Origin of the sequence: Nocardioides sp. Soil777 (genome assembly GCF_001428425.1) — a bacterium.
Classification (GTDB): domain Bacteria; phylum Actinomycetota; class Actinomycetes; order Propionibacteriales; family Nocardioidaceae; genus Nocardioides; species Nocardioides terrigena.
On sequence record NZ_LMSN01000019.1, the window covers coordinates 242413 to 297625 of the forward strand.

Sequence of the window (55213 nt, forward strand, 5' to 3'; positions counted from 1 at the left end):
GGTGCAGTGCTGTCCGGGTTGGTGGCGGGGTGGCGGGCGCGGATCATCGCGCAGACCACCCTCGCCCTCACCTTGGAGGCCGCGACCCACGTCGACGAGCAGGTGTTCTGGTGTGCGTCGCGGCTGACGCCCTCGCAGCTGGCCCGGGTGGTCGATGAGGCCCGGGTGCGGTTCATGCCCGACCAGGTCGCAAAGGCGTTGGATGACTCGGCGGACAAGCGGCACGTCACCTTCGACACCGAGCAGGCCTCGTTCGACGGGACCATGCACCTCGAGGCCGACCTGGAGATCCCCGACGCTCTCGCGCTGGCCGAGGCGGTCGCGTCGGGTGCGGAGCATCTTGCGAAGCTGGGGTCCACCGACACCGTCGACGGCCGCCGCGCCACCGCCCTCGGTGACCTCGCCCGSCACCAGATGACCATCGGCTTCGACGATGACGACGCGGACGACACTTCGGGGGTTGGGGTGCGAGCGCAGCGAGCCTCGAAACCCACCACCCAGATCCACCTCTATGCCCACCTGTCSGCGGACGCGATCACCCACTTCGACCRCCCCGACGCMCCRGATGAGGCGTTGTGYGGGCGGATCGAGCAGGCCGGCCAACGCCTGCTGTCCGTGGACCAGATCCGCGCCTGGTGCGGCCGACCTGACGTGCAGGTCTCCGTCACCAAAGTCATCGACCTGCGAGAGCGCCTCGAGTGCCAGGGCTACCGGCCCACCCCGGAGATACGTGAGCACGTCATCGTCCGCGACGGCACCTGTGTGTTCCCGTGGTGTGGTCGCAACGCGAGGCTCTGCGACCTGGACCACGTGATCCCGTACGACCACGACCATCCAGAGGACGGCGGCCCTACCGCGACCGACAACCTCGCCCCGCTGTGCAGGCGGCACCACCGGCTCAAGACCCGTGGGCGATGGCGGTATGAGATGACCGAGCCCGGGGTGTTCGTCTGGACGAGCCCGCTCGGCCACACCTACCTCCGCGACCACACCGGGAGCCGACCCATTGGCCGCGCCTGGCCCGAGCCTGGGATCCCGTCCCCTCGCATGGGCACCGACGCACCGGATCAGGGTGACGCGCCGCCCCGCCACCCGAGCTCGGATCCGGACGACCCTTCGGACGCACACCCGCCCGACCTCTGACCACCACGCCCCGGACCCCGCCCAGCGACAACGGCAGGGCCACAGGCGCGTTCAAGGGCCACGAGACTCCGGGTCGATGCAAGCGAGGCAGCTCCTCACGGTTCTGACGGCCCCGGGCTGTTGCTGTGCCCTCGAGGTGGACCAACGACTCGGGCGGACGAGGGACGGCGGGATCGATGGTCCGCAGGCGGTTCGCCCTCCTTTTCTCTTGTCGGCCCTGGGCCGGGACAGCAAAGGCGCTCGGGACCCTGCACGAGTGATCCGCCACCGTCCTCGAGTCGCGCACGCGCTGAGGCGATCCGGTGGCCGGGGGAGTGGCCGGTGGCAGAGCGCGGGTCCATGCTTGCCTGATGACAGGGGCGAGGGTTGCGGTCGTGGGTGGGCTGGTCATGATCCTCCTGGCCTTCTCCGTCGGCACCGAGCACCAGAGGTCGACACACGTCGCCGGCCGGGCCCACCCGTGCGGTGCCGCGATCTCCGCGTCGTGGCTCGTGTCCGGGACGCCCGACGCGGCGCGCACAGCGGACAGTCGACGGGGCGAAGCAGTAGCGTGCGGCCGCGTCATCCGGCAGTCCCGGGTGGTGCTGCTGACCACGATGGGCATGGGCGGGCTGCTGGCGCTGGTCGGGTGGACGAGGATCCTGGCGCGACGCGAGGTCGACCGGTCGGAGACGGCACCCGCCCACGCGTAGCACTGGCGAGACGAGGCACGCCGGTGGACCCCGGCACCCGCCCACGCGTAGCACTGGCGAGACGAGGCACGTCGGTGAACCCCGGCACCCTCCCACGCGTAGCACTGGCGAGACGGGGAACGTCGGTGAACCCCGGCACCCGTCAACGCGGTGCCGGGCGGCGTACGCGTCATTTCCGCGACCACGGCCACCCCGCACTAGGGTTCCGCGCATGCCCGAGACGACCCCCGCCGTACCCTCCCCAGACGTTCCGCGGGAGGCGTGGTCCGGTGTCCACCGCGGTCCGCTGAGGGCCGGTGAGTGGGTGCGCCTGACGGACCAGAAGGGCCGCCGCCACAACTTCGAGCTGACGCCGGGCAAGCGCTTCTTCTCCAACCGCGGGCACCTCGAGCACGACGAGCTCATCGGCCGCGACGAGGGCTTCACGGTCGTGTCGTCGGCCGGCGGGCAGTACCTCGTCTTCCGGCCGCTGCTCAGCGAGTTCGTGGTGTCCATGCCCCGCGGTGCCGCGGTCGTCTACCCCAAGGACGCCGCCCAGATCATCGCGCTGGCCGACATCTTCCCGGGCGCCCGCGTCGTCGAGGCCGGTGCAGGATCGGGTGCCCTGACCTGCTCGCTGCTGCGCGCCGTCGGCCCGTGGGGCCGGGTGACGTCCTTCGAGCTCCGCGAGGAGTTCGCCGAGGTCGCCAAGCGCAACGTGGACCAGTTCTTCTCCGCCCCCGAGGGCGAGACGCACCCGGCCTGGGACCTGAGGCTGGGCGACCTCAAGGAGGGGCTGCCCCAGCTCGAGGGCCAGGTCGACCGCGTCATCCTCGACATGCTCGACCCGTGGAGCTGCGTGGACGCCGTCGCCGACGCGCTCGTCCCCGGCGGCATCGTCTGTGCGTACGTCGCCACGACGACCCAGCTGTCCCGCGTCGTCGAGACGCTCCGCGTCCACGGCGGCTTCACCGAGCCGCAGCCGTGGGAGTCGCTGGTCCGGGACTGGCACGTGGAGGGCCTGGCGGTCCGCCCCGGCCACAAGATGATCGGCCACACCGCCTTCCTCGTCACCGCCCGCCGGATGGCGCCGGGGGAGAAGCCCATGCGCAAGACCCGCCGTCCCGCGCCCGGCGCCTACGGACCCGACTACACCGGTCCGCGTCCCGCCGACCTCCCCCCGCTCCCGGAGGCCGACGCCGGCGACGCCGTCACCACCGACGCCGTCACCGACGAGGCGTGAGCCTCGAGGTCGTCGCCTGGTCCCCGGACTGGGCGGTCCGCTTCGAGGAGGTCGCCGAGGTGCTGCGCGGGGCCGTCGCCGACATCCCCGGTGCCCGGGTCGAGCACGTCGGCTCGACGTCCGTGCCCGGTCTGGCCGCCAAGCCGATCCTCGACATCGACGTGATCGTCGAGCGCGAGCACGTCCCGGAGGCGGTCGGCGCGCTCGAGCGGGTGGGCTACGTCCACCGCGGCGACCTCGGCGTCGCCGACCGGGAGGCCTTCCACGCCCCGGACACCGCACCGCGTCGCCACGTCTACGTGTGCGTCGCCGGCACCATGAACGTCCGCAACCACCTCGCCGTCCGCGACGTGCTGCGACGCGACGAAGGCCTCCGGGAGGCGTACGCCGACGTCAAGCGCGCCCTGGCCGACGACCCGGCCATGGACATGGACGTCTACCTCGCCGGCAAGTCGGCGGTGGTCCAGGAGGTGCTGCGAGCGTCGGGGGAGTTCACCGACGACGAGCTGCTCGCGATCCACCGTCTCAACGACCCGTCGGCCTGAGGCGCCGCTGGTGGAGTCACCGGTCGGGGAGCCGGCCGAGTCCGGATCGCGACGAAATAGTGATCAACACTGGCGGTTATCCACTTCCGTCCCATCAGGAGATGGGTAGTGTCCGAAGGACCAAGGAGGTGACGCACATGTCCGAATCGACATCCACGCCCGCCGGAGCGGGGCGCACGCCCGACGAGCTCGTGCAGCAGGTGCGCTTCCTCGAGGCCGAGGTGGGTGACCTGCGTCGCCGCCTCACCGACATGCCCGGTCAGTCCCGGGGCCTCGAGCTGCGACTCGCCGACACCCAGCGGTCACTGGCCGCCGTGACCAGCCAGAACGAGCGGCTCGCCCAGACGCTGCGCGAGGCGCGCGACCAGATCATGAAGCTCAAGGAGGAGGTCGACCGGCTGGCGCAGCCGCCCGCCGGCTTCGGCACCTTCCTGTCCCGCAACGAGGACGACTCCGTCGACGTGTTCACCGGCGGTCGCAAGCTCCGGGTCAACGTGAGCCCCGCCGTGGACCTCGACGAGCTCGTCAAGGGCCAGGAGGTCATGCTCAACGAGGCCCTCAACGTGGTGGCGGCGCTCGGCTTCGAGAAGGTCGGCGAGGTCGTCATGTTCAAGGAGCTCCTGGAGGACGGCGAGCGCGGTCTGGTGATCGCCAACGCCGACGAGGAGCGCGTCGTACGCCTGGCCAAGCCCCTCTTCGACGAGCCGCTGCGCGCCGGCGACTCGTTGCTGCTCGACGCCCGCGCCGGCTACGCCTACGAGCGGGTGCCCAAGTCCGAGGTCGAGGAACTGGTGCTCGAGGAGGTCCCCGACATCGACTACTCGCAGATCGGCGGCCTGATCTCCCAGATCGACGCGATCCGCGACGCCGTCGAGCTGCCCTACCTGCACCCCGAGCTCTTCAAGGACCACCAGCTCAAGCCGCCGAAGGGCGTCCTGCTCTACGGTCCGCCCGGCTGCGGCAAGACGCTGATCGCCAAGGCGGTCGCCAACTCGCTCGCCAAGAAGGTCGCGGCCAGGACGGGCCAGGAGGGGAAGTCCTACTTCCTCAACATCAAGGGCCCCGAGCTCCTCAACAAGTACGTCGGCGAGACCGAGCGCCACATCCGGCTCGTCTTCCAGCGTGCCCGCGAGAAGGCCTCGATGGGTACCCCGGTGATCGTGTTCTTCGACGAGATGGACTCGCTGTTCCGCACCCGCGGCTCGGGGGTCTCCTCCGACGTGGAGAACACCATCGTCCCGCAGCTCCTCAGCGAGATCGACGGCGTCGAGCTCCTGGAGAACGTCCTGGTCATCGGCGCCTCCAACCGCGAGGACATGATCGACCCCGCCATCCTGCGACCCGGCCGCCTCGACGTGAAGATCAAGATCGAGCGGCCCGACGCGGAGTCGGCGCGCGACATCTTCTCCAAGTACCTCGTCGCGTCCCTGCCGCTGCACGCCGACGACGTGGCGGAGTTCGGTGGCGACCGCGATGCGACCGTGGCCGGCATGATCCGCGCCACCGTGGAGCGGATGTACACCGAGTCCGAGGAGAACCGCTTCCTCGAGGTCACCTACGCCAACGGTGACAAGGAGGTCCTCTACTTCAAGGACTTCAACTCCGGCGCCATGATCCAGAACATCGTCGACCGGGCCAAGAAGATGGCCATCAAGGACTTCCTCGAGCACGACCAGCGCGGCCTGCGGGTGCAGCACATGCTCCAGGCGTGCGTCGACGAGTTCAAGGAGAACGAGGACCTGCCCAACACCACCAACCCCGACGACTGGGCGCGGATCTCGGGCAAGAAGGGCGAACGGATCGTCTTCATCCGCACGCTCATCACGGGCAAGCAGGGCACCGAGCCCGGCCGCTCCATCGACACGGTCGCCAACACCGGCCAGTACCTGTGACCCCAGCCGACGACGAGCTGGGGCACGGCGACATCGAGGCCGCCCTGGCCACCCGTCGCGAGCTGGGGGCGCGCTACGACGCGGAGCTGGTCGACGGGTTCGCCGAGCGCATCGAGCGGGCCGTCGAGCAGCGCGTGGCCGAGCAGGTGGCGCTGCAGCAGCGCCGGTCCGCGGCGGTGGCCGGCGCCGGGGCGCGCCAGCTGGCGCTGGGGATCATCTCGCTGGTCGCCTTCATCCCGATCAGCATCGCGCTGGGCGTCAACGACGCTTTCCTGCCGCTCCTGGTGACGCTGCTCGGCATCGTCGGCGTCAACCTCGCGCACGCCTGGCAGAGCCGGGGCTGACCCCGCCGGAACCGGCTCACCGGGTCGCCCGCGGGGGTGAGCCTCGGGGCCGCTCCGGGGGGCTACAGTGACCGCTCCGGGACCCCCCGGAAGGCAAGATTCCTCGTCCCCCGGGAGTGCATCGTGCGCACCATCATCATCATCGCCATCGTCGTCGTCGTGGTCCTGGCTCTCATGAGCTTCCTCCGCGGCCGCCGCTGACGTCACACCGAGGTCGCGACGCCCAGGGACAGATGGGTCCAGGGGCGTCCGACCGTTGGCCCGGGCAGGTAGTCCTGCTCGAGCCACCCGCTCTCGCCGTCCGGTGTCCACCCCGCCCGGGCCAGCATCGCGGGCACGTCCCGCGTGAGGTGGCAGCCGCCGGCCACCCGACGCTGCACCGGCTCGATGCGACGCTGCCAGCGACTCACTCCCGGCTCGGGTGCCAGTCCGTGCTCCACGAAGTGGAGCCGACCACCCGGACGCACCACGCGGCGTACCTCCCGCAGCGCGAGCTCCGGGTCCTCGATCGTGCACAGGCTGAAGGTCACCAGCGCGGCGTCGTGCGACGCATCGGCCTCGGCGAGGTGCTGACCGTCCAGGCCAGAGCGGGTCACCGGTACGCCGCTGCGCCCGCGCCGCTCCTCCGACAGCCGCCAGGCCACGTCGGAGGGCTCGACGGCGCTGACTCCCGTGACCCCGGTCGGGTAGAACCGGGTGTTGAGCCCGGAGCCGAAGCCGATCTCCAGGACCTGACCGTGCAGCCCGGCGCAGACCCGCTCACGGAGCACCCCGACCTCGCGGCTGCGCAGCGACGCGTCCACCAGGTGCGGCACCACCCGGTCGTTCCAGATGCCCATCCCGCTCACTCCTCGCCCCGGCCTCGTAGGCTCGCCCCATGAGCGTACGGCGGATCATGGGCACCGAGGTCGAGTACGGCATCTCGGTGCAGGGTCAACCCGGCGCGAACCCGATGGTCGCGTCCTCCCAGGTGGTCAACGCCTACGCGACGTCGACCATCAAGGCGCGGCGGGCCCGGTGGGACTTCGAGGAGGAGTCGCCGCTGCGCGACGCGCGTGGCTTCGACATGTCGCGCCAGGTGGCGGACCCGAGCCAGCTCACCGACGAGGACCTCGGCCTCGCCAACGTGATCCTCACCAACGGGGCCCGGTTGTACGTCGACCACGCGCACCCGGAGTTCTCCACCCCGGAGGTCACCACGCCGCTGGACATCGTGCGGTGGGACAAGGCGGGGGAGCAGGTCATGCTCGACGCCTCCCGGGCCGCCGCCCAGGTCCCGGGGGCGACGCCGATCGTGCTCTACAAGAACAACACCGACAACAAGGGAGCGTCGTACGGCGCCCACGAGAACTACCTGATGCGGCGCTCGACCCCGTTCGCGGACATCGTGCGCCACCTGACCCCGTTCTTCGTGTCCCGGCAGGTGGTCGTGGGGGCGGGCCGGGTCGGCATCGGCCAGGACGGCCGTGAGCACGGCTTCCAGATCAGCCAGCGCGCCGACTACTTCGAGGTCGAGGTCGGCCTCGAGACCACCCTCAAGCGGCCGATCATCAACACCCGCGACGAGCCGCACGCCGACCCGGAGAAGTACCGCCGGCTGCACGTGATCCTCGGCGACGCCAACCTCGCGGAGGTGTCGACCTACCTCAAGGTCGGCACCACGGCGCTCGTGCTCGCCATGATCGAGGACGGCTACATCACCCGCGACCTCGGCGTGGACCAGCCCGTCGCGTCGCTGCGCGCGGTCTCCCACGACCCCACGCTCCAGCACCTCCTCACGCTCCGCGACGGGCGCACCCTCACCGCGGTGCAGCTGCAGCTGGAGTACCTCGACCTGGCTCGCAAGTTCGTCGACGACCGGCTCGGCAACGACGTCGACGACCAGACGCGCGACGTCCTCGCCCGCTGGGAGTCGGTGCTGACGCGGCTCGAGCAGGACCCGATGCTGTGCGCCGGCGAGCTGGACTGGGTGGCCAAGCTCAAGCTGCTCTCGCAGTACCGGGACCGCGACGGCCTCGACTGGGACGACGCCAAGCTGCACCTGATCGACCTGCAGTACTCCGACATCCGCCCCGAGAAGGGCCTCTACGCCAAGCTCGTCGCCGCGGGCCGCATCGAGCGCCTGCTCGACGACCGTTCGGTCGAGCGGGCCATGCACGAGCCTCCCGAGGACACCCGTGCCTACTTCCGTGGCCGTTGCCTCGAGAAGTACGCCGACAACGTCGCCGCCGCGTCGTGGGACTCGGTGATCTTCGACCTTCCCGGGCGCGAGTCGCTCCAGCGCGTCCCCACCATCGACCCGATGCGGGGCACCAAGGCGCACGTCGGCGACCTCCTCGACCGCTGCGACACCGCCCTCGAGCTCTTCTCCGCCCTCACCGCCCGCTGAGGCACCCGCCCCGGGGCGGCGGACGAGGGTCTCAGCCAGCCGCGAGGGCCGGGTCCTGGCCGGCGTCGGTGAGGGCGGCGGACACCCAGCCGTCGCCGACCAGCTCGTCGACGAGCGAGCGCAGCCAGGTGACCGCTGCGGCCGAGCGGTCCTGCGGGACCGCGACGGCCTGGCGGATCTGCATGAAGGCCGGCTCGAGGATGCGGTGGCCCGGGTGCGCAGCGACCCAGGCGGTCATCGGCTGGCGGATGCCGGCGCCCACGTCGAGCGCCCGCTCCACGAAGGTGTCGATGCCCTCCGACCCGCGCTCCAGCGAGGCGCGCTCGAGGGTGCGGGACAGGTGCAGGTCGTACGCCGACCCCTCCTTCACCCCGATCCGCACGCCGTCCACGTCGACCGCGGACGTCCCGGCCAGCGGCGAGCCGGCCGCGACGACGTACACGCCCTCGATCAGCACGTAGGGCGACGTGAACTGCAGCGGACGCCCCGGGTCGATCGCGAGGAAGCCGATGTCGGCACGTCCCTCCGCCACCGCGGCCACCGAGTCCCGGGCCGCGCCGTAGCACTGGAGCTCGGCGGTGACGCCGAGCCGGGCCGCGACCTCACGGGCCAGCGCGACCGTGATGCCCGACGGGTCGTCGTGGGTGCCCGAGGCGAGCACCGGGTTGCCGAGGTTGATGGAGGCGCGCAGCGCGCCGGTCGGGGCGAGATCTGTCCGGAGTGCGGGATCGACGGTGTCCACGACGCCGAGCCTAGGACGTGCCCGTGCGCGGCTTCGTTTTGTGGATAGGGTCGGAGACATGGCCCAGGAGCAGAAGCAACCGAGGAAGTCCTCCCAGGAGGAGACGACGACCGAGGAGGTCGTCGAGACCGACGTCGCCGAGCGCAAGGAGGTGATCGACGACGACGTCGACGCCATCCTCGACGAGATCGACGACGTCCTCGAGACCAACGCCGAGGACTTCGTGAAGTCGTTCATCCAGAAGGGCGGCCAGTGATCACCCCATCGAAATCCTCGCTGCGCTGCGGTTTCGACAGGGACCCCGAATGAGCGACCGGCTGCCCGCGTCCTTCATGTCGCCCGGGACGTCGAGCTTCGCCGACTTCCTGGGTGACCACCAGCCCGACCTCCTGCCGGGCCGTCGCGCGGTCCCCGCGGGCAATGCCGGCGAGCTGGCGCCTCACGGCACGACCATCGTCGCCGCCACCTTCCCCGGGGGCGTCGTCATGGCCGGTGACCGCCGCGCCACGATGGGCAACATCATCGCGCAGCGCGACATCGAGAAGGTCTTCCCCGCCGACGAGTACTCCGTCGTCGGCATCGCCGGTACCGCCGGCCTCGCGGTGGAGATGGTGCGCCTCTTCCAGACCGAGCTCGAGCACTACGAGAAGATCGAGGGCACCACGCTCTCCATGGACGGCAAGTCCAACCGCCTCGCGACGCTGATCAGGGCCAACCTCGGTCTCGCGATGCAGGGCCTGGCCGTCGTCCCGCTGTTCGCGGGCTACGACCTCACCACCGACCAGGGGCGCATCTTCAGCTACGACGTCACCGGCGGTCGCTACGAGGAGACGGCATTCCACTCGGTCGGCTCCGGGTCGCTCTTCGCCCGCGGTGCGCTCAAGAAGATCTACCGCGAGGACCTCGACGCCGAGGGGTGCGTCACCGCCGCCATCCAGGCGCTGTACGACGCCGCGGACGACGACTCCGCGACCGGTGGGCCCGACCTGGCGCGCCGGATCTTCCCCGTCGTCCACGTGATCACCGCCGACGGCGGACGCCGTGTCCCCGACGACGAGGTCGCGGCCATCGCCGACCGGATCATCGCCGCCCGGATGCAGAGGCCCGACGGCCCTGCCGCGGCCCTGACCTGAGCTGAGGAGCCCAGATGAGCACCCCCTTCTACGTCTCCCCGGAACAGCTCATGAAGGACCGGGCGGACTTCGCGCGCAAGGGCATCGCGCGCGGCCGCTCGGTCGTCGTGATCCAGTACGCCGACGGCATCCTGTTCGTCTCGGAGAACCCCTCCCAGGCGCTGCACAAGGTCTCCGAGATCTACGACCGGATCGCGTTCGCCGCGGTCGGTCGCTACAACGAGTTCGAGAACCTGCGCATCGCCGGCGTGCGCCTCGCCGACATGCGCGGCTACGCCTACGACCGGCGCGACGTCACCGGCCGCGGGCTGGCCAACGCCTACGCGCAGACGCTCGGCAGCATCTTCTCCTCGGGCGGCGAGAAGCCCTACGAGGTCGAGATCTTCGTCGCCGAGGTGGGCGAACGGCCCGCCGACGACCAGGTCTACCGCCTGACGTACGACGGCCAGGTGGCCGACGAGCACGGGTTCGCCGTGATGGGTGGTGCCGCCGACGTGGTGGCCGGCCACCTCAAGGAGCACTACGTGGAGGGCGCCTCCCTCCAGGGTGCGGTGCGCCTCGCGGTGGCCGCGCTCGGGCACAGCGAGAGCGACGACCGGGTGATCCCGACCCGCGACCTCGAGGTCGCGATCCTCGAGCGCACCCGGCCCCAGCCCCGCAAGTTCGTCCGGCTGCGCGAGTCGCGCCTCGTCGAGCTGCTGGGGGAGCGGGGAGCCGAGCAGGGTGACACCCCCCAGGCCGACGACACCGCGGGCGCGACGCCGCCCACGGCGCCGGGGGTCGACGACCCGGCCGACCCGACCGACCAGGTCAGCGGGGGCACGCCTCCTCTCGAGCACCCGGTCACCGGCGAGCCCACGCAGCCGCCCGTCGCCCCGCCCGTGGCCCCGCCCGTGGCTCCGCCGACCGCCCCGCCCGTGGCCCCGCCGCCCGCGCCGACCCCGGAGCCGACCGACCCGGCGCATCCCGGCGAGCCCCGGCCACCCGCACCGCAGCCGCCCGCACCCGACCCGTCGCAGCCCCCCGCACCCGGCACACCGCCGGCGGACCCGGGCGACCCGCTGCCCTGACGACGCTCGCGGCGCGGGCTTTCTGCGTGTCATCCGTCAGGACGCCCCGCAGGCGTGGTCCCGCCGCCTAGGGTGTGGGCATGGACCGGCGCATCTTCGGCATCGAGAACGAGTACGGCGTCACGTGCACGTTCAAGGGCCAGCGCCGGCTGAGCCCCGACGAGGTGGCGCGCTACCTCTTCCGCAAGGTCGTGAGCTGGGGCCGGTCGTCCAACGTCTTCCTCCGCAACGGCGCGCGCCTCTACCTCGACGTCGGCAGCCACCCGGAGTACGCCACCCCCGAGTGCGACGACATCGTCGAGCTGGTCACCCACGACAAGGCCGGTGAGCGGATCCTCGAGGGGCTGCTCCTCGACGCCGAGCAGCGCCTGCACGACGAGGGCATCGCCGGCGACATCTACCTCTTCAAGAACAACACCGACTCCGCCGGCAACTCCTACGGCTGCCACGAGAACTACCTCGTCGGCCGGGCCGGCGAGTTCAGCAAGCTCGCGGACGTCCTGATCCCGTTCCTCGTGACCCGGCAGATCGTCGTCGGGGCCGGCAAGGTCACCCAGACCCCGCGCGGGGCGTCGTACAGCGTGTCCCAGCGTGCCGAGCACATCTGGGAGGGCGTCTCCAGCGCCACCACCCGCAGCCGTCCCATCATCAACACGCGCGACGAGCCGCACGCCGACGCGGAGAAGTACCGCCGGCTGCACGTCATCGTCGGCGACTCCAACATGAGCGAGACGACGACGATGCTCAAGGTCGCCTCGTGCGACCTCGTGCTGCGGATGATCGAGGAGGGCGTCGTGATGCGCGACCTCACGATGGAGAACCCCATCCGCGCGATCCGCGAGATCTCCCACGACGTCACCGGCCGGCGCAAGGTCCGCCTCGCCAACGGGCGCGAGGCCAGCGCCCTGGAGATCCAGGCCGAGTACCTCGGCAAGGCTCGCGACTTCGTCGACCGACGCCAGATCAGCACGCCCCTCATCGAGCAGGCCCTCGACCTCTGGGAGCGCGGCCTCAAGGCCATCGAGTCCGACGACCTCGGCCTCGTCGACCGCGAGATCGACTGGGTCATCAAGTGGAAGCTCATCGACCGCTACCGCGCCAAGCACGGCCTGCCGCTCGGTCACGCGCGCGTCGCCCAGCTCGACCTCGCCTACCACGACATCCACCGCGGCCGCGGGCTCTACTACCTGCTCGAGAAGCGCGGCGCCGTCGCCCGGGTGACCACCGACCTCAAGATCTTCGAGGCCAAGAGCGTCCCCCCGCAGGACACCCGCGCCCGGCTGCGCGGCGAGTTCATCCGCAAGGCCCAGGAGCGCCGCCGCGACTTCACCGTCGACTGGGTGCACCTCAAGCTCAACGACCAGGCGCAGCGCACGGTCCTGTGCAAGGACCCGTTCAAGGCGTACGACGAGCGCGTGCAGCGCCTCATCGACGGCATGTGACCCGCCCGGACCGGTCGCCCGCGCGAGTCACGGGGGCTGCGGCCCTGCCTCAGGACCGTCTCAGCGTCGCCGGATAGGGTGACCGCGCCGTCCAGACGGACCATCGACCAGCTCGACCCACCGCTCAGCCATCGCTCAGCCATTGAAAGGGTGACCCGCACGTGTCTCGCCCCCGCTCCACCTCCCGTCGTACCCGCCTCGCCGCCGTGAGCGGCGTCCTCCTCCTCTCCTCGGTCGGCCTGGCCGCCTGCGGTGAGGACGACGCGGCGTCGAGCGGCGCCGGCCTCGACGCGATCACCGTGGAGGGCGACGCGGGCAAGGAGCCGAAGGTCACCTTCGACGAGCAGCTCGCCCCCGTGGAGATCGAGTCGGAGGTCCTCATCGAGGGCGACGGGGAGGAGCTGGCCGCGGGCGACAACGCCTTCGCGCACATCTGGATGGGCAACGGCTTCACCGAGGAGAAGGCGTTCAGCACCTACGACGCCAAGGCCCCCGAGCTGCTCACCTACGCCGACCTCGGTGCCCCGTTCCAGGAGGCCATCGAGGGCCACACCGTCGGGTCGCGCGTCGCCGTGGCCGCCAGCGCCGAGGACACCTACGGCGAGGCCGGCAACCCGCAGCTGGGCATCGGCAACCAGGACGGCCTCGTCATCATCGTCGACCTGCTCGGCAAGGTGGCCACCGAGCCGAGCGGCGAGGAGCGCGAGCCCGCCAAGTGGGCGCCGACGCTCGTCGAGGAGGGCGACACCATCACCGGGCTCGACTTCACCGACGCCAACAAGCCCAGCAAGAACCTCCTCGACACGACCCTCATCAAGGGCGACGGCCCGGTCGTCGAGAAGGGCCAGACCATCGCCGTGGACTACCTCGGCCAGGTCTACGACGCCAAGAAGCCCTTCGACGAGTCCTACTCCAAGGAGCCCACGTCGTTCCCGATCGGCACCGGCGCGGTCGTCGCGGGCTGGGACCAGGCGCTGGTCGGCCAGAACGTCGGCTCCCGGGTGATCCTGTCGATCCCGCCGGAGCTCGGCTACGGCGAGGCCGGCAACGAGCAGGCCGGCATCAAGGGCACCGACACGCTCTTCTTCGTCGTCGACATCCTCGGCGCGGCCTGATCAGAGCGGCAGACTGACCCGGTGGCGAGCGACAAGGCGGAGCGGCTGCTCAACCTCTACATCATGCTGCTCGCCCAGACCCGGTTCGTCTCCAAGCAGGACATCCGGCGTGCCCACTACGCGGAGTACCCCGACAACGCCAAGGGCGACGAGGCGTTCGAGAAGGCCTTCGAGCGGGACAAGGACGACCTGCGCGAGCTCGGCGTCGTGATCGAGGTCGGCTCGCTGGACGCCTTCTTCGACGACGAGCCCGGTTACCGCATCTCCACCGACACCTCGGCGCTGCCGGAGATCCGCTTCGAGGCCGACGAGGCCGCGGTGCTCGGGATCGCGGCCCGCGCGTGGGAGCAGGCGACCCTCGCGCGTCGTACGACCGAGGCGATGCGCAAGCTCACCGCCCAGGGCGTCGAGGTCGATGCGGCCCGGCTCGACCTGGTCCCGCCGAGCCTGCGCGCCGAGGAGCCGGCCTTCGACGCCTTCTGGGACGCCACCCAGAAGCGGCGGGTCGTCACCTTCGACTACAAGCGGCCGGGGGAGCAGCCCCGCAAGCGCCGCCTCCAGCCGTGGGGCGTCGTCCGCAGCTCCGGGCGGTGGTACGTCGTGGGGCACGACGTCGACCGCGACGCGGAGCGCGTCTTCCGGCTCTCCCGCGTGCAGGGCAAGGTCAGCGGCATCGGCAAGGCCGGGGCGTACGACGTCCCGCCCGGCACCGACGTCTCCGCCATCGCCGCCGACCTGGCGCGCCGCACGCCCGACGTCGAGGCCACGGTGCTGGTGCGTCAGCGGGCCGGCGTCGGGCTCCGCCGCCGCGCGACGAGCGTCGAGGAGGACGTCGCCGGGCCGGACCGGGAGAGCGGGTGGGACCGGGTCGTCCTCACCGGTCCGGGTTCCGACCTGGCCTCCGAGGTGCTGACCTACGGGCCCTCCGTCGTCGTCGAGGCCCCGGAGGAGCTGCGTGCCGACGTGCTGGCGCGGCTCCGCGGCATCCTCGAGCAGGAGGGATCTCCATGAGCTCCCCCAAGCCCGTCGTGCACGCCGCCCGCGAGCAGGTCGCCCGGCTACTCGCCCTCGTGCCCTACCTCCACTCCCGCGGCGAGGTGCGGCTCACCGACGCCGCCGCGGCCCTGGGCGTCGACCCCGACCAGCTCGACAAGGACCTGCGGGTCCTCTTCATGTGCGGCCTGCCGGGTGGTTACCCCGACGACCTCATCAACGTCGACCTCGACGCGCTCGAGGGCGACCGCATCATCCGGGTCGCCAACGCCGACTACCTGGCGCGCCCGGTCAGCTTCGCGCCGTCCGAGGCGGCCGCCCTCGTGGTGGCCCTCCAGGCGCTGGCCCAGAGCGCCGCACCCGAGACGCGGGACGTCGTACGCCGCACGCTGGCCAAGTTCGAGGCGGCCGGGCAGACGGCGGCGGCCGAGCGGGTCCACGTGGAGGCGACGCCGGAGCCGGGCAGCGAGCTCGTCCCGGTCCTCCAGGGGGCCATCGACCGGGGCCACCAGCTGGAGCTCGACTACCACGTGGCCAGCCGCGACGAGCACTCCACGCGCGTCGTGGAGCCCCGCGCGGTCACCCGGGTCGGGGACGCGACCTACCTCGACGCGTGGTGCCACACCGCCGGCGGCGACCGGGTGTTCCGCCTCGACCGGATCCTGCGGGCCACCGAGCTCGACACGCCGGTCTCCGAGCAGGCCGGTGACGCCCGCGACCTCGGCTCCGGGTGGTTCGCAGGGGAGGGGGCCGCCACCACGGTGACGGTCCGGCTCGCCCCGCCGGCCCACTGGGTGACCGAGTACTACCCGGTGACCGACACGCGCCCCGGGCCGCGCGGCAGCCTCGACGTCGACCTCGAGGTCGCCAGCGAGGCCTGGTTGCGCCAGCTGCTCTTCCGCGTGGCGCCGCACGCGAGCGTGGTCGCACCCCAGGAGTTCGCCGAGTCGTTCACGGCCGGTGCCCAGGCGGCGGTCAGGCTCTACACCGATCCCGGCGTACGATGAAATGACCCCGCACGATCCCCGACATTCACGACATTGGAGAGTCTCATGATCCACACCCTGATCGGCATGCCCCAGGGCGCGGAGTGGCTGATCATCCTCGCCATCGTGGTCCTCGTCTTCGGCGCGGCCAAGCTTCCCGAGCTCGCGCGTGGCACCGGCCAGGCACTGCGCATCTTCAAGACCGAGACCAAGGGCCTGCGCGACGACGATGACGACTCGACCACGCCGCCGGCGAGCACGGCCGAGCTGCCGCCCCCGACCCACACCGACACGACCCGTCCGGACGTGACGCGCACCGGCACCAACGACCTGCCGCCCGAGCCGCGCTCCGACAAGCACCCCGGCTGACGGCCGCACCCGACGTACCTTTCGTGAAGCTCCTCGCCCCGCTGCGCCTCTTCTCCGCGCGCCCGGCCCACCCCGTCGGTCCCGACGGCCGCATGGCCCTCTCGGACCACCTGCGTGAGCTGCGCGCGCGCGTGCTGCGCGTCGCCCTCGTGACGATCGTCGCGCTCGGCGTTGCGCTGTACTTCTTCGACTTCCTCTACGAGCTCGTCTACGGGCCGTACCAGGACGCCGCGGAGCAGCTGGCCGAGGGCACGACCTTCGCCACCACCAGCGGCGCCGCCGGTGGACTCATGCTCTACCTCAAGCTCAGCGGCTTCGCAGCGCTCGTGGTGACGGCGCCCTACTGGCTGTACCAGATCTGGGCCTTCATCCTGCCGGGCCTGCACGCCCACGAGCGCAAGTGGTCGCGGGTCTTCGTGATGGTCGCCGGGCCGTTGTTCCTTGCAGGGGTGCTGCTCGGCTACCTCACCCTGCCCAAGGGCCTCGAGGTGCTCATCGGCCTCAACCCCGAGGGCGTCACCAACCTCGTCGACTTCAACGAGTACCTCCAGTTCTTCACCCGCACACTGCTGGTCTTCGGGATCGCCTTCGAGATCCCGGTCTTCGTGGTGATGCTCAACCTCGCGGGCGTCGTGTCGGGCAAGAGCCTGGGCGCGCACCGGCCGTGGATCATCGTCGGCATCTTCATCTTCGCCGCGGTCGCGACCCCGTCGGCGGACCCGTTCACGATGACCTTCATGGCCGTCCCGATGGTCATCCTGTTCCTCATCTCCGAGGTCATCGCCCGGGCCCACGACCGGCGCAAGGCGGCCCGCAGCGCCAATGCCGGCCTCAGCCCCGATGAGCTCTCGCCCATCTGAGGTCTGACAGGCTGGGCGCATGCACGTGCAGCCGCTGGTCGAGATCGACCCGTTCGACCTGCCCGACTGGCTGGGGACCGCCCAGGTGGTCTGGCACGCCGACGGCGGCCTGCGCGACGGGCACCTCGTGGCTGGGCGGCTCACCAGCGACGGCCACGACGACGTGGTGTGCGACCTGCTCGGGATCGACGACGCCTACCCCGTGCCGGTGACCGACGACGCCTCCCGGCTGCGCGCCCACCAGGCCTGGCGACACGGCCAGGTGCTGCTGGGGCAGTACGACGGCCGGATGACGCTGGCGGTCCCCGGTACCCGCTTCGACGCCGGGCTCGTGCTCGACGCCCTGGGCCGGCTGGCCAAGGCCGTGGGCGCCTCTCCCGACCACTACGCCGCGCTGCTGCGGATCGGCCAGGACAAGTCACGTGGGTCGCGGTGAGGTACTGCCCGTGACCGGGCCGTCCCGGCGCTAGGGTCGGCCCATGGACGCGGGTGCTGGACCAGTCGCCGGGGATGTGGGCCTCCACGAGATCGCTCTCCTCACCAACCCGACGGCCGGTGGCGGCCGGGGTGGGCGCTACCGCGACGCCGCCCTGCAGCGGCTGCGCGACAGCGGCCTGGTGGTGCGCAACCTGGAGGGTCGCGACGCCGACGAGGCCGCGGACCTCGCGCGGGCCAGCGTGGCCGACGGCGTCGAGGCCCTGGTCCTCTGTGGTGGCGACGGCCTCGTGCACCTGGGCGTCCAGGCGGTCGCCGGGACAGGCGTCCCGCTCGGGATCATCCCGGCCGGCACCGGCAACGACGTCGCCCGTTACCTCGACCTGCCCCGCAAGGACCCCGTGGCGGCCGCGGACCGCGTCGTCGCGCGGCGTACCCGCACCCTGGACCTGGCCCGCAGCGGCTCGCACTGGTTCGTCACCGTGATGGCGGCCGGCTTCGACGCGATCGTCAACGAGCGCGCCAACGCGATGCGGTGGCCCCGGGGCCAGATGCGCTACAACCTTGCCACCGTGGCCGAGCTGCGCACCTTTCACCCGCTGCCCTACACGCTGGACCTCGACGGGGCCACGCGGCGGGTCGACGCGATGCTCGTAGCGGTCGGCAACGGGCCCTCCTTCGGCGGTGGCCTGCGCATCACCGAGGGCGCCCTGCTGGACGACGGTTTGCTCGACGTGGTCATCATCAAGGAGATGTCTCGAGCCAAGCTGGTCCGCACCTATCCCAAGCTCTTCTCCGGCACCCACACCACGGTCGCCGAGTACGAGCACCATCGCGTGCGCCGGGTGACCGTCGCCGCGCCCGGCATCGTGGCCTACGCCGACGGTGAGCGCTTCGGCGAGCTGCCGCTGACCGTCGAGGCCGTGCCCGGCGCCCTGGTGGCGCTCGCATGAGCGGCGACCTGACGCCCGCCGAGCGCTACGCGGCGTACTCCCGGGACAAGGCCTATCCGGCCTTCCGGGACTTCGCGGGCCACTACGACTTCCCGCTCGACGACTTCCAGGTGCGCGCCTGCAAGGAGATCGAGGACGGCCGCGGCGTCCTCGTCGCGGCGCCCACCGGGTCGGGCAAGACGATCGTCGGCGAGTTCGCCGTCCACCTCGCGCTCGCGACCGGTCGCAAGTGCTTCTACACGACGCCCATCAAGGCTCTGTCCAACCAGAAGTACAATGACCTCGTCGCCCGTCACGGCGCCGCCAACGTCGGCCTGCTGACCGGCGACAACGTCGTCAACGGCGAGGCACCCATCGTCGTGATGACGACGGAGGTGCTGCGCAACATGCTGTACGCCGGGTCGCGGACCCTGCTCGGCCTCGGCTACGTCGTGATGGACGAGGTGCACTACCTCGCCGACCGGATGCGGGGCGCGGTCTGGGAGGAGGTGATCATCCACCTGCCGGAGTCGGTGTCGCTGATCTCGCTCTCGGCCACGGTCTCCAACGCCGAGGAGTTCGGAGAGTGGCTCTCCACGGTCCGCGGTGACACCGCGACCATCCTCGAGGAGCGACGCCCCGTGCCGCTCTTCCAGCACGTGATGGTCGGCCGCCGCCTGCTCGACCTGTTCGCGTCCTCCGACGTCGACGCCAGCGCCGGCTTCGTGCGCGAGGGGGCGCCGGTCAACGACGAGCTGGTGCGCCTCGCCCGCGACGACTGGGCCAGCTCCCGCCTGATGCGCGACCGGCGCTCGCCGCGCAAGGGCAAGCCCGGGTCCTCGAAGAACCCTCGCCAGGTCGGCAACGGCCGCCGGGTGTGGATCCCCAGCCGGGTCGACGTCATCGAGCGGCTGGACCGCGAGGGGCTGCTCCCCGCGATCGTCTTCATCTTCAGCCGGGTCGGCTGTGACGCCGCGGTCACCCAGTGCCTGTCGGCCAACGTGCGGCTCACCAGCCCGGAGGAGCGCGACGAGATCTATGCGTACGTCGAGGAGAAGTGCCGGCACCTGCCCGACGACGACCTGCACGTGCTGGGCTACCACGAGTTCCTCGACGGGCTGACCCGCGGCGTGGCGGCCCACCACGCGGGCATGCTGCCGACCTTCAAGCAGATCGTGGAGGACCTCTACGTCCGGGGCCTCTGTAAGGTGGTCTTCGCGACCGAGACGCTGGCGCTGGGCATCAACATGCCCGCCCGCACGGTGGTCATCGAGAAGCTGTCGAAGTGGAACGGCGAGACCCACGCCGACATCACGCCGGGGGAGTACACCCAGCTGACGGGTCGTGCCGGTCGTCGCGGGCTCGACGTCGAGGGCCACGGCGTCGTGCTGTGGCAGCCCGGGATGAACCCCCGCGAGGTGGCCGGTCTCGCGTCCACCCGCACCTACCCGCTCCGGTCGTCGTTCCGCCCGTCGTACAACATGGCGGTCAACCTCGTCCACCAGTTCGGTCGCGCGCGCTCGCGCGAGCTGCTCGAGCAGTCCTTCGCGCAGTTCCAGGCCGACCAGGCCGTCGTCGGGCTCGCCCGACAGCTGCACAAGGCCGAGGAGGCGCTCGACGGCTACGCCGAGGCGGCGACCTGCCACCAGGGCGACTTCATGGAGTACGCCGCGCTGCGTCGCCGCATCAGCGACGTCGAGAAGGGCGCCGTGCGCGAGCGTCGCCAGGACCGTCGCCACGAGGCGATGGAGTCGCTCGCCAAGCTGCGCCCGGGCGACGTGATCATGGTGCCGTCGGGCAAGTTCTCCGGCTTCGCCGTGGTCATCGACCCCGGCCTGTCCGGGCACGAGCCGCGGCCCTACGTCCTCACCCAGGACCGCCAGGCGCGACGGCTGGCGCCGATGGACTTCCCGACGCCGGTCGAGGCGATCACCCGGATGCGGGTGCCCAAGTCGTTCAACGGCCGCAACCCCGCGATGCGACGCGACCTCGCCTCGGCGCTGCGCTCCAAGACCCACGACTTCACGCCCCCGCCCCGCCGGCGCGAGAGCCGCGACTCCTTCGCCGACTCGCCGGTCGACCGGGAGATCGCCGAGCTGCGCGAGCGGCTCAAGTCGCACCCCTGCCACCAGTGCCCCGAGCGCGAGGAGCACGCCCGCTGGGCGGAGCGCTGGTTCAAGCTCTCGCGTGACGCCGAGACCCTCAAGCGACGGGTCGAGCAGCGCACCAACACGGTCGCGCGCACCTTCGACCGGGTGTGCAACGTGCTGACCGCGCTGGACTACCTCGACGGCGACAAGGTCACCGAGCGGGGCAGCCACCTGCGGCGGATCTACACCGACATGGACCTGGTGGCGGCCGAGTCGTTGCGCGAGGGGCTGTGGGACGACCTCACGCCCTCCGAGCTCGCGGCCGTGCTGTCCGCGCTCGTCTTCGAGGCCCGGCGTCCCGACGACGCGTCCGCACCTCGGGTGCCCGGGGCTCGCATCCAGCGGGTGCTGGGCGAGATGGTCCGCGTGTGGGGGCAGCTCGACGCCCTGGAGCGCGACCACAAGCTCGACTTCCTGCGCGAGCCCGACCTGGGGTTCGCGTGGGCGGCCTACCGCTGGGCCGAGGGCGACGACCTCGACGAGGTGCTCGACGGCACCGACCTCGCCGCCGGGGACTTCGTGCGGTGGATGAAGCAGCTGCTCGACCTCGCCGGCCAGGTCGCCGACGCCGCGGGCGGCACGCCGCTGCGGGCCACCGCCCGGGAGACCGTGGGGCTGCTCAAGCGCGGGGTGGTGGCCTACTCGGCGCTGACCGAGTAGGTCGCGTCCCTCAGCGGGCCGCCAGGACCCCGGTGAGGCGCTCGACGGGGCTGGACAGTCCCCACCGCTCCGCGAGGGCGGCGAGCGCCTCGGTGTCGGCCGGATCGGACGGGAGGGCGTGGTTCCGCTCGCCCAGGTCGATGTCGCGGGCGACAGCGACGACGGTCGGCGCGACGTCGAGGTAGTCGGCCGCCGCGATGATCTTGGAGCGCGGTCCGGGTCCGAGCGCGGAGTCCGGGTCGGCGGCCGCGGCACGGACCCCGGCCAGGTCGCCGTACGACAGGAGCAGCGAGGCGGCCGTCTTGTCGCCCACGCCGGCCACGCCGGGCAGGCCGTCGGAGTTGTCACCGCGGAGCGTCGCGAAGTCGGCGTACTGCTGGGGGAGCACGGCGTACTTCTCCACCACCGTGTGCTCGGTGACCTTCTCGTGCTTGCCGACGCCGCGGGCGGTGTAGAGCACCCGCACCTCGGCGGCGTCGTCGACGAGCTGGAAGAGGTCGCGGTCGCCGGTCACGATGTCGACCGGCATCCCCGCGCCGGTGGCCAGCGTGCCGATGACGTCGTCGGCCTCGTAGTGGTCGGCGCCCACGACGGCGATGCCGAAGGCCTCGAGCACCTCGAGGATGACCGGCACCTGGACCTGCAGCGGGTCGGGCACCTCCTCGATGTCGGGGGTGTCGCCGGGGCGCACGGCGACGACGCGGTGTGCCTTGTACGACGGGATGAGGTCGACGCGCCACTGGGGCCGCCAGTCGTTGTCCCAGCAGCACACGAGGTGGGTCGGCTGGTACTCGTCGACGAGGCGGGAGATGAAGTCGAGCAGCCCGCGAACCGCGTTGACGGGGGTGCCGTCGGGGGCCTGTACCGAGTCGGGGACGCCGAAGAAGGCCCGGAAGTAGAGGGACGCCGTGTCGAGGAGCATGAGTCGCTGTGCGGTCACTCCCCGATCCTTGCACGATCCATCGCTAGCCTGTCGGCGTGACGACCTCAGAGGTGGAGTCCACCGACCGCAAGATCCTCGCGCTGCTGGCCGAGGACGGCCGGATGTCCTTCACCGACCTCGGCAAGGCCACCGGCCTGTCGACCTCGGCGGTGCACCAGCGCGTCAAGCGGCTGGAGAGCAAGGGCCTCATCACCGGCTACACCGCGCTGGTCGACCACGAGCAGCTCGGCCGGCCGTTGACCGCCTTCATCTCGGCGACGCCGATCGACCCCGCCCAGCCCGACGACTACCCCGAGCGGCTGGTCGGCATCCCCGAGATCGAGTCCTGCTGGTCGGTCGCGGGGGAGGAGTCCTACATCCTCAAGATCCGCGTCGCCACCCCCCGCGCCCTCGAGGACCTGCTCGCCCGGATCCGCTCCGCCGCCAACGTCTCGACCCGCACGACCATCGTGCTGTCCACCGCGTACGAGAACCGCCCGCTGGGCTGAGCCGCGTGGCCTGACCGACGCACCGTTCTCCTCGACGCACCCCTCATGCCGCCCGGCGGACAGCCGGACGACGACGTACGGCTGGGGTCAGGGCCTGGAACCTCGCGACGAGTGTGCGTGGATGCACGTCCGTCGCGGCTCCCGACGTGCTTCCACGCACACTCGCGAGGCGGTCGTCGGCCTCCGCGCGGGACCTGCGACCAGAGTCGCCCATCGAGTCGAGCGCCACCGCGCCCCCATGCCTCGCTCACGCACGTCGACCTGGGTCACGACGTGACTCAGGCAGCACACTTCACCAGGCCTGGAGCGCCGCCGTACGCCGGGAGGCCTCGGCGACCTCGGCCGCCTTGAGGGCGGACTCGTCGAGGTTGCCGTGCTCGGCCCACCACTGCTGGCCGGCCTCGGGGAGGGTGTGGATCGGGTCGTAGTACTCGTAGGTGCGCGAGAGCGCGTCGTCGGAGGTGGCCTCGATCGAGGTGCGGTAGTTCTTGGTCCAGTAGGAGATGCCGCGCTCGGTGTCGTAGTCGGCGAGCTGGTGCACCCAGCGCTTGCCCACGAACGGCACGTCGCACACGATGCGCGGCGTCGCGAAGCCCGGCAGGTAGCCCATGATGTGGTGCTGCAGCTTCTGGGCGTCCGCGACCGAGACCCGCCAGTGCTCCGAGAACGGGATCATGTCGCACATGTAGAAGTAGTAGGGCATGATCCGCGCACCGTCGAGGAGGCGGAAGCACAGGTCGAGCAGGGCGTGCGGGTCGGCGTTGACGCCGTTGAGGAGCACGCCCTGGTTGCGTACGTCGCGCAGTCCGGCGTCGAGCATCGCGCCCGCCGCCTCGGCCACGATCGGCGTGATGGAGTTGGCGTGGTTGGCGTGCGTGTGCATGGCCAGGGAGACCCCGCGAGCGTTGGCCAGCGTCGCGACGCGGCGTACGCCCTCGACGACGTCGGGCTGCAGCCAGTGCTGCGGGAGGCCGATGAGTGCCTTGGTGGCAAGGCGGATGTCGCGGATGTTGTCGATCTCGAGCAGCCGGGTGAGGAAGTCCTCGAGGCGGGGCCAGGGCATGTTGGCCACGTCGCCGCCGGAGACGACCACGTCGCGGACCTGGGGCGTGCGGCGTAGGTACTCGAACATGGAGTCGAGGCGGTCGACCGGCTTGGCGGTGAACTTGAGCTTCTCGATCACCGGGGTCGAGTTGCCGACGAGGTCCATGCGGGTGCAGTGCCCGCAATACTGCGGGCAGGTGGGCAGCAGCTCGGCCAGCACCTTGGTGGGGTAGCGGTGGGTCAGCCCCTCGGCCACCCACATGTCGTGCTCGTGCAGCGAGTCGCGGGTCGCGTGCGGGTGGGAGGACCAGTCGGTACGACGGTCGCTGAAGACCGGGATCATGTAGTGGCGGACCGGGTCGGCGTAGAACGCCTCGGTCATGGAGCCCGCACCCCCGGGGGAGAAGGTCGGCACCATCGTGTTCATCATCTGCGGCGGCACGAGCATCGACATGGTGGCCCGCTCGGCCTGGTCGCGCTCGAGGTCGGCGTAGAAGCGCTCGTCGAGCAGGTCGCCCATGAGCTCGCGCAGCTGCTTGAGGTTCTTGATGCAGTGGGCGCGCTGCCACTGGACGGAGGCCCAGTCGTCGGCCGTGACCGACGCCCAGCCCGGGAAGCGGGTCCAGTCCGGCTCGACGAGCTCGACGCGCTCGTACGGGTACGGCTGACCGGTGGTCAGGCCGATCGCGGTCTCGATGCTCATGGGAGGTGCTCCTGGTGCGGGCGGGTGCGGGCGGACGGCAGCGGCGCGTCGGTTGTGTGACGTGCGGCTCCTCTGTCAGAGTAGGCGGAGATCCTCCGGTGCGTCCAATGGCGCGCCGCAAGATATCCCGTCAGATGCTCCAAGCAGCGAAGGAAACAGCGGTCATGTCGACCTCGCCGGCCATCATCACCAGTGACCCCACGGGGCTCCACCGGGTCCTCGACGATCGGACCGTGCTCCCGCAGGCGGCGGAGCGCCTCGACACGCGTCGGGAGCTCTGGCCCGACGAGGTGCGGATCCGCGTCCAGCGGCTCAACCTCGACGCCGCGTCGTTCCGCCAGCTCGAGCGCACCCACGACGACGGCGACGGCGTACGCCGCGCGGTCCTCGACATCGTCGCGACCCGCGGCAAGATGCAGAACCCCGAGACCGGCTCCGGCGGCATGCTGGTCGGCACCGTCGAGGAGGTCGGCCCCGCGTCGCCCCTCGGCCTCGCGGTGGGCGACCGGGTCGCCACCCTGGTGAGCCTGACCCTTACCCCGCTGGTGATCGAGGACGGGCTCGCCGGCTGGACCGGCACCACCGAGCAGGTCCCGTGCGACGGCTACGCCATCCTCTTCGGCCGCTCCATCGCGGCCGTCCTGCCCGACGACCTCACCCCCGAGCTCAGCCTGAGCGTCATGGACGTCTGCGGCGCCCCGGCGCTCACCCGCCGTGTGGTCGAGGAGTGGACGCGACTGCGTCCCGGCGGCGAGGGCGGACCGACCGTCGCGGTGGTCGGGGGAGCGGGCAAGTCCGGCTCGCTCAGCCTCGCGGCCGCCCGTGACGCCGGCGCCACGCGCACCATCGGCGTCGTCCCCCACGAGGCCGAGGCCGACCTGCTCCGCGGTGCCGGGCTCGCCGACGCCGTCGCCGTCGCCGACGCACGCGGCCCGATCGCCCTGCGCGACGCCGTCACCGCCGCCGGGGGACCGGCCGACGTCACCGTCGTCTGCGTGGACGTCCCCGGCTGCGAGGGGGGCGCGATCCTCGCGACCGCCGACGGCGGCACCGTCGTCTTCTTCTCCATGGCCACCTCCTTCAGCGCGGCCGCCCTCGGGGCCGAGGGACTGGCCGCCGACGTCCGGATGATCGTCGGCAACGGCTACGTCCCCGGCCACGCGGCGTACGCCCTGGACCTCCTGCGAGCCCACGAGGGCGTGCGCGGACTCTTCGAGCGGAGGCTCTGATGGGCAAGCTCACCCTCGACGCCGCAGACGTACGCCGCGCGCGCACCCTCGCGCGCCAGGTCGGGCGCCCGATCGTCAAGACCGCCCAGCAGCACACGACCGTCAGCGTGGAGCGCGCGACCCTGCGCCTCGCCGGGCTCAGTGGCGCCGACGCCGAGGGCACCCCCTGGGTCAACCGGCTCTCCGACGTGGTCCGCGCCGACGTCGGCCTCGAGCACGGCGTCTCCGCCCCGGTGTGGGACGCCCTGCTCCGCGGCGAGGCCGAGGACCTCGTGACCCTCGCCCAGAAGGCCAGCGCCGGGTCGGTGACGTTCCGCCTCCCGGAGGGCCGCGACCTGACGCGGGCTCGCAGCGCGTCCCGCAAGGCGGTCGGCAAGGGCATCAAGCAGATCGACCGTCGCCGCGTCGAGCGGGAGCGGATGATCGCCAAGGTGGGCGACGCCCCCCGCAAGCCGTGGATCTACCTCATCGTCGCGACCGGCGATATCTACGAGGACATCCCCCAGGCGCAGGCGGCCGCCCGCGAGGGTGCCGACGTGATCGCCGTCATCCGCAGCACCGGCCAGTCGCTGCTCGACTTCGTGCCCGAGGGCGCGACCCGCGAGGGCTTCGCCGGCACCTACGCCACCCAGGAGAACTTCCGCCTGATGCGGGCCGCGCTCGACGAGACCAGCCGCGAGCTGGGCCGCTACGTGCGCCTGACCAACTACGCGTCCGGCCTGTGCATGCCCGAGATCGCCGCCCTCGCCGGTCTCGAGCGGCTCGACATGATGCTCAACGACTCGATGTACGGGATCCTCTTCCGCGACATCAACCCGATCCGCACCTTCGTCGACCAGCGCTTCAGCCGCCAGGTCCACGCCCGCGCGGGGATCATCATCAACACCGGCGAGGACAACTACCTCACCACAGCCGACGCGGTCGAGGCCGCGCACACGGTGACGACCAGCCAGCTCCTCAACGAATACTTCGCCAAGGAGGCCGGCCTCGAGGACTGGCAGCTCGGCCTGGGCCACGCCTTCGAGATCGACCCGGCCGTGCCGGACTCGTTCCGCCTCGAGCTGGCCCACGCGCTGCTGGCCCGCCAGCTCTTCCCCAAGGCGCCGCTCAAGTGGATGCCGCCGACCCGGCACATGACCGGCGACGTCTTCCGCGGCTACCTCCTCGACGGCTTCTTCAACCTCGTCGGCGCGCTCACCGACCAGGGCATCCTGCTCGTCGGGATGATGACCGAGGCGGTGGTCACGCCGTGGATCTCCGACCGTGACCTGGCGCTGCAGAACGTCCGCTACGTCATGGACTCCGCCGGCAAGCTGCACGAGGACTTCCACCCGGCGCCCGGCGGCTTCATCAACCTGCGCGCCCGCGAGGTGCTGGGGGAGTCCATCGGGCTGCTCGAGGACATCAAGGCCCACGACAACGGCCTCCTCGACGCCATCGCCGACGGCACCTTCGGCCTGATGAAGCGTCCCGCCGACAAGGGCCGGGGCCTCGAGGGCGTCGCCCGCAAGGCCGCCGACTACTACAACCCCGCGACCGAGATCCTGGAGGGCGACCCCTCATGACCTGCACCCCAAGACGTTCTTCGCCTCCTCCGCTGCGCTCCTCCGTCGAACAACGCCCAGGGGACCCCGCATGAGCATCGTCCGCCCCTACGGCGACACCACCGGCGACGGCATGGTGCAGCTGTCCTTCACCCTGCCGATCAAGCACTCCAAGGTCGCCGAGGGCGCGGCCGCCCAGCTGGCCAACAAGATGGGCATGGACCCGGCCCTGGTCGTGCACGCCAAGCCGATGGGCGACGGCTTCACGTTCTTCGTCGTCTACGGCCGGGTCAACCACCTCGTCGACACCGACCAGGTCGAGGTGGTCGAGCGCGACTACCCGCTGCTGACGCCCAAGGAGGCCAACGCGGCGATCAAGCGCTCGCTGCGCCGCCGGATGGTCGTGGTGGGCGGGTGCATCGGCACCGACGCCCACACGGTCGGCATCGACGCGATCCTCAACATCAAGGGGTTCGCGGGGGAGAAGGGGCTGGAGTACTACCGCGAGGTCAAGGTGGTCAACCTCGGCGCCCAGGTGAGCGTCCCGCAGCTCGTCGACGCCGCGATCACCGAGAAGGCCGACGCGGTCCTGGTCTCCCAGGTCGTCACCCAGCGCGACGCCCACCTGCTCAACACCCGCGAGATGTCGGCCGCCTTCCGCGAGTCCTACCCGGCCGCCAAGCGACCACTCCTGGTCGTCGGCGGTCCGCGCTTCGACGAGACGATGGCCGACGAGCTCGGCGTCGACCGCGTCTTCAGCCGAGGTACGACGCCCGGCGAGGTCGCCTCCTACCTCGTCCACCGCCTCACCACCCGGAAGGCCTCATGACCACCCCCCAGACCCGTGTCGGCACCGTCGTCACCCACCGGCGCTACGTCCCCTACAGCCACGCGCACTACGCCGGCAACCTCGTCGACGGCGCCTACTCGCTGGGTCTCTTCGGCGACGTGGCGACCGAGATGTGCATCCTGCTGGACGGCGACGAGGGCCTGTTCGCGTCGTACTCCGACGTCCAGTTCGTCGCTCCCGTCCGGGCCGGGGACGTCCTCGAGATCACGGCGACGCTGGTCCGCGAGGGCACCCGCAGCCGGGTGATGGACTTCGCGGTCCACGTCGTCGCCCGGGGCGCCGCGACCGCCGAGGCGCCGGGTGCTGCGACCCCACTGGACCCCCCGGAGTTGGCCACCACGGCGACCGGCACGGTCGTCGTACCGCCCCGTCAAGGCTGACCTGCGGCGTGTCACGACGCGACACGCCGCGAGGCCGTGAAATTTGTTGCCCGATTGTCGGTGTCCGTCCCCGCGTTGACCTGCGATTTCTCGCGAACGTGCAGGTCAGGGCCGTGTTGACACCTCCGCCCCGGCGAGACAGGGTTCCACGGTCCGCCTGTGCAGATCGTGGCGAGCGGACCGACGTCCGGGTGGCCGGTTGGCCGGTGTGAAGCCAGCATCTGAGCCAACTTGTCCACGGAGGTCGGTCTCGCACCACGAGGGCGGATACGGGGGGCCTGCTGGCTCCGTAGACAACTTCCCACGGCCGGCAGCCGGTCGGTCGTGGGTTGGTCCGAAGGGTCAGCGCGCCCCCCGTCCCCCTGCAAGCACCCCGCGCGTGGTCGCGCCGGATAGCGTGGAGCCGTGATGCTCCGCTGCCTCGCCGCCCTCCTGGGCGGCGTCGTGCTCTCCCTCGCCTTCGAGCCCGTCGGTGTCGCCGCGCTGATGCCGGTGGCGCTGGCCGTGCTCGTGCTCTCGGTCCGCGGGCTGACGGTCGGGCGAGGGGCGCTGGTGGGCTGGCTGTTCGGCCTGGGCTTCATGGCCACCCTGCTGTGGTGGATGCGCGCGGTCGGCACCGACGCGTGGCTGGCGCTGACGTTCTTCCAGGCCCTCTACCTCGCGCCCCTGGGCATGGTGCTGGCGCTGGTGACGCGGCTGCGCGCCTGGCCGGTGTGGGCCGCCTTCGCGTGGGTGGCCGTCGAGACCTGGCGGGGCGCCTGGCCCTTCGGCGGGCTGCCGTGGGGTCGGCTGACCTATGCCACCGCCGACACGCTCTGGCAGCCGGTCGTGCCGTGGCTCGGCATGACGGGCACCAGCCTGCTTATCGCGCTCACCGGCACCACCCTGGCCTGGCTGGTCACCAGCCGCCTGCGACGCCCGGTGGCCGCGCTGGTGGCCGTCGGCGGCCTCGCCACCGTGACCCTGCTCCCGCTGGCCGGCTCGTACGACGCCGTCCCCGGCGTGAGCAGCCGGGGTGAGGACCTCACGGTGGCGGCCGTCCAGGGCGACGTGCCCGGCGACGGGACCGACGTGCCGGCCGTGCACCGCGAGATCACCGCCAACCACGTGGCCCTCACCGAGCAGCTCGCAGCCGACGTCGAGGCGGGCGCGGTCCCACGCCCCGACCTCGTGGTCTGGCCGGAGAACTCCACCGCCGTCGACCCCTTCACGGACGCCGAGGTCAACGCCGGCATCGTCGCGGCCTCGGACGCGATCGGCGTGCCCATCCTGGTGGGCGGCATGGCGGACTCGCCCCGCGAGGGCGAGGTGCTCAACCAGGGGATCGTGTGGCGACCCGGCCTCGGCGGGGGAGACCGCTACACCAAGCGCCACCCGGTGCCCTACGGCGAGTACATCCCCTTCCGCGGCTCGATCCTGCCCGACACCTACGGCCAGCTCGCTCTCATCCCGCGCGACATGGCCCGCGGCACCAGCCTGGAGCCGCTGCGGGTCGGTGACGCGCTGGTGGCCGACGCCATCTGCTTCGACGTCGCCTACGACGACGTCATCCACGGTCAGCTGGCCAACGGGGGAGAGCTGGTCACCGTGCAGACCAGCAACGCCATGTTCATCAACACCGCCCAGATCGACCAGCAGTTCGAGATCAGCCGGCTCCGTGCCGTCGAGACGGGCCGTTACGTCGTCGTCGCCGCGATCAACGGGGTCTCCGGGATCGTCGCCCCCGACGGCACCGTCGTCCAGAGCGCCGCACCCCGCACCCAGGACGTCCTCGTCGCCGAGGTCCCGCTCGCCCACGGGCTGACCCCCGGAGTCTGGATGGGGCCGTGGCCCGGACGCGTCAGCGTGGCGATCACCGTTCTTGCCCTGGTGTTCATCCTGGTTCCGTATCGTCGTCCCTCACAGCACGACAGCGACACGACGACCGGGAGGTCACGGACCATGACGCGGGTCTCCGCATGAGCACCCCGAGGAACACGCCCGGACTGGGCCGCGTCGTGATGGTCGTCCCGACCTACAACGAGGTCGACAACCTCGAGTGGATCGTCAGCCGGATGCGCGCCGCGCAGCCCACGGTCGACCTCCTGGTGGTCGACGACGGGTCACCCGACGGCACCGGCGAGGTGGCCGACCGGCTCGCGGCGGCGGACCCCGCCGTGACGGTGCTGCACCGCAGCGAGAAGGCCGGCCTGGGCGCCGCCTACCTGCACGGCTTCCGGGTGGCCCTCGACGAGGGCTACGACGTCATCGGAGAGATGGACGCCGACGGGTCCCACCAGCCCGAGCAGCTCCACCGGCTGCTGGACGCGCTCCACGACGCCGACCTGGTGATCGGGTCGCGCTACGTCCCGGGCGGCTCGGTGGTCAACTGGCCGCTGTCGCGCCAGGCGATGTCCCGCGGCGGCAACCTCTACGTCCGCGTCCTCCTCGGGATCCACGTCCGGGACGCGACGGCGGGCTTCCGGCTCTTCCGGCGCGAGGCGCTCGACAAGATCGACCTGGCCGGCGTGCAGAGCACCGGCTACGTCTTCCAGACCGACCTCGCCTACCGCGCCGTGCGCGCCGGGCTGCGGGTCGTCGAGGTGCCCATCGAGTTCGTCGAGCGGGTCCGCGGCGACTCCAAGATGAGCGGGCCGGTGGCCTCGGAGTCGTTGCGCCGCATCACCCGCTGGGGCCTGCGCGAGCGTCGTACTCAGCTCGCGCACGCGCGGCAGGGACGGAGCACCCGATGAGGCGCGTGCGGATCCCCGGCTGGCTGCTCCTGGTGGCCTTCGTGGTCGTGCCGCTGGTCGAGATCTTCGTGCTCATCCAGGTCGGCCAGGTGATCGGCCCGTGGTGGACGATCCTGCTCCTCATCGGCGCCAGCGTCCTGGGCACCTGGCTGATCAGGCGGGAGGGTTCGCGTTCCTGGGCCGCCCTCCAGGAGGCGCTGCAGACGGGTCGGATGCCCGCCCGCGAGCTCGCCGATGCCGGCCTCATCCTCATCGGCGGCACCCTGATGCTGACGCCGGGCTTCGTCAGCGACATCGTCGGGGTCCTGCTGATCCTGCCCCTCACCCGGCCGATCGCGCGCGGCGTGCTGACCAAGGTGGTCGCCGGCCGGCTGCTGGGCCCCCTGGGTGGCGGGCTGGCGGGACCGGGAGGGGGCCCCGGAAATGCACGACGCCCCGGACCGGGCCCCGAGGGGCCCGTGGTCCAGGGCGAAGTGGTCGACGACTGAGTCGTCGGCTGCCGGTCAGGCGGCCTGGTCGGACAGTGCCGATCAGGCAGTCGCCTTGCGCTTCTTGGCATTGGCGCGGTGCAGGTGCGCCGGGCCGATCTCGCCGCCGCGGAGCAGCTCGAGACGCTCCTTGAGGATGTCCTCGAGCTCCTTCTCCGAGCGTCGCTCCAGGAGCATGTCCCAGTGCGTGCGAGCCGGCTTCTCAGCCTTCTCCTCGGGCTTGATGCCCGCCGTGCTGAGTGCCTTCGCCCCACAGCGCGGGCACTCCCAGATGGCCGGGATGTCGGCCTCGACCGACATCGTGACCTCGAACTCGTGACCCTGCTCGCAGCGGTAACCGACCTGCTGTCGGGCCGCGAACTCGATCCCGCGCTCGTCTTCGAAACTCTGGCCGCCGAGCCGTGCGCCACGTAGCGTGCGCTCCGCCATTGAGCCACCTCCAGATGATGTGTGCTGACCCCGAGTGAGTCGGGAGTGGGACGATCGGAGTGTGCATCCGTGACGCCATTTCGGGAGCGTCGCTCGTCCCCTGTTCCTTCCAAGGTAGCGGGGAACGCCAAGGTTCAACCAATCACGCGGTCGTGGGACCACCCGATCGGGTGCCGTGCACGGGGGAGGGTCAGACGACGGCGGGCAGGGCGTTGCCGGCGTCGCGGATGCCACGCTCGGTGTCGACGCGGGTGAGGAGGTAGCCGCCGATGAGGAAGAACACGATGAGCGCGAAGACCGCCGGCCGGTAGGAGCCGGTGAACTGGAACGTGAGGCCGAACACCAGGGTCCCGAACCACGACGTGCCGCGGTCCATCGCGTGGTAGAAGCTGAAGTACTCGGCCTCCTTGCCCCGCGGGATGAGCAGCGAGAAGTACGACCGCGCCAGCGCCTGGGTGCCGCCCAGCACGATGCCCACCGCGACCCCGAACACCATGAAGAGGGCCACGTTGCCGGCCGGCAGGAACAGGGCCGCGGTGACGATGACCATCCAGATGACCAGGCCCATGAGGATCGTCTTCTTGGCGCCCTGGCGCTGGGCGAGGCGACCGAAGAGAAGCGCCCCGAAGAACGCGACGAACTGCACCAGCAGGATGGTGCCGATGAGCACCGACTGTCCGTGGCCGAGCTCCTCGGAGCCGTACGTCGAGGAGCTGGCGATGACGGTCTGGATGCCGTCGTTGAAGAAGAGGTAGGCCAGCAGGAAGGTCAGCGCCATCGGGTAGTTGCGCATGTCACGCAGCGTCGCGACGAGCTGGCCGAAGCTGCGGGCGACGACGTTGCCCTCGGCCGGCTCCACGTTGGTCGGGGGGTGGTTGCTGAGCCGCACGAACGGGATGATCGTGAAGCCCGCCCACCAGATCGCGGCGGAGAGCATGCAGATGCGCGCCGCCTCCCCGGTGGTCAGCCCGAAGGGCAGGAGAGTGACGACCGCGAGGTTGACGGCGAGCAGCAGGCCGCCCCCCAGGTAGCCGAAGGCCCACCCGCGCGAGGACACCCGGTCGCGGTTGGCCTCGTCGGAGATGAGCGGCAGGATCGAGTCGTTGACGACCATCGACGCCGCCAGGCACAGGTTGGCGCCGATGACGGCGACCGCGCCGATCTGCCAGTTCTCCCCGCGGGCGAACCACAGCAGCGAGGCGAACGCCGCACCGGTCCACGCGAAGCCGGCCAGCCACTGCTTCTTCTTCTCGGTGCGGTCCATCATCGCGCCGAGCGGCGGGAGGACCAGGGCGGAGAGGATCGTGGAGAACGTCACGAGGTACGACGGGAGCGAGCCCGGCGCCACCGACAACCCGAGGACACTGATGCGGTCGTCGACCGCGGCCTCCTCGGCGATGGCGATGAGGTAGGGCGCCAGCAGCACCGTCGCGATGGTGGTGACGTAGGCGCTGTTGGCCCAGTCGTACCAGTACCAGGCCTTCTGCTCCCGGGCCTGGTCGAGGGGCCGCAGGTCGGCGACACCGGCCGGCACGTCAGAGTCCTTCACGATGATTCCTCCCACAGGCCACGGCTGCGCAGCACGTCCCTGAGTATGTCGGTGCGGTCGGTCATCAGGCCGTCGACACCACGGTCGACCAGCAGGTGCATCTCGTCGGGGTCGTCGATCGTCCACACGTGGACCTCCACGCCGTTGGCGTGCGCCCGGCGCACCAGGCCGGGGGAGGCCACCACGAGCCGTCCCTGGCGGTGCGGGATCTGCAAGGCCCGCGGGTGGTCGCCGGTGAGCCGCCGGACCAGGCGGGCGCTCGGCACGACGACGTACGCCGCCACCTCGAGGGGGTGCGCCGACGTCGCGACCCGACCGCCGGTCATCCGGCGGAACGCCCGCATCCGGCGGACGGAGAAGGACCCGACCACGACGCGGTCCCACGCCTCGCGCTCGTCGAGGAAGGAGGCCAGCGCCGGCACCGACCCGTCCGACTTGAGGTCGATGTTGAAGGCCGCCGCCGGGAACGCGTCGAACAGCTCGGCCAGGGTGGGCACCCGCTCGCGACCGCCGATCAGGGCCTGCTGCACGTCGGCGTACGACGTCTCGGCGATCGAGCCGACCCGGTCGGTGACCCGGTCGAGGACCGTGTCGTGGAAGGCGAGCAGCACGCCGTCGCTCGTCACGTGGACGTCGGTCTCGAGGTGGCGGTAGCCGAGGGACACCGCGTGGCGGAAGGCCGCCATGGTGTTCTCGAGGCCCTCGACCTCCGGGTGGTAGGCGCCACCGCGGTGGGCGAAGGCAAGCACCGTGGGGCGCCTGCGGGACTCGGGCCGTGTCACGCGAGCAGTATGGGCCCCACCGGGAGTACCGTCTGGGAAATGGAGCCCCTCACCTGCCCGCGTTGCGGGACCGAGATGCGCGAGCGCTCAGTGGGCCTCGCCACCGTCAGCCAGTGCCCCGACGGCCACGGAGTGTTCCTCGACCGTGCCGACCTGGGCACGCTCGTCGAGGCCGAGACCGACTGGCACGCCGGATCGGCCACGCGGACCGCACCCCTGCCCCGGATCACCCCCGACATGACCGCGCCCCCGGCCGCCGCCAAGCGGTCGAGGGCGTGGGTGGAGACACTCTTCGGCTGAGCCGACGAGTCGGGCCGAGCGTCACATCGGCGCCAGGACCTCGCTCATCGGCTGCACCTCGATGCCTCGCGCCGCGAGGTGGTCGAGAAGACCGCTGAACTTCTCGGTCGTCCAGTCCAGGCCGTCCCCGGTCTCGTCGCCGACACGGTGGAAGGTCAGGACCAGCCAGTCCCGCGCCTCGACGCTCGCGTCCACGATCCGGATGACGTCCTCGAGGCTCTGGTCGGAGTAGACGTTCAGCGACTTCACGGCGTAGGGGTCGATGTCGCCCACCGGCTGCACGTTCTCGTTGATGGTGCGGCCGACCGAGAAGTAGTCGGCGACGACGCGACGCACCTCCGGGTCGACGGCGCCGTTGGGGTAGGCGTAGAGGTGGCTGCCCCGCGACCCGCGCTCGCGCAACCAGCGCGCCGTGGTCTCGACGTTGTCCTCGAGCGCCTCGGTGGCGAGCTCGGTCAGCGGGATGTCGCTGTGGCCGCCGAGGTCCCACCCGAGGTCGTCGAGCGACTCGAGGTCACCCCGGTCGAGGAAGCCCGGCTCGTCCACCAGGGCGGGCACCACGAACGCCGTGCCGCGGAAGTAGCGCTCGCGCATGAGGCGGGCGGCGTCGGCCACCGACTCGTCGCCGTCGTCGAAGGACAGTGTCACGACGCCGGCGCCCGGCGCCGAGCGGTCGAGGCGCGGATGGGTCTGGACCTCGTCGACCAGGACGGTCGGCGAGGTCGGCCCGTCCTCCCCGTCGGTGAAGCCCCACACGGCGAAGGAGACGACCTCGAGACGGCGCCAGTCGGGCTCGCCGACGGTGAGGAAGTCGGCCCGGGACAGCTGCACTCGCTGCCAGGCGTCGTCCACGAGCGCGGTGCGGGCCGTGCGGTCGCGCACGTTGGCGTAGAAGAAGTCGTCATCGGTGGTGTGCAGCCGGAACTGGATGTTGGCGACCTGGCTCCAGTCCGCGGTCCGCACCGAGAACGACCAGGAGAAGGGGGAGCCGTCCCGCACCGGGAGGAGCGCCTTGCGGGCGTTGGCCTGGAGCCCGCCGGGCTCGGCGGTGATCTCGAGGGCGGCCCGGCCGGCCTTGGTCGCACCGACGTGCCGCATCGACCCGGGGCCGTACCAGTCCGAGAAGCCTGCGGCGGTGCCCACGAACCGGGCCCCGGGCCCCGTCTGCACGCCCAGCGCAGGCGGCGGGTCGAGCTCGGGCTCACGGGTGAGTGCGCTGCACGAGGCGGCCACGACGGCCACGACGGCGGCGAGGCCGAGCAGCCGCCTCGTCGGCGTGTTCATGATCCCCCCGGATGCTGGTGCGCCCGACGTCCGTCAGGCGGCCACTGCGACAGTAGTGAGCGCGGTGCTCAAATGTCGCGGAACGTCTCGATGTTGGCACCCAGCTGGTTGAGCCGCTCCGCGAGGTCCTCGTAGCCGCGGTGGATGACGTACGTCGAGCGCAGCACCGAGCTGCCCTTGGCGGCGAGCATGCAGATGAGGATCACGACCGCCGGCCGCAGGGCCGGCGGGCACACGATCTCGGCGCCGGACCAGTGCGTGGGCCCCTCGACGAGCACCCGGTGCGGGTCGAGCAGCTTGACCTGGGCGCCCAGCTTGTTGAGCTCGGTGAAGTAGATCGCGCGGTTCTCGTAGACCCAGTCGTGCAGCAGGGTCTGGCCCTCGGCCACGGCAGCGATGGCCGCGAAGAACGGGAGGTTGTCGATGTTGAGGCCGGGGAACGGCATCGGGTGGATCTTGTCCAGCGGCGCGCGCAGCGAGCTCGGGTGCGTGGTGATGTCGACCAGGCGGGTGCGGCCGTTGGCGGCGACGTACTCCTCGGAGCTGGTGTAGAGGAAGCCCATCTCCTCGAGGATCGCGAGCTCGAGCTCGAGGAACTCGATCGGGGCGCGCGTGATGGTGATCGACGACTTGGTGACGATGGCGGCGGTCAGCAGCGACATCGCCTCGATCGGGTCCTCGGAAGGGGAGTAGTCCACGTCGACGTCGATCCGCTCGCAGCCGGTCACCCGGAGGGTGGTGGTGCCGATGCCCTCGACGGTCACGCCGAGCTTCTGGAGGTAGAAGCACAGGTCCTGGACCATGTAGTTGGACGAGGCGTTGCGGATCACCGTGGTGGCCGGGCGCAGCGCCGCGGCCATCAGGGCGTTCTCGGTGACCGAGTCGCCGCGCTCGGTGAGGACGATCGGGCGCTCCGGCTCGATGGTGCGGTTGACCATCGCGTGGTAGCTGCCGTCGGTGGCCTTGACGTCGAGGCCGAACGGGCGCAGCGCCGACATGTGCGGCTCGACGGTGCGCTCGCCGAGGTTGCAGCCGCCGGCGTAGGGGAGGTCGAACTCGTCGTAGCGGTGCAGGAGCGGGCCGAGGAACATGATGACCGAGCGGGTACGCCGCGCGGCCGCCTCGTCGATGTGGGCCAGGTCGAGCTCGGCCGGGGGGATGATCTCGAGGTCGTTCTGGTCGTTGAGCCAGCGGGTCTGCACGCCGAGGGAGCCGAGCACCTCGAGCAGCCGGTTGACCTCCTCGATGCGCGCGACCTTGCGCAGCGTCGTACGGCCCTTGTTGAGCAGCGAGGCGCAGAGCAGCGCGACACCGGCGTTCTTGGAGGTCTTGACCTCGATCGATCCCGACAGGGTGGTCGGGCCGTTGACCCGCAGGTGCGTCGGCCCGGCGCCGAGGGCGACGATCTCGGAGTCGAGCGCGGCACCGATGCGTGCCAGCATCTCGAGCGAGAGGTTCTGGTGGCCCTTCTCGATGCGGTTGATGGCACTCTGACTGGTGGCCAGCAGCTCGGCGAGCTGGTGCTGGGTGAGGCCCCGGTGCTTGCGGGCGTCCCGGATCAGGTTGCCGATGCGTCCCTTGTAGTCGGTCTCCATGCCGGCCACGGTATCTCAGATATGAGATACGACAACACTTGGCGAACGCCGTGTCGCGCACCTCCTCCGGGGGCGTGCAAGGATCGCCGACATGCGCGCTACGACCATCCATGCCCCCGGCGACATCCGGGTCGAGGACGTCCCCGACCCGACCATCGAGGCCCCCACGGACGCCATCGTCAAGGTGGCCGCGGGCTGCATCTGCGGCTCCGACCTGTGGCCCTACCGCGGCCACAACGACATCACCGCCGGCGACACCATCGGCCACGAGTGCATCGGCGTCGTGGAGGAGGTCGGTAGCGAGGTCACCGACTTCCGCGCCGGCGACTTCGTCATCGTGCCGTTCGACCACTGCGACAACACCTGCGTGCACTGCCGGGCCGGCGCGCACTCGGGGTGCGTCAACCTCGGCTTCACCTCGAGCGGCCAGGCGGAGTGCACCCGGGTCACCCAGGCCAACGGGTCGCTGGTCAAGACCGACGGCCTTCCCGACCGCTCGCTCTACCCCTCGTTGCTGACCCTCTCCGACGTGATGGCCACCGGGTGGCACGCCGCCGTCTCGGCCGGCGTGACGCGGGGGAGCACCGCGGTCGTCGTCGGCGACGGGGCGGTCGGCCTCTGCGGGGTCCTCGCCGCTGCCCAGCTCGGCGCCGAGCGCGTGATCGCCATGTCGCGCCACGAGCCCCGCCAGGAGATCGCCCGCCGCTTCGGGGCCACCGACATCGTCGCCGAGCGTGGCAAGGAGGGCGCCGAGCGGATCGCGGAGCTCACCGACGGCGTGGGCGCCGACGCCGTGCTCGAGTGCGTCGGCACCGACGAGTCGATCAAGCAGGCCTTCTCCATCGCCCGGCCCGGCTCGACCGTGGGCTTCGTGGGCGTGCCGCACGGGGTGGAGCTGCCGGTGCGCCGGATGTTCCAGCGCAACATCGGCCTGGCCGGCGGCATGGCCCCGGTCCGCAAGTACCTCCCCGAGCTGCTCGAGCTCACCCTGAGCGGCGCGATCGACCCCGGGCTGGTCTTCGACATGACCCTGCCGCTCGAGCAGTCCCCGGAGGGCTACCGCGCCATGGACGAGCGTCGGGCCATCAAGGTCCTCCTGGAGCCGTGAGATGACCGCCACCTCGGCCGACCTCGTGGTGGGCCCGCTGCTGCGCTACGTCGACGAGACCTCGGCGTCCGTCTGGGTCGAGACCCGCGACCGTGCCCGGGTCACGGTGACCCGGGACGGCGAGTCCTGGTCGGCGGGCACCTTCGTCGTGCACGGGCACCACTACGCCCTCGTCGAGCTCGACGGCCTCGAGCCGGGCTCGCGGGCGGCGTACACCGTGGCGATCGACGACCGGCCGGTGTGGCCCCCGGAGGACTCGGCGCTCCCGGACCCGGTGATCGCGACCCTGGTGCCCGACAAGCCGCTGCGCCTGGCCTTCGGCTCCTGCCGCACCTCGGTCGGGCACGACAAGAAGGGCAACAACACCCACGGCATCGACGCGTTGCGCACCTACGCGCTGCGGATGGCCGGTCAGGCCGAGGCGCACGACGCCGACGGCGACACCGACCTCCTCGATCCGCGGTGGCCCGACCTGGTGCTCTTCCTCGGCGACCAGGTCTACGCCGACGAGACCACCGACGAGATGCGTGAGTTCATCAGCGCCCGCCGCGACATCGAGCAGCCGCCGTGGACCGAGCTCCAGGACTTCCAGGAGTACGCACACCTCTACTCCCTGGCGTGGACCGACGCCACCAACCGCTGGCTGCTCTCGACGCTGCCGACGGCGATGATCTTCGACGACCACGACATCCGCGACGACTGGAACACCTCGCAGGCCTGGCGCGACGAGATGGAGGCCACCTCGTGGTGGCACGGTCGGATCGTGGCCGGGCTGGCGTCCTACTGGGTCTACCAGCACCTCGGCAACCTGTCGCCCAGCGAGCGCCTCGAGGACGAGATCTGGCAACGGGTGGTGGAACACGAGGGCGACGACGAGCTCGACCTGACCGAGGTGCTCGACGCCTTCGCCGAGCGGGTGGACCAGGAGCCGACGACCTACCGCTGGAGCTACGCCCGCGAGTACGGCGACCAGGCCCGCCTCGTCGTCGTGGACTCCCGCGCCGCCCGCGTGCTCGAGCCCGACCAGCGGGCACTCCTCGATCCCGACGAGCTGGCCTGGCTCGACGAGCACATGCGCGGCGACGTCGACCACCTGCTCATCGGCACGTCGCTGCCGTTCATGCTGGCCCGCGGGCTGCACCACCTCGAGGCGGCCGGCGAGGCCATGGCCGCGGGGGCGTGGGGCAAGCGCGGCGCCAGCGTGGGGGAGTGGGCCCGTCAGCTCGTCGACCTCGAGCACTGGGCAGCCTTCCAGGACAGCTTCAGCCGGGTGGCGGAGATGGCGATCGAGGTCGCGTCCGGCCAGCGCGGCCGGGCACCGTCGAGCGTCACCTTCCTGTCGGGGGACGTGCACCACAGCTACGTCAGCGAGGCGCGGCTGTCGCGTCGTACGGCCCGACGGAGCCCGGCGCTGCAGGGCCGGCTGATCCAGGCGGTCTGCTCGCCGATCCGCAACCCGCTGTCGCGCAACATGCGCTTCGCCACCGCCGTCCTCAGCTACGGCGTGGCGGGACCGCTCGGGCGGCTGGCGTCGCGGTCGGCCAAGGTGCCGACCAGCCCGATCACCTGGAAGTACGCCGAGGGGCCGTGGTTCGACAACAACCTGGCGTTCCTCGAGCTGGCGCCCGGGTCGCTGCGGATGTGGTGGGTGAGCAGCAAGGTCGTCGACGGTGACAACGACTCCCCGCGCCTGACGAAGGTCGCCGACTACGCCCTCGGCGACTGACGCCCGGAGGGGTCAGCGAGCGGCGGGATCAGCTGGCGGCGGCGAGCATGCGCCCGTGGGCGCAGGTGCACGCGTCGGAGCACGGGAGGTAGCTGTGCGCGGCGTGGCCGCAGCCGGTGCACGGCATGTCGTGCGAGAGATGCGATCCGGTGGTGTCGACGGTGTCCCACATGGTCCTGCTCCTGAGCTTCGTTGCTGTCGGGCGTGTCATCACCGTGACACGCGAGATGGCCGGTCCTGACGCGATCCCCGTGCAAACACGCCGTATGCGGTATGAAGATGACCCGTTCGGGCCATGCCCGCTGGTCACGCGGGGTGGTACTCACCTCGACGGATCGTCGAGGACCCGGTCCTGATACCCCCGCGGCTCAGGTCCAGGCGGGCCCGGTGCCGCCGACGCGCTCGACGAGACGCGCCGCGACGTACGACGCGTGCGCCCGGTGCACCTCGAGCGGCACGGCCGGGAGGTTCTCCTCCCAGTCCAGGAGCGGCGACCCACGGAGCTGGAGCATCCGGGCCGGCCGGCCGAGGAGGAACAGGTGCAGGTGCGCGCCGCCGTCGCCGTACTTGGCGAGCTGCGCGCGTCCCACGCCCGGCAGCGACTCGATCGCGGCCGAGACCGCCACCACCAGCCGGCCCATCTCCCCGGCCAGGTCGTCGGGGACGTCGGTGAGGTCGCAGTGCTCGCGGGGGAGGAGGTTGACCGCGATCGGCAGGCGCATGGTGGTGTCGAGCACGAGCACCCAGCGCTCGTTGCTCCAGACCGTCCGCTCCGGGTCGTCGGCGGGCCCTGCTGCGCACCAGCAGTCCGCCGGATCCTCGCCACGGCGCGGCGGCTCCGCGTCGGCGAGCGGTTGCAGCGGCTTGATCCGCAGCGAGTCGATCTCGAAGGGGAAGATGTCCCACCCCGGCATCTCGCTGACGGCGACCGGCAGCCGTCCCTCCGCGTCGGTCGCGGCCGCCACGCGGGCGTGGAACTCCTCGGGCGTCTCCAGGTGGTCGCTCGTGCGACCCATCAGAGCGTGACGATGTCGTTGTCCCCGAGGTCGGGCTCGGCGTCGCTGACCAGGCCCTTGGCCAGGCCGATCGCCATCGAGACCTTGCCGGGTGACTCCCAGTACTCGGCGGTCGCGCCGCTGACCTCGAGCAGCACGTTGCCCTCGTCGTCGGGACCGCCGGACATGAAGATGCCGGCCGAGGCGTCCCACAGCTCGCGGAGCTTGGCACGGTCCTCGTTGACCCGGGCGGTGCCGGTCAGGGACACCCAGCCCGACTTGCTCGCGTAGGAGACGTTGACGCGGGGGTCCGCGGTGATCGCGTGCACCTTGTCGGTGTCGCGCTCGGTGATGAACCACACCGTCGACGGGGTCTCGAAGTCCTGGGTCCCCATCGGCGTGGACACCAGGGTGCCCTCGGCGGAGTGGTAGGTCAGCACCGCGATCCGGGTGTCGCGCATGATCTCGGTGACGGTGCCGAGCTGGTCGTCGTGGGTTGTCATGCCTCGACCCTGTCACCCGGCACCGACGCCCGCCTCACCCCTGGGAGGCGGGGGGCCGCGTCAGGGCGTCGTACGACGTCCGGTGCGGGTGACGAGGAGCACGAAGCCGCCGATGACCAGCGCCCAGAAGGCCGGGCTGACGCCGGCGAAGGAGAGCCCGGAGGCGGCCACCAGGAAGGTGACCGCACCGGCCTCGCGGTGCTGCGGGTCGGCCAGTGCCGCGGTGGCCGACGCGGCGAACGTCCCGAGCAGGGCCACCCCGGCGACGGCGGTGATGATGCCCGCGGGGGCCGCCGCGCTGACGGCGGTCACGAGCACCGAGAGGGGGGCCAGGCAGAGGTACGCCGCTCCGCAGGCGACGCCGGCGATCCAGCGGCGGTCCCGGTCGGGACCGGCCTCGGGGCCGGCCGCCAGCGCGGCGGAGATCGCGGCCAGGTTGATGCTGTAGCCACCCGCGGGGGCCGTGGCGACGGTGGCCACACCGGCCCACCCGAGCGCGGGACGCAGCGGGGCGCGGTAGCCGAAGGACTCGAGCACGGCCACGCCGGGGATGTTCTGCCCGGTCATGGTGACGAGGTAGAGGGGCAGCCCGATCGCGACCACGGCACCCCAGTCGAGCACCGGCGCCGTCCAGGTCAGGGCTGGCAGCAGCGACCCCTCCGGCAGCGGCTGACCGGCCACGGCGATCACCACGCCGGCAGCCAGCAGGGCGCCCGGGACGGCCCAGCGCCGCGCCACCCGCAGAAGGACCAGCCAGGTGAGCAGCACCGGCGCGATCGTCGCGGGGTCGTCGGCCAACGCCCGAAAGGGCGCCACGCAGAGGGTGAGGAGCACCCCGGCCAGCATGCCGCTGGCTACGGGGGCGGGGATCCGGCTCACCCAGGTGCCCAGGGGCCGCACCACGGCCGTGAGCAGGTAGAGCAGTCCGGCGAACGCGAAGGCGCCCACGGCGCCGGCCCACCCCGCCGCCGGGATCGCGGCCCCGGCGAGGAGCGCGGCACCCGGCGTCGACCACGCCATGGTCACCGGGATCCGGTGGCGCAGCGACAGGAGAAGGCAGCCGAGCCCCATGGTCACCGAGACCACCGCCAGGCCCGACGCGGCCTGCTGCCGGTCGGCGCCGACCGCGGTCAGCCCCGTCAGCACCACCGCGAAGGACGACGTGAAGCCCACGAGGGCGGTGACCACGCCGGCGACGACGGCGTGCGACGTGCCCGCGTTGGTCGTCGTACCGCTCATGCGTGGAGGCTAGGGGGCCGGGTCTCCCCGGTGGTGCGCGGTCCGCGCGACGGGACCGGGAAGATCCTCGGCGCCCCGGTGTTGTACCCGGCATGAAGAAGATCGGGTTCCTCAACTTCGGCCACTGGTCCGACACGCCGCACTCGCAGGTCCGCACCGCGTCCGACACGCTGCTCCAGTCCATCGAGCTGGCCGTCGCCGCCGAGGAGCTCGGTGTCGACGGGGCCTACTTCCGCGTGCACCACTTCGCCCGGCAGCTGGCCAGCCCGTTCCCCCTGCTGGCGGCCGTCGGCGCCCGCACCAGCCGGATCGAGATCGGCACCGGCGTCATCGACATGCGCTACGAGAACCCGCTCTACATGGCCGAGGACGCCGGTGCCGCGGACCTCATCTCGGAGGGTCGGCTCCAGCTCGGCATCAGCCGCGGATCACCGGAGCAGGTGATCGACGGGTGGAGGCTGTTCGGCCACGAGCCGGAGGAGGGCGAGACCGACGCGGACATGGCGCGCCGGCACACCGAGGTGTTCCTGAGGATGCTCTCGGGAGCAGGGTTCGCACGGCCCAACCCGCGCCCGATGTTCCCGAACCCGCCCGGCCTGCTGCCGCTCGAGCCGTACTCCGAGGGCCTCCGCGAGCGCATCTGGTGGGGCGCCGGCTCCGACTCGACCGCCCGGTGGGCCGGCCGGATGGGCATGCACCTGATGAGCTCGACCCTCAAGCAGGACGAGAGCGGGGAGCCCTTCCACGTGCAGCAGCGCAAGCAGGTCGAGGCGTTCCGCGACAGCTGGAAGGAGGCCGGGCACGACGGCGAGCCGCGGGTCTCGGTGAGCCGCTCGGTCATGCCCATCACCACCGACCTCGACCGGGCCTACTTCGGCCACCAGGGCGACAGCACCGACCAGGTCGGGCAGATCGAGCCGCAGATGCGCGCGATCTTCGGCCGGACGTACGCCGCCGAGCCCGACGTGCTCGTGGAGCAGCTGGCCCAGGACGAGGCGGTCGCGACCGCCGACACCGTGCTGCTGACGGTGCCCAACCAGCTCGGCGTCGACTACAACGCCCATCTCCTCGAGACGGTGCTGCGGGACGTCGCCCCCGGCCTGGGCTGGCGCTGAGGACCGCCCCTGTCCGCGATCTCTGGTTGGATCGGGACCATACGGAGGGGTGACCGCGGGGCGGTCGGACGCACGGAGGGACGCTGAGACATGGCCACGACCGGGGCGCACGCCGCCGACAGCCACGACCTGATCCGCGTGCAGGGCGCGCGGGAGAACAACCTCAAGGACATCAGCGTCGAGCTGCCCAAGCGGCGGCTGACCGTCTTCACCGGGGTGTCCGGGTCGGGCAAGAGCTCGCTGGTCTTCGCGACCATCGCGGCCGAGTCCCAGCGGATGATCAACGAGACCTACAGCGCCTTCGTGCAGGGCTTCATGCCCAGCCTGGCCCGGCCCGAGGTGGACTTCCTCGAGGGGCTCACGACGGCGATCATCGTCGACCAGGAGCGGATGGGGGCCAATCCGCGCTCGACGGTCGGGACCGCCACCGACGCCAACGCGATGCTGCGGATCCTCTTCAGCCGCCTCGGCACGCCCCACGTCGGTCCGCCCACGGCGTACTCGTTCAACGTCCCGACCCGCAAGGCGAGCGGCGTCATGTCCACCGACAAGGGCGGGCGCACCGAGAAGAGCGTGGTCAAGGACGCCGTCTACCTCGGCGGCATGTGCCCGCGCTGCGAGGGCATGGGCAACGTGAGCGACATCGACCTCACGGCGTTGTACGACGACTCCAAGTCGCTGAGCGAGGGTGCCCTGACGATCCCGGGCTACTCGATGGACGGGTGGTACGGACGGCTCTTCGAGGGCGTCGGGCTGCCGATGGACAAGCCCATCGCGTCGTTCACCAAGAAGCAGCTCGACACGATGCTCTATGCCGAGCCGACCAAGATCAAGGTCGAGGGCATCAACCTCACCTTCGACGGCATCATCCCCAAGATCCAGAAGTCGATGCTGTCCAAGGACCCCGAGGCGATGCAGCCGCACGTACGCCGCTTCGTCGAGCGCGCGGTCACGTTCCAGCCCTGCCCCGAGTGCGAGGGCACCCGGCTGACCCGGGAGGCGCTGTCGTCGAAGGTCGAGGGCAAGAACATCGCCGAGCTCTGCCAGATGCAGATCAGCGACCTGGCCGACTGGGTCCGCGAGCTCGACGAGCCGTCGGTCGCGCCGCTGCTCAAGGGGCTGCAGCACCTGCTCGACTCGTTCACCGAGATCGGTCTGGGCTACCTCTCGCTGGACCGTCCGGCCGGGACGCTGTCCGGGGGAGAGGCGCAGCGCACCAAGATGATCCGCCACCTCGGCTCGTCCCTCACCGACGTCACCTACGTCTTCGACGAGCCCACCATCGGGCTCCACCCGCACGACATCGAGCGGATGAACCAGCTGCTCCTCCAGCTGCGCGACAAGGGCAACACGGTGCTCGTGGTCGAGCACAAGCCGGAGACGATCGCCATCGCCGACCACGTCGTCGACCTCGGGCCCGCGGCCGGGACGGGCGGGGGCGAGGTCTGCTTCGAGGGCACCGTCGAGGGGCTGCGGGGGAGCGACACCGTGACCGGACGGCACCTCGACGACCGGGCCACCCTCAAGGACACGCTGCGCGAGGGCTCCGGCCGGCTCGCGGTCAAGGACGCGTCCACCCACAACCTCAAGGACGTCAGCGTCGACATCCCGCTCGGCATGCTGTGCGTCGTCACCGGCGTGGCCGGCTCGGGCAAGAGCTCGCTCATCCACGGCTCCGTCGCGGGCCGCGACGGCGTGGTCGTCGTCGACCAGGGCGCCATCAAGGGCTCGCGCCGCAGCAACCCCGCGACCTACACGGGGCTTCTCGAGCCGATCCGCAAGGCGTTCGCCAAGGCCAACGGGGTCAAGCCCGCGCTCTTCAGCTCCAACTCCGAGGGCGCCTGCCCGACCTGCAACGGGGCCGGGGTCATCTTCACCGAGCTCGGTGTGATGGCCACCGTGGAGTCGCCCTGCGAGGAGTGCGAGGGGCGGCGCTTCCAGGCCTCGGTGCTCGAATACACCTTGGGCGGCAAGAACATCGCCGAGGTGCTGGCGATGTCCGTCATGGAGGCCGAGGAGTTCTTCTCCGACGGGGAGGCGAGGACGCCTGCGGCGCACAAGGTGCTCGACCGGCTCCGCGACGTCGGCCTGGGCTACCTCAGCCTCGGGCAGCCGCTCACCACGCTGTCCGGCGGCGAGCGCCAGCGGCTCAAGCTCGCCACCCAGATGGCGGAGAAGGGCGACGTCTACATCCTCGACGAGCCCACGACCGGCCTGCACCTCGCCGACGTGCAGAACCTGCTCGGCCTGCTGGACCGGCTCGTCGAGTCGGGCAAGTCGGTGATCGTCATCGAGCACCACCAGGCCGTCATGGCGCACGCCGACTGGATCATCGACCTGGGTCCGGGGGCCGGCCACGACGGGGGCCTCGTCGTCTTCGAGGGCACGCCCGCCGACCTCGTCGCGAAGCGCCCGACCCTCACGGGCCAGCACCTCGCGGCGTACGTCGGCGCCTGACGCGGCCCGTCACGGGGCAGGCCCAGGGCGGTCAGGCCCGGGTGGGGGAGCGGCGTGCGCCTCAGGAGGAGCGCCGTCGAGCCTCCGGTCCGGGACCGGGCTGGCAGCGGGGGCACCACCACGTCCGCCGGTTGCCGGCGTCACCCGGGATCTCGGCGACCACCAGGACGGCGGTGCCGCAGCGCAGGCAACCGCGTCGCTGGCGGCCGGTGACCCAGTGGTCCGTGCCGGGCCACATCGACCCTGTCGTCACCTGGTAGGCCTGGGGCACGGTCGCCGAGTGGTGCAGCATGGTCGCCGCCCGCTCGACCAGGCGTCGTACGTCGACGTCACCGACCGGTGTCCACGGGCTCACCCCGGTGAGGAAGGCCAGCTCGTTGGCCCACAGGTTGCCGAGCCCGGCCACCAGCCGCTGGTCGAGCAGCGCGCTCACCAGCGGGAGCGTGGGATCGGCGGACAGCCGCCGGACCGCCTCGTCGGCGTCCCAGTCGTCTCGCAGCGGGTCCGGGCCGAGGTGGCCGACCAGGCGCGACTCGTCCGCGGTGGGCACCAGCGCGAGGTCGTGCAGCTTGATCCCGTGGGTCGTCTGCCCGTCGTCGAGGGCCAGCACCAGCCGGACGTCCGCCATCACCCGGGCCGGGAGCCGCTTGCCCGGTCCGGTCGTGGTCCACGACCCGTCCATCCGCAGGTGGCTGTGCAGGGTGACCGGCGGGGAGTCGTCGAGCCCGCCGAGCCGGGTGAGCAGGTGCTTGCCGTGCGTGGCGTGCCCCGCCACGGTCCTGCCGGACACGTCGCGGGTCGCGAGCCGCGGCGTACGGAAGTCGGAGCGCAGCACCGTGCGGCCGGTCAGCTGGCGGTCGAGCCGTCGGGCGAGCTTCCAGACACTGTCTCCCTCGGGCACGCGTCCATCCTGCCCGTCGGGCGCTCACCACGTGGCAGGGTCGGGGCATGACGGGGGAGAGACGCTTCGTGCTCCACGACCACCGCACGCCGAGCCCGCACTTCGACCTGCGGCTCGAGGAGGACGGCGTGCTGCGGAGCTGGGCGGTGCCCAAGGGCCTGCCCGACGACTCCACCCACGACCGGCTGGCGATCGCGGTCGACGACCACGAGCTCGAGCACGCCGGCTACGAGGACCAGCACAAGACCATCGCCGACGACGGCACCTGGGAGGAGCACGACCGCACCGAGCGCCGGCTGCTGTTCGCACTGCACGGTCGCCACGGCGTACGCCGTTACGCGCTGATCCACACCGGCGGCAAGCAGTGGTTGCTGCACCTCACCCTGGACCAGCGGGCGACGGACGGCTGAGCTGTGCGTTGGGCGGCCCCGCGATGATGGGGACGTGTTCCACCGCCATCCCTTCCTGAGCCTGCTCACCTTCGCCTACCTCGGCTTCGTCGGCCTGGTGACCCTGACCCCGGCCTCCGAGCAGCCGGACTACTCGGCACTGGCGGCTCGGGTGCTGGCCCGCCTGGAGCGGTATCCCGACCTGGACCCGGTCACGGCGCGACTCAGCGTGGAGCGAGTGGAGTTCATCGCGAACATCGGCCTGTTCGTCCCCGTGGGCGTCTTCGTGCTGCTGCTGTTCGGCTCCCGGCTGTGGTGGGTGGCCGTGGCGGGCAGCATCGCCCTCACCTCGGCGATCGAGACCGCCCAGAGCTCCATCCCGGGCCGCGTCCCGGACCCCCGCGACGTCGTGGCCAACTCGATCGGGGCCGTCATCGGAGTTGCGCTCGCCCTGGTCCTGACCCTGCCGAGCACGCTGCGGCGTCGACGGCGCCGCGCCGCACGGACCCCGGCGGCGACCTAAGGGACGGTCAGGACCACGAGCCACTGGGTCGCGCATGTCGTCCCGTCCGTTCAGGTTCACGGTCCCCGGTGATACCAGAGTGGTATCGTCCAGACATGGCGATGACCCTGAGGTTGAGCGAAGACGACGAGCGGGTCCTGGCTGAGCTGGCGGAGCGTGACGGCGTCAGCCGTCAGGAGGCCACCATCCGGGCCATCCGCGAGACGGCGGCCCGGCGCGGCCACGAGACGGATGTCCGCGAGCTCTCGGCCCAGGCGCGCGTCAGGTACGCCGACGTCCTGCGGCGACTGGGCGAGTGACCGAGCACCTGACGCTCGAGGACCTGCTGGGCTTGGTGGACGACCTGGACGTGGGGCCCGTCCGCGACATCGGACTGCTCGCCTCGGCGGCCCACAGGCCGACGACGGAGCTCTGGGGACGCGAGGCGTATGCATCACTCGACGAGAAGGCTGCGGCGCTCATGGAGTCCCTGGTGGGCAACCATGCGCTGGTCGACGGCAACAAGCGGCTCGGGTGGCTGGCTGTCGTCGTGTTCTACGGTCTCAACGGCGTTGAGCTCGAGGCCCCGGACGACGACGCATACGACCTGGTGATCTCCGTCGCGAGCGGCGAGACGGCGCTCACAGGCATCACCGAGTCGTTGCAGCAGTGGCATTGATCTCGACCCCTGGCGATATCGCCGATAACTGACATTATGTCAACAAGCGCTGATTCCGGTACGACACCGGTGTCATTCGACCCTCCCCTCAGCCACCTCGCCTCAGACGGCCTCGAGGACGAAGAAGAGGAAGCAGAGGAACGACGTGCGGTCGCCCAGGTCGGGCGGCAACAGCTCGCGCGGCGTGTCCGGCGAGAACGGCGGCTCGCTGATCACCGAGATCCGGAAACCAGCCCTGGTGAACGCGTCGGTCATCGCGTGCAGCGGCCGGTGCCAGAACGTGAGGTCCACCGTGTGCCCGTCGAAGGTGTAGTCCTCCGTGTAGGAAGTAGTCGCGAAGTAGTCCTCGTCCGGGTAGACCACTGGACGGATCACCGGATGGTTCACCGCGAGGATCACCCGCCCGCCCGGCCTCACCACCCGGCGCAGCTCGGCCAGGGGGCCTGACCAGTCCTCGAGGTAGTGGAGCACCAGCGAGACGACCGCGTCGTCGAACTCCCCCGTGCTGAACGGCAGCGGCTCGGCGAGGTCGGCCACGAGCACGTCGGTGTCCGCCCCGAGGCGCCGCCGCGCCAGCTCCACCATCGCCGGGCTCGAGTCGAATCCGGTGACCTGTGCACCCCGGTCGCGCAGGGCCGCCGCCAGTGGTCCTGCGCCGCAGCCGGCGTCCAGGATGCGCCGGCCGGCGACGTCCCCGGCGAGATCGAGCATCGCGGGTTGTGCGTAGTGGGCGTTGAACAGGCCCGTCTCGTTCTGCCGCGCGTAGGCCTCGGCAAATCCGTCGTAATGATCAGCTTCCATGACGATCCCCCTCGTCTGACTGTGTCGTGGACCCTAGGTCAGCTCGGAGGTCGCGGTCAGGAGGCACGCGGTCAACTTTGCCGAAGCAGAACCGACACGGGTGTCATCCGGGGCGTCCGTCCTCGGCGCACCTGATCGCGGCGAGCCGGTCGTGCACGCCGAGGGTGCGGTAGATCTGCTCCAGGTGCTTCTCGACCGTCCGCTGCGAGCAGCCCAGTCTTCTCCCGATGGCGTCCTGGGTGAAGCCCTGGCACAGCAGCGAGAGCACCATCCGTTGCCGGGCGGTGAGGTCGGAGACCCGGCCGGACGACCTGGCCAGGGGGTCGCCGGCACGGGCCACGCTGCTGGAGAGCCTCTCCAGCAGCACCAGCAGGGGCTGGATCTGGAGTGCCAGCCGGAGCTCTTCCTGGGTGACTTCCGAGGCGCCGCGGGTCACCACGAAGGCGCCGCGACCGCTGCGTCCCGCCCGGACCGGGATCACCAGCTCCTGCCCCGCGCCGGTCGTGCTGCGGATCGAAGTCACCGGCACCCGCCCGGAGGACGGCTCGTCGTCACCCGTCGCCCACCGGACGCTGTCGCCGTAGGTCTGACGCAGTCGCTCCAGGATCTCCGGCACACGGAACGGGTCGGCGGAGCCCCGCATCCGCTCGGCCGCGTACCGCACCCAGCGCTCCCAGGCGTCCCGCGTTGGCATCACGCTCTCCTCCAGAGGCCATCTCCCGACCTCATCCTTCCCGGCCACGAAGACCTCGGGACGGTCCTGGCGGACACGTACCGACTATTCGTGCCTGCCCAGGGCGCGCGGTACGGGATTTCCCGTATTCCGGCGCTGACCCGGCGGCGCGAGAATCGACAGTGGCCACACCAGGAGGCGATGCACGATGAGCCACACGCGCCGCACGCGGGCCGCGGCCGTGGCCGCCCTGCTGGCGCTCACGCTCCTCCTGCCGTCCGGTCCCGCCCCCTCGGTCGCCGAGGCTCCCCCGGCGGCCCGCGCCGCCGCTGCGCTCACCGGGACGAACGTGTTCATCTACCACCTCGACGACCTGCGCGACGCCTTCCCCGGAGGCATCGACCCCTTGCAGTACATGCCCAAGGCCCGCCAGTGGATGAGCACCGGGCGGCGCTACACGCAGTCCTTCGTGAACGACCCGGCCTGCTGCCCGTCCCGCGCCTCGATGATGACCGGGCGCTATCCCCACAACAACGGCGTCCTCGACCAGCAGTCGGGTCCGCAGTTCCCGTCGCAGTACTCCCTGGCCTGCTACTTCGATCGCGCCGGCTACGCGACGTACATCGCCGGCAAGTTCCTCACCACCTGGCCCAAGACCCAGCGGCCCCCCTGCTTCGACCACTCGACAGTGATCTGGGGCGGCTACAACAACGTCGCGTCCAAGGTCGACGGGATGGCCGGCACCCTGACGGGCTACAGCACCACGTCGCTGGGCGTCCGCGGCCGCGAGTACCTCACCCAGGCAATGGCAGGCACCGCGCCGTTCCTGCTGTACGAGACCCCGCACGCCCCACACTGGGCCACCGTCACGACCAACGGCACCACCACGCGGCGCGCCATCCCGGAGACGAAGTACGCCACTGCAGCTGTAGGGCAGTGCGCCGGGGTACCCGAGCCGGACCGCAGCGACAAGCCGGCGTACGTGCGCAACATGAACTACACGACTGCGCAGGGCCAGACCATGTGCGCCAGCCAGATGCGGGCGATCATGACCGCCGACGACCAGTTCGACGCCACGATGCAGCTGCTGTCCAACCGTGGGGAGCTGGCCGACACCCTGGTCATCCTCTCCTCCGACAACGGGTTCCTGTGGGGCGAGCACGGCCGGTGGGAGAAGTTCACGCCCTACGAGCCGTCCATCCGGACGCCGCTCCTCGTCCGCTGGCCCGGACACATCACCACGGGGACCGACACCACCCGGCTCGTCACGCTCGTGGACATCCTGCCCACCGTGCTGGCGGCCGCGGGCATCACTCCCCCGGCTGCCGCGCCCCGCCTCGACGGTGAGTCCCTGCTCGCACCCTCGGCCCGGACCACCGTCTACGCCGAGTACGACGTCGACGAGGGCGCCAACCCCACCATTCCGTCGTGGCGGATGATCCGCACCCGGACCGTCAAGTACGTGCACACCTACAACGCGCAGGGCGGGATCATCGCTCGTGAGTACTACAACCTGAACGACGACCCGAACGAGCACACCAACCTGCTCGGGGACTCGAGCACGACCAACAACCCTCCGGCCGCCACCCTCACCAACCTCGCGTCCCGGCTCAACGCGTTCGCCACGTGCGTCGGGACGGACTGCGTCCAGTAGCCCGCACCCTTCCCGAGGCAGGTGTTGCCTGCGTACTCTCGACGGATGGCACAGAAGTCGTGGTCCGAGCTCAGCTCGTCGCAGCAGCGCACGATCATCGTGGTCGGTGCCGTCGAGGTCGTGCTGACCCTGGCGGCATGGCGCGACCTCGCCTCCCGGCCGGCGGCGGGGATCCGCGGCCCCAAGGCGGCGTGGGCGCTCGCGACCCTGGTCCAACCGGTCGGCCCCGTGGCCTACTTCGCCCTCGGTCGCCGCTAGCCGCCGAGCACCCTTGGTCCCCTCCTTGGTGGCCGTTCGGCCCTGACGCGTGCCGGACCGGCGAGAGGAGGCTCGGAGATGCCCCGCCAGGCGCCGCAGCCGGCGCCGGGCAGCCCCCGAGCTCCCCAGGAGAAGACCATGAAGGCTGCAGTCGTCCCCACCCTCGGCGCCCCGCTGGAGATCCGCGACGTGCCGGTGCCCGAGGCCGGTCCCGGTCAGGTGCTGGTCCGCATCGAGACGTGCGGCCTGTGCCACACGGATATCCACGCGGCTCGTGGTGAGTGGCCGGTCAAGCCCAAGGACCAGCTCATCCCGGGACACGAGGGTGTCGGGATCATCGAGGCCGTCGGGGAGGGAGACCTCCCCGTCGCCGTGGGCCAGCGCGTCGCGCTGCCGTGGCTCGGTCACGCGTGCGGCAGCTGCCGCTACTGCGTGGACGGGTGGGAGACCTACTGCACCAGCCCCGCCTACATGGGTTACACGATGGACGGCAGCTACGCCGAGTACGCCGTCGCGTGGGCCAGTCACGTGGTGCCCGTCCCCGACGAGGTCGCCTCCATCGACGCCTCTCCCCTGACCTGCGCCGGCGTCACGACGTACAAGGCCCTCAAGGTGGCCCACCCCCAGCCCGGTGAGACCGCGATGGTCGTCGGCATCGGAGGGCTGGGACACCTCGGCCTGCAGTACGCACGCGTCTTCGGCACGCGCACCGTCGCGGTCGACGTCCACGACGACAAGCTGCAGCTCGCCAAGGACCTCGGCGCAGACCACGTCGTCGACGCCCGGGGCGACCAGCAGTCGCAGCTCGAGGCCCTCGGCGGCGTCGACATCGCCCTCGTCACGGTGCCCTCCCCCGCTGCCATGCGCGCCGCCCACGCGTCCCTCAACCCCAACGGTCGGCTGGTCATCGTGGGACTGCCGGCGGACAACCGGCTCGAGCTGCCCGTCTTCGAGACCGTCCTGAAGGGCATCTCGGTGATCGGGTCCCTCGTCGGGACCCGCAACGACCTGGCGACCTGCTTCGACCTGCACGCCCGCGGGCTCACCCGGGTCGTCACGGAGAGTCGCCGGCTCGAGGACGTCAACGAGTGCTTCGACGAAGTGCTGTCCGGCGAGGTCCCCGCACGGCTGGTCTTCGAGATGGGGTCCGTCTCGTCGTGACCGGCATCGCCCGGCTCGGCGTGCTCTGCGCCGGTCTGGTGGCGCTCGCCGTGGGGGTCGGGCTGGGCCCGCCCCACCACGCCGAGGAAGGCCTCGGACCCGTGGCCCTCACGGGCTACCTGCTCCTGGCGGGTGGACTGGTCGCCTCCCTGTGGGCGGCAGGACGGATCCTGAGGGCGATCCGACGCCGATGGTGGGTGCCGGTCGTCGCTCTCCTGCTGGTGGCGGCCTCACTGGCCCTGTGGACGCTCGGCCAGGCCGTGGTCGCGTCGTTCCCTCCGCGTCCCGCCGTGGGCGGTCGGACGCCGGCCGACATCGGGTTGGCCTACCGGGACGTCACGTTCCCCAGCAGCGACGGTGTCGCGCTGGCCGGCTGGTACGTCCCCTCGCGCAACGGCGCCGCCGTGGTCCTCATGCACGGGGCAGGATCGACGCGGTCCGCAGTGCTCGACCATGCCCGGGTGCTCGCCGACCACGGCTACGGGGTCCTGCTCTTCGACGCGCGCGGCCACGGCGAGAGCGCCGGTCGGGGCATGGACTTCGGCTGGTACGGCGAGTCCGACGCGTCCGGTGCCGTGGACTTCCTGGCCCAACGGCCGGACGTGGAGTCCGGACGCATCGGCCTCGTCGGGATGTCCATGGGCGGGGAGCAGGCCATCGGTGCGGCCGGCGCGGACGAGCGGGTCCGCGCCGTGGTGGCGGAGGGCGCGACCCACCGCATCGCGGGCGACAAGGCCTACCTCGGTGCGTACGGCGTGCGCGGAGCGCTGCAGCAGCGGGTCGACCGGGTCACCTACGGCCTCGCCGGCCTGCTGACCAGCGCCCCGGAGCCCGTCCCCCTGCGACGCTCCGTGTCGATCGCCACGCGACGGACCGATCCCGTGGTCTTCCTCCTCATCGCGGCCGGCGAGGTGCCCGACGAGTCGCTCGCCGCCGACCACGTGCAGGCGGGCAGCGCCACCGGTGTCGCGACGTGGACCGTGGCCGGGGCCGACCACACGCAGGGACTGGGGACGGCACCCGACGCATGGGAGCAACGCGTGGTCGCCTTCCTCGACGACGCGCTGGCCCGCTAGGTCGGTGTGCCCGTACGGGAGGACCTTCGACTCCTGCGCGAGGGCGCGCCCGGGTCGATGCTGGTGGTCCCACCCGAACGAGGAGGTCCACGTGGCCGACAACAACGCCGGAGCCGCCGGTGGCGGCGCGATCTACGGACTGGGCGTCTTCGGGGCGCTCGTCTTCTTCTGGCAGCAGGCGGACGGTGTCTGGGAGCACCTGCTGTCGATCTTCCAGGGCCTGTTCTGGCCGGCATTCATGGTCTTCCAGGCGTTCGAGGCCCTGGCGGGCTGAGGCAGGGGACGAAGGGCCCGCCGATGGCAGACCCTCTCCCCTGTCCCCCGGCGGACGCACCGCGCGAGGCTCGACACGACGACCCGCGGGGTCGAAGAGGAGGCGACGTGTTCGCCGTACGAATCCACGGCAGGGGCGGCCAGGGAGCCGTCACCGCGGCCGAGCTGCTCTCGGTCGCGGCCTTCGACGAGGGCCGGCACGCCCAGGCCTTCCCGACCTTCGGGTCCGAGCGCACCGGCGCGCCAGTG

At 71.4% G+C, this 55213-nt stretch carries 58 protein-coding genes (1 of these 58 cut by a window edge); 42 read left to right on the forward strand and 16 right to left on the reverse strand.

The window, feature by feature from the left end:
• From ASG88_RS23955 to ASG88_RS19540, 6 genes are all read left to right on the forward strand, one after another.
• Positions 1-1143, forward strand: a 1143-nt coding sequence (locus ASG88_RS23955; RefSeq protein ID WP_157559855.1) for an HNH endonuclease signature motif containing protein, incomplete at its 5' end; no start/stop codon positions are given.
• Positions 1144-1493: 350 nt separating this feature from the next.
• A complete protein-coding gene (locus ASG88_RS19520; protein ID WP_157559839.1) occupies positions 1494-1835 on the forward strand; it encodes a hypothetical protein in 342 nt (113 codons plus the stop codon).
• A 211-nt stretch (positions 1836-2046) separates the two neighbouring features.
• Positions 2047-3057, forward strand: coding sequence for a tRNA (adenine-N1)-methyltransferase (locus ASG88_RS19525; protein ID WP_056889110.1), 1011 nt, complete (start codon positions 2047-2049; stop codon positions 3055-3057).
• Positions 3054-3602 (forward strand): GrpB family protein, encoded by a 549-nt coding sequence (locus ASG88_RS19530; RefSeq protein WP_056889111.1) that lies wholly within the window; start codon positions 3054-3056, stop codon positions 3600-3602. The genes ASG88_RS19525 and ASG88_RS19530 overlap by 4 nt, the downstream gene beginning before the upstream one ends.
• A 137-nt stretch (positions 3603-3739) precedes the next feature.
• On the forward strand, positions 3740-5494 hold the full coding sequence (gene arc, locus ASG88_RS19535; protein ID WP_056889282.1) for a proteasome ATPase: 1755 nt from the start codon (positions 3740-3742) through the stop codon (positions 5492-5494).
• A complete protein-coding gene (locus ASG88_RS19540) occupies positions 5491-5838 on the forward strand; it encodes a hypothetical protein (RefSeq protein WP_056889112.1) in 348 nt (115 codons plus the stop codon). Before arc ends, ASG88_RS19540 begins: the two co-directional genes overlap by 4 nt.
• Positions 5839-6041: 203 nt before the next feature.
• Here the strand turns inward: ASG88_RS19540 and ASG88_RS19545 are convergent, their stop codons facing one another.
• Entirely contained in the window at positions 6042-6677 is a 636-nt protein-coding gene (locus ASG88_RS19545) for a class I SAM-dependent methyltransferase (protein WP_056889113.1), read from the reverse strand.
• A gap of 38 nt (positions 6678-6715) precedes the next feature.
• Here ASG88_RS19545 and dop point away from each other — a divergent pair, with 38 nt between their 5' ends.
• Positions 6716-8227 (forward strand): depupylase/deamidase Dop, encoded by a 1512-nt coding sequence (gene dop, locus ASG88_RS19550; RefSeq protein WP_056889114.1) that lies wholly within the window; start codon positions 6716-6718, stop codon positions 8225-8227.
• A gap of 31 nt (positions 8228-8258) precedes the next feature.
• Here dop and ASG88_RS19555 read toward each other — a convergent pair whose 3' ends face one another.
• Positions 8259-8969 (reverse strand): transporter substrate-binding domain-containing protein, encoded by a 711-nt coding sequence (locus tag ASG88_RS19555; RefSeq protein WP_056889115.1) that lies wholly within the window; start codon positions 8967-8969, stop codon positions 8259-8261.
• Between the two features lie 58 nt (positions 8970-9027).
• Between ASG88_RS19555 and ASG88_RS19560 the strand changes: the two genes are divergently transcribed.
• The 12 genes from ASG88_RS19560 to ASG88_RS19615 all read left to right on the forward strand — a co-directional run bounded on the left by ASG88_RS19560 (position 9028) and on the right by ASG88_RS19615 (position 21114).
• Positions 9028-9225, forward strand: coding sequence for a ubiquitin-like protein Pup (locus ASG88_RS19560; protein ID WP_056889116.1), 198 nt, complete (start codon positions 9028-9030; stop codon positions 9223-9225).
• A 49-nt stretch (positions 9226-9274) separates the two neighbouring features.
• Positions 9275-10102 carry a proteasome subunit beta gene (prcB, locus tag ASG88_RS19565; protein ID WP_056889117.1) on the forward strand — a complete coding sequence of 276 codons (828 nt, stop codon included), beginning with the start codon at positions 9275-9277 and terminating at the stop codon, positions 10100-10102.
• Positions 10103-10116: 14 nt separating this feature from the next.
• A complete protein-coding gene (gene prcA, locus ASG88_RS19570) occupies positions 10117-11172 on the forward strand; it encodes a proteasome subunit alpha (RefSeq protein WP_082600768.1) in 1056 nt (351 codons plus the stop codon).
• Between the two features lie 80 nt (positions 11173-11252).
• Positions 11253-12614 carry a Pup--protein ligase gene (gene pafA, locus ASG88_RS19575; RefSeq protein WP_056889283.1) on the forward strand — a complete coding sequence of 454 codons (1362 nt, stop codon included), beginning with the start codon at positions 11253-11255 and terminating at the stop codon, positions 12612-12614.
• Positions 12615-12775: 161 nt separating this feature from the next.
• Positions 12776-13729, forward strand: coding sequence for an FKBP-type peptidyl-prolyl cis-trans isomerase (locus ASG88_RS19580; RefSeq protein WP_157559840.1), 954 nt, complete (start codon positions 12776-12778; stop codon positions 13727-13729).
• Positions 13730-13750: 21 nt separating this feature from the next.
• Positions 13751-14740, forward strand: a complete 990-nt coding sequence (locus tag ASG88_RS19585) for a helix-turn-helix transcriptional regulator (RefSeq protein ID WP_056889119.1) — start codon at positions 13751-13753, stop codon at positions 14738-14740.
• Positions 14737-15729 carry a helix-turn-helix transcriptional regulator gene (locus ASG88_RS24115; protein ID WP_056889120.1) on the forward strand — a complete coding sequence of 331 codons (993 nt, stop codon included), beginning with the start codon at positions 14737-14739 and terminating at the stop codon, positions 15727-15729. The genes ASG88_RS19585 and ASG88_RS24115 overlap by 4 nt, the downstream gene beginning before the upstream one ends.
• A 45-nt stretch (positions 15730-15774) precedes the next feature.
• Entirely contained in the window at positions 15775-16077 is a 303-nt protein-coding gene (gene tatA, locus ASG88_RS22775; RefSeq protein ID WP_082600770.1) for a twin-arginine translocase TatA/TatE family subunit, read from the forward strand.
• A 23-nt stretch (positions 16078-16100) separates the two neighbouring features.
• Positions 16101-16937 carry a twin-arginine translocase subunit TatC gene (gene tatC / locus ASG88_RS19600; protein WP_235534927.1) on the forward strand — a complete coding sequence of 279 codons (837 nt, stop codon included), beginning with the start codon at positions 16101-16103 and terminating at the stop codon, positions 16935-16937.
• Positions 16938-16956: 19 nt separating this feature from the next.
• Positions 16957-17373 carry a hypothetical protein gene (locus tag ASG88_RS19605; RefSeq protein WP_056889121.1) on the forward strand — a complete coding sequence of 139 codons (417 nt, stop codon included), beginning with the start codon at positions 16957-16959 and terminating at the stop codon, positions 17371-17373.
• Positions 17374-17416: 43 nt separating this feature from the next.
• A complete protein-coding gene (locus ASG88_RS19610; RefSeq protein WP_056889122.1) occupies positions 17417-18325 on the forward strand; it encodes a diacylglycerol kinase in 909 nt (302 codons plus the stop codon).
• The gene (locus ASG88_RS19615) at positions 18322-21114 is read left to right on the forward strand and encodes a DEAD/DEAH box helicase (protein WP_056889123.1); all 2793 of its coding nucleotides are present in this window, start codon (positions 18322-18324) and stop codon (positions 21112-21114) included. The genes ASG88_RS19610 and ASG88_RS19615 overlap by 4 nt, the downstream gene beginning before the upstream one ends.
• 10 nt (positions 21115-21124) lie before the next feature.
• On the opposite strand, the gene ASG88_RS19620 is transcribed toward ASG88_RS19615, so the two are convergent.
• Positions 21125-22036 carry a 5'-3' exonuclease gene (locus ASG88_RS19620; RefSeq protein WP_056889285.1) on the reverse strand — a complete coding sequence of 304 codons (912 nt, stop codon included), beginning with the start codon at positions 22034-22036 and terminating at the stop codon, positions 21125-21127.
• A 71-nt stretch (positions 22037-22107) separates the two neighbouring features.
• Here ASG88_RS19620 and ASG88_RS19625 point away from each other — a divergent pair, with 71 nt between their 5' ends.
• Positions 22108-22545 carry an Lrp/AsnC family transcriptional regulator gene (locus ASG88_RS19625; RefSeq protein ID WP_056889124.1) on the forward strand — a complete coding sequence of 146 codons (438 nt, stop codon included), beginning with the start codon at positions 22108-22110 and terminating at the stop codon, positions 22543-22545.
• Positions 22546-22837: 292 nt separating this feature from the next.
• Here the strand turns inward: ASG88_RS19625 and ASG88_RS19630 are convergent, their stop codons facing one another.
• Positions 22838-24292, reverse strand: coding sequence for a KamA family radical SAM protein (locus tag ASG88_RS19630; RefSeq protein ID WP_056889125.1), 1455 nt, complete (start codon positions 24290-24292; stop codon positions 22838-22840).
• Between the two features lie 164 nt (positions 24293-24456).
• Between ASG88_RS19630 and ASG88_RS19635 the strand changes: the two genes are divergently transcribed.
• The 7 genes from ASG88_RS19635 to ASG88_RS19665 all read left to right on the forward strand — a co-directional run bounded on the left by ASG88_RS19635 (position 24457) and on the right by ASG88_RS19665 (position 31515).
• Entirely contained in the window at positions 24457-25521 is a 1065-nt protein-coding gene (locus ASG88_RS19635; protein ID WP_056889126.1) for a hypothetical protein, read from the forward strand.
• Positions 25521-27086 carry a lysine 5,6-aminomutase subunit alpha gene (locus tag ASG88_RS19640; RefSeq protein ID WP_056889127.1) on the forward strand — a complete coding sequence of 522 codons (1566 nt, stop codon included), beginning with the start codon at positions 25521-25523 and terminating at the stop codon, positions 27084-27086. The genes ASG88_RS19635 and ASG88_RS19640 overlap by 1 nt, the downstream gene beginning before the upstream one ends.
• Positions 27087-27156: 70 nt before the next feature.
• Positions 27157-27894 carry an OAM dimerization domain-containing protein gene (locus ASG88_RS19645; protein ID WP_056889128.1) on the forward strand — a complete coding sequence of 246 codons (738 nt, stop codon included), beginning with the start codon at positions 27157-27159 and terminating at the stop codon, positions 27892-27894.
• Positions 27891-28295, forward strand: coding sequence for a hotdog domain-containing protein (locus ASG88_RS19650; RefSeq protein ID WP_056889129.1), 405 nt, complete (start codon positions 27891-27893; stop codon positions 28293-28295). The genes ASG88_RS19645 and ASG88_RS19650 overlap by 4 nt, the downstream gene beginning before the upstream one ends.
• Before the next feature lie 408 nt (positions 28296-28703).
• Positions 28704-30257 (forward strand): apolipoprotein N-acyltransferase, encoded by a 1554-nt coding sequence (lnt, locus tag ASG88_RS19655; protein WP_082600771.1) that lies wholly within the window; start codon positions 28704-28706, stop codon positions 30255-30257.
• Positions 30254-31027 (forward strand): polyprenol monophosphomannose synthase, encoded by a 774-nt coding sequence (locus tag ASG88_RS19660; protein WP_056889130.1) that lies wholly within the window; start codon positions 30254-30256, stop codon positions 31025-31027. Before lnt ends, ASG88_RS19660 begins: the two co-directional genes overlap by 4 nt.
• Entirely contained in the window at positions 31024-31515 is a 492-nt protein-coding gene (locus ASG88_RS19665) for an FxsA family protein (RefSeq protein WP_056889131.1), read from the forward strand. The genes ASG88_RS19660 and ASG88_RS19665 overlap by 4 nt, the downstream gene beginning before the upstream one ends.
• A gap of 42 nt (positions 31516-31557) precedes the next feature.
• On the opposite strand, the gene ASG88_RS19670 is transcribed toward ASG88_RS19665, so the two are convergent.
• The 3 genes from ASG88_RS19670 to ASG88_RS19680 form a co-directional block, all read right to left on the reverse strand.
• Entirely contained in the window at positions 31558-31944 is a 387-nt protein-coding gene (locus tag ASG88_RS19670; protein WP_056889132.1) for an RNA polymerase-binding protein RbpA, read from the reverse strand.
• Between the two features lie 190 nt (positions 31945-32134).
• The gene (locus ASG88_RS19675; protein WP_235534928.1) at positions 32135-33493 is read right to left on the reverse strand and encodes an MFS transporter; all 1359 of its coding nucleotides are present in this window, start codon (positions 33491-33493) and stop codon (positions 32135-32137) included.
• A complete protein-coding gene (locus ASG88_RS19680; RefSeq protein ID WP_056889133.1) occupies positions 33490-34275 on the reverse strand; it encodes a glycerophosphodiester phosphodiesterase in 786 nt (261 codons plus the stop codon). Before ASG88_RS19680 ends, ASG88_RS19675 begins: the two co-directional genes overlap by 4 nt.
• A 39-nt stretch (positions 34276-34314) precedes the next feature.
• Between ASG88_RS19680 and ASG88_RS19685 the strand changes: the two genes are divergently transcribed.
• The gene (locus tag ASG88_RS19685; RefSeq protein ID WP_162259879.1) at positions 34315-34575 is read left to right on the forward strand and encodes a zf-TFIIB domain-containing protein; all 261 of its coding nucleotides are present in this window, start codon (positions 34315-34317) and stop codon (positions 34573-34575) included.
• A gap of 21 nt (positions 34576-34596) precedes the next feature.
• Here ASG88_RS19685 and ASG88_RS19690 read toward each other — a convergent pair whose 3' ends face one another.
• Together ASG88_RS19690 and ASG88_RS19695 are read right to left on the reverse strand one after the other, a co-directional pair.
• Positions 34597-35859: a polysaccharide deacetylase family protein gene (locus ASG88_RS19690; protein ID WP_056889135.1), complete on the reverse strand. Its 1263-nt coding sequence runs from the start codon at positions 35857-35859 to the stop codon at positions 34597-34599.
• A gap of 68 nt (positions 35860-35927) precedes the next feature.
• Complete coding sequence (locus tag ASG88_RS19695) at positions 35928-37454, reverse strand: helix-turn-helix domain-containing protein (RefSeq protein ID WP_056889136.1); 1527 nt, start codon at positions 37452-37454, stop codon at positions 35928-35930.
• Positions 37455-37545: 91 nt separating this feature from the next.
• Here ASG88_RS19695 and ASG88_RS19700 point away from each other — a divergent pair, with 91 nt between their 5' ends.
• Together ASG88_RS19700 and ASG88_RS19705 are read left to right on the forward strand one after the other, a co-directional pair.
• Entirely contained in the window at positions 37546-38562 is a 1017-nt protein-coding gene (locus ASG88_RS19700; RefSeq protein ID WP_056889137.1) for a zinc-dependent alcohol dehydrogenase family protein, read from the forward strand.
• Between the two features lies 1 nt (position 38563).
• Positions 38564-40288 carry an alkaline phosphatase D family protein gene (locus ASG88_RS19705; protein WP_056889138.1) on the forward strand — a complete coding sequence of 575 codons (1725 nt, stop codon included), beginning with the start codon at positions 38564-38566 and terminating at the stop codon, positions 40286-40288.
• A gap of 28 nt (positions 40289-40316) precedes the next feature.
• Here ASG88_RS19705 and ASG88_RS23205 read toward each other — a convergent pair whose 3' ends face one another.
• From ASG88_RS23205 to ASG88_RS19720, 4 genes are all read right to left on the reverse strand, one after another.
• Positions 40317-40460, reverse strand: a complete 144-nt coding sequence (locus tag ASG88_RS23205) for a hypothetical protein (RefSeq protein ID WP_157559842.1) — start codon at positions 40458-40460, stop codon at positions 40317-40319.
• Positions 40461-40656: 196 nt separating this feature from the next.
• Positions 40657-41304 carry an HIT family protein gene (locus ASG88_RS19710; RefSeq protein ID WP_056889139.1) on the reverse strand — a complete coding sequence of 216 codons (648 nt, stop codon included), beginning with the start codon at positions 41302-41304 and terminating at the stop codon, positions 40657-40659.
• The gene (locus tag ASG88_RS19715; RefSeq protein WP_056889140.1) at positions 41304-41786 is read right to left on the reverse strand and encodes a pyridoxamine 5'-phosphate oxidase family protein; all 483 of its coding nucleotides are present in this window, start codon (positions 41784-41786) and stop codon (positions 41304-41306) included. Before ASG88_RS19715 ends, ASG88_RS19710 begins: the two co-directional genes overlap by 1 nt.
• A 60-nt stretch (positions 41787-41846) precedes the next feature.
• Positions 41847-43025, reverse strand: a complete 1179-nt coding sequence (locus tag ASG88_RS19720) for a benzoate/H(+) symporter BenE family transporter (protein ID WP_056889141.1) — start codon at positions 43023-43025, stop codon at positions 41847-41849.
• 92 nt (positions 43026-43117) lie between these two features.
• Between ASG88_RS19720 and ASG88_RS19725 the strand changes: the two genes are divergently transcribed.
• A complete protein-coding gene (locus ASG88_RS19725; protein ID WP_056889142.1) occupies positions 43118-44140 on the forward strand; it encodes an LLM class flavin-dependent oxidoreductase in 1023 nt (340 codons plus the stop codon).
• Between the two features lie 90 nt (positions 44141-44230).
• Entirely contained in the window at positions 44231-46597 is a 2367-nt protein-coding gene (locus ASG88_RS19730; protein WP_056889143.1) for an ATP-binding cassette domain-containing protein, read from the forward strand.
• A 61-nt stretch (positions 46598-46658) separates the two neighbouring features.
• Here the strand turns inward: ASG88_RS19730 and ASG88_RS19735 are convergent, their stop codons facing one another.
• Positions 46659-47498, reverse strand: coding sequence for a DNA-formamidopyrimidine glycosylase family protein (locus tag ASG88_RS19735; protein ID WP_056889144.1), 840 nt, complete (start codon positions 47496-47498; stop codon positions 46659-46661).
• Positions 47499-47545: 47 nt separating this feature from the next.
• On the opposite strand from ASG88_RS19735, the gene ASG88_RS19740 reads away from it, so the two are divergent.
• The 4 genes from ASG88_RS19740 to ASG88_RS19755 all read left to right on the forward strand — a co-directional run bounded on the left by ASG88_RS19740 (position 47546) and on the right by ASG88_RS19755 (position 49068).
• On the forward strand, positions 47546-47908 hold the full coding sequence (locus tag ASG88_RS19740; RefSeq protein WP_056889145.1) for a DNA polymerase ligase N-terminal domain-containing protein: 363 nt from the start codon (positions 47546-47548) through the stop codon (positions 47906-47908).
• 34 nt (positions 47909-47942) lie between these two features.
• Positions 47943-48410: a VanZ family protein gene (locus ASG88_RS19745; RefSeq protein WP_056889146.1), complete on the forward strand. Its 468-nt coding sequence runs from the start codon at positions 47943-47945 to the stop codon at positions 48408-48410.
• Between the two features lie 95 nt (positions 48411-48505).
• Positions 48506-48709, forward strand: a complete 204-nt coding sequence (locus ASG88_RS19750) for a CopG family transcriptional regulator (RefSeq protein WP_056889147.1) — start codon at positions 48506-48508, stop codon at positions 48707-48709.
• Entirely contained in the window at positions 48706-49068 is a 363-nt protein-coding gene (locus ASG88_RS19755; RefSeq protein ID WP_056889148.1) for a type II toxin-antitoxin system death-on-curing family toxin, read from the forward strand. Before ASG88_RS19750 ends, ASG88_RS19755 begins: the two co-directional genes overlap by 4 nt.
• A 102-nt stretch (positions 49069-49170) precedes the next feature.
• On the opposite strand, the gene ASG88_RS19760 is transcribed toward ASG88_RS19755, so the two are convergent.
• The gene (locus ASG88_RS19760; RefSeq protein ID WP_056889149.1) at positions 49171-49869 is read right to left on the reverse strand and encodes a class I SAM-dependent methyltransferase; all 699 of its coding nucleotides are present in this window, start codon (positions 49867-49869) and stop codon (positions 49171-49173) included.
• 103 nt (positions 49870-49972) lie between these two features.
• Positions 49973-50563: a helix-turn-helix transcriptional regulator gene (locus ASG88_RS19765; RefSeq protein ID WP_056889150.1), complete on the reverse strand. Its 591-nt coding sequence runs from the start codon at positions 50561-50563 to the stop codon at positions 49973-49975.
• Positions 50564-50750: 187 nt separating this feature from the next.
• Between ASG88_RS19765 and ASG88_RS19770 the strand changes: the two genes are divergently transcribed.
• The 6 genes from ASG88_RS19770 to ASG88_RS19795 form a co-directional block, all read left to right on the forward strand.
• Positions 50751-52196, forward strand: coding sequence for a sulfatase-like hydrolase/transferase (locus ASG88_RS19770; protein ID WP_056889151.1), 1446 nt, complete (start codon positions 50751-50753; stop codon positions 52194-52196).
• Between the two features lie 45 nt (positions 52197-52241).
• Complete coding sequence (locus ASG88_RS19775; RefSeq protein WP_056889152.1) at positions 52242-52454, forward strand: PLD nuclease N-terminal domain-containing protein; 213 nt, start codon at positions 52242-52244, stop codon at positions 52452-52454.
• 138 nt (positions 52455-52592) lie between these two features.
• Complete coding sequence (locus ASG88_RS19780; RefSeq protein ID WP_056889153.1) at positions 52593-53615, forward strand: zinc-dependent alcohol dehydrogenase; 1023 nt, start codon at positions 52593-52595, stop codon at positions 53613-53615.
• Complete coding sequence (locus ASG88_RS19785) at positions 53612-54691, forward strand: alpha/beta hydrolase (RefSeq protein WP_056889154.1); 1080 nt, start codon at positions 53612-53614, stop codon at positions 54689-54691. The genes ASG88_RS19780 and ASG88_RS19785 overlap by 4 nt, the downstream gene beginning before the upstream one ends.
• 91 nt (positions 54692-54782) lie before the next feature.
• On the forward strand, positions 54783-54965 hold the full coding sequence (locus ASG88_RS19790) for a hypothetical protein (protein WP_056889155.1): 183 nt from the start codon (positions 54783-54785) through the stop codon (positions 54963-54965).
• A gap of 107 nt (positions 54966-55072) precedes the next feature.
• On the forward strand, positions 55073-55213 hold the 5' portion of the coding sequence (locus ASG88_RS19795) for a 2-oxoacid:acceptor oxidoreductase family protein (RefSeq protein ID WP_056889156.1). Its footprint extends 441 nt past the window's final position; 141 of the gene's 582 nt are visible here — the first part of the coding sequence; it begins with the start codon at positions 55073-55075; its stop codon lies off the right edge, out of view.

What these genes read in the sequence shown, in the direction of transcription:
- ASG88_RS19665 (WP_056889131.1), top strand. Translation starts at nt 31,024, where the DNA reads ATGAGGCGCGTGCGGATCCCCGGCTGGCTGCTCCTGGTGGCCTTCGTG.
- pafA (WP_056889283.1), top strand. Translation starts at nt 11,253, where the DNA reads ATGGACCGGCGCATCTTCGGCATCGAGAACGAGTACGGCGTCACGTGC.
- ASG88_RS19560 (WP_056889116.1), top strand. Translation starts at nt 9,028, where the DNA reads ATGGCCCAGGAGCAGAAGCAACCGAGGAAGTCCTCCCAGGAGGAGACG.
- ASG88_RS19630 (WP_056889125.1), bottom strand. Translation starts at nt 24,292, where the DNA reads ATGAGCATCGAGACCGCGATCGGCCTGACCACCGGTCAGCCGTACCCG.
- ASG88_RS19695 (WP_056889136.1), bottom strand. Translation starts at nt 37,454, where the DNA reads ATGGAGACCGACTACAAGGGACGCATCGGCAACCTGATCCGGGACGCC.
- ASG88_RS19730 (WP_056889143.1), top strand. Translation starts at nt 44,231, where the DNA reads ATGGCCACGACCGGGGCGCACGCCGCCGACAGCCACGACCTGATCCGC.
- prcB (WP_056889117.1), top strand. Translation starts at nt 9,275, where the DNA reads ATGAGCGACCGGCTGCCCGCGTCCTTCATGTCGCCCGGGACGTCGAGC.
- lnt (WP_082600771.1), top strand. Translation starts at nt 28,704, where the DNA reads ATGCTCCGCTGCCTCGCCGCCCTCCTGGGCGGCGTCGTGCTCTCCCTC.
- ASG88_RS19605 (WP_056889121.1), top strand. Translation starts at nt 16,957, where the DNA reads ATGCACGTGCAGCCGCTGGTCGAGATCGACCCGTTCGACCTGCCCGAC.
- arc (WP_056889282.1), top strand. Translation starts at nt 3,740, where the DNA reads ATGTCCGAATCGACATCCACGCCCGCCGGAGCGGGGCGCACGCCCGAC.
- ASG88_RS19545 (WP_056889113.1), bottom strand. Translation starts at nt 6,677, where the DNA reads ATGGGCATCTGGAACGACCGGGTGGTGCCGCACCTGGTGGACGCGTCG.
- ASG88_RS19725 (WP_056889142.1), top strand. Translation starts at nt 43,118, where the DNA reads ATGAAGAAGATCGGGTTCCTCAACTTCGGCCACTGGTCCGACACGCCG.
- ASG88_RS19775 (WP_056889152.1), top strand. Translation starts at nt 52,242, where the DNA reads ATGGCACAGAAGTCGTGGTCCGAGCTCAGCTCGTCGCAGCAGCGCACG.
- ASG88_RS19780 (WP_056889153.1), top strand. Translation starts at nt 52,593, where the DNA reads ATGAAGGCTGCAGTCGTCCCCACCCTCGGCGCCCCGCTGGAGATCCGC.
- ASG88_RS19520 (WP_157559839.1), top strand. Translation starts at nt 1,494, where the DNA reads ATGACAGGGGCGAGGGTTGCGGTCGTGGGTGGGCTGGTCATGATCCTC.
- ASG88_RS19640 (WP_056889127.1), top strand. Translation starts at nt 25,521, where the DNA reads ATGGGCAAGCTCACCCTCGACGCCGCAGACGTACGCCGCGCGCGCACC.
- ASG88_RS19660 (WP_056889130.1), top strand. Translation starts at nt 30,254, where the DNA reads ATGAGCACCCCGAGGAACACGCCCGGACTGGGCCGCGTCGTGATGGTC.
- ASG88_RS19700 (WP_056889137.1), top strand. Translation starts at nt 37,546, where the DNA reads ATGCGCGCTACGACCATCCATGCCCCCGGCGACATCCGGGTCGAGGAC.
- ASG88_RS19750 (WP_056889147.1), top strand. Translation starts at nt 48,506, where the DNA reads ATGGCGATGACCCTGAGGTTGAGCGAAGACGACGAGCGGGTCCTGGCT.
- ASG88_RS19610 (WP_056889122.1), top strand. Translation starts at nt 17,417, where the DNA reads ATGGACGCGGGTGCTGGACCAGTCGCCGGGGATGTGGGCCTCCACGAG.
- ASG88_RS19760 (WP_056889149.1), bottom strand. Translation starts at nt 49,869, where the DNA reads ATGGAAGCTGATCATTACGACGGATTTGCCGAGGCCTACGCGCGGCAG.
- ASG88_RS19705 (WP_056889138.1), top strand. Translation starts at nt 38,564, where the DNA reads ATGACCGCCACCTCGGCCGACCTCGTGGTGGGCCCGCTGCTGCGCTAC.
- ASG88_RS19770 (WP_056889151.1), top strand. Translation starts at nt 50,751, where the DNA reads ATGAGCCACACGCGCCGCACGCGGGCCGCGGCCGTGGCCGCCCTGCTG.
- ASG88_RS23205 (WP_157559842.1), bottom strand. Translation starts at nt 40,460, where the DNA reads ATGTGGGACACCGTCGACACCACCGGATCGCATCTCTCGCACGACATG.
- ASG88_RS19635 (WP_056889126.1), top strand. Translation starts at nt 24,457, where the DNA reads ATGTCGACCTCGCCGGCCATCATCACCAGTGACCCCACGGGGCTCCAC.
- dop (WP_056889114.1), top strand. Translation starts at nt 6,716, where the DNA reads ATGAGCGTACGGCGGATCATGGGCACCGAGGTCGAGTACGGCATCTCG.
- ASG88_RS19525 (WP_056889110.1), top strand. Translation starts at nt 2,047, where the DNA reads ATGCCCGAGACGACCCCCGCCGTACCCTCCCCAGACGTTCCGCGGGAG.
- ASG88_RS19690 (WP_056889135.1), bottom strand. Translation starts at nt 35,859, where the DNA reads ATGAACACGCCGACGAGGCGGCTGCTCGGCCTCGCCGCCGTCGTGGCC.
- ASG88_RS24115 (WP_056889120.1), top strand. Translation starts at nt 14,737, where the DNA reads ATGAGCTCCCCCAAGCCCGTCGTGCACGCCGCCCGCGAGCAGGTCGCC.
- ASG88_RS19670 (WP_056889132.1), bottom strand. Translation starts at nt 31,944, where the DNA reads ATGGCGGAGCGCACGCTACGTGGCGCACGGCTCGGCGGCCAGAGTTTC.
- ASG88_RS19715 (WP_056889140.1), bottom strand. Translation starts at nt 41,786, where the DNA reads ATGACAACCCACGACGACCAGCTCGGCACCGTCACCGAGATCATGCGC.
- ASG88_RS19765 (WP_056889150.1), bottom strand. Translation starts at nt 50,563, where the DNA reads ATGCCAACGCGGGACGCCTGGGAGCGCTGGGTGCGGTACGCGGCCGAG.
- tatA (WP_082600770.1), top strand. Translation starts at nt 15,775, where the DNA reads ATGATCCACACCCTGATCGGCATGCCCCAGGGCGCGGAGTGGCTGATC.
- prcA (WP_082600768.1), top strand. Translation starts at nt 10,117, where the DNA reads ATGAGCACCCCCTTCTACGTCTCCCCGGAACAGCTCATGAAGGACCGG.
- ASG88_RS19650 (WP_056889129.1), top strand. Translation starts at nt 27,891, where the DNA reads ATGACCACCCCCCAGACCCGTGTCGGCACCGTCGTCACCCACCGGCGC.
- ASG88_RS19740 (WP_056889145.1), top strand. Translation starts at nt 47,546, where the DNA reads ATGACGGGGGAGAGACGCTTCGTGCTCCACGACCACCGCACGCCGAGC.
- ASG88_RS19620 (WP_056889285.1), bottom strand. Translation starts at nt 22,036, where the DNA reads ATGCTCCTCGACACGGCGTCCCTCTACTTCCGGGCCTTCTTCGGCGTC.
- ASG88_RS19615 (WP_056889123.1), top strand. Translation starts at nt 18,322, where the DNA reads ATGAGCGGCGACCTGACGCCCGCCGAGCGCTACGCGGCGTACTCCCGG.
- ASG88_RS19645 (WP_056889128.1), top strand. Translation starts at nt 27,157, where the DNA reads ATGAGCATCGTCCGCCCCTACGGCGACACCACCGGCGACGGCATGGTG.
- ASG88_RS19710 (WP_056889139.1), bottom strand. Translation starts at nt 41,304, where the DNA reads ATGGGTCGCACGAGCGACCACCTGGAGACGCCCGAGGAGTTCCACGCC.
- ASG88_RS19720 (WP_056889141.1), bottom strand. Translation starts at nt 43,025, where the DNA reads ATGAGCGGTACGACGACCAACGCGGGCACGTCGCACGCCGTCGTCGCC.
- ASG88_RS19685 (WP_162259879.1), top strand. Translation starts at nt 34,315, where the DNA reads ATGGAGCCCCTCACCTGCCCGCGTTGCGGGACCGAGATGCGCGAGCGC.